The sequence below is a fragment of the Flavobacterium suzhouense genome, from assembly GCF_042684765.1.
GTDB lineage: Bacteria > Bacteroidota > Bacteroidia > Flavobacteriales > Flavobacteriaceae > Flavobacterium > Flavobacterium suzhouense.
In genome coordinates this window covers 57,672-115,342 of the sequence record NZ_JBHUMD010000027.1, presented here as the reverse complement: position 1 = coordinate 115,342, position 57,671 = coordinate 57,672, and the positions used below count along the sequence as shown (strand labels likewise).

Here is a 57,671-nt window from a genome sequence, read left to right as displayed (position 1 = left end):
TCCCTGAGCACCAGTTGCACCTACAGGCCCCTGAGGGCCTAAGAAACTAGACGTTGTAAATGAAGTACCATCCGTAAAATTAATTGTAAATGTACCATCACCATTATTAACCACATTTTGAATACCAACACCTGAGGCTCCTACTGCTCCTGCCGCACCCTGAAGTGCTGCTAAAAAGTCAGCTTCTGTCCCAGTATTACCTGCATTCAACCAAGTTTGGTAAGCACTTTGTCCAATTGCACCAACAGCACCCTGAGGCCCTGTTAAATTTGCAGTGGTAAATGACGTTCCGTCTGTATAATGAAGAGTAAATGTACCATTTCCGTTATCAACTGTACTAGCTATACCAACACCTTGTGTACCTCCTGCCAGGTTAATCGTAGTAGCGACACCAGCCTCATTAGTAAAAGTTACAGTTCCGTTGCCATTATCAACTAAAGTAGTTACTGTTTCGGAAGCTTTAACAACCGCATCAAGATCTATAACTGTATTAAATCCGTTCTCTGCTGTATAAGTCAAAGTTTTAGCCGTTGGGTTATAAACAAGAAAAGTCAGGGTTTGATTACCCGGAACATCAATTGTAGTAACTGACCCATCAGGATTAGTATAGGTATATGTACCGTTACCATTATCGATAATAGGCTGTGCAGAATCACCCTGACCTGCATCTCCGTCAGACAAAAGCCTGTACCACTTATTAACGTACCAATAATAATAGCCAGGTTTGATTTGGCTATTAGAGGTAATGTTGTACACCAATAAACTCTGAACGTTACCATTGGTAATAGTCGTAGTATCGGTAGTACTGGTTAACTGAACCTGAGGTATTAAAACACCTTTATCGCCAGAAACAATTTGTAACTGGGCAGAAGGATTAGGTGTTGTAGTACCTATACCTACCTGGGCGTTGGCTGTGTAAACACCCAAGAGTATCAATAATACAGGTAATAGTCTTTTCATTGTAAATAGAATTTAATATTTGGGGGTATGCTAAATTTATTTTTATCATTTAAAGCCCCGGTTTTGCATCAATTCGCATCCCTCAGAACCTAATAACAAAAAACTGCCCTTGTGTAAAAAATCCCTCAGTACTAGATATAGTGAACTATATCAGCATACCATTGATAAGACTCTAAAACCGATGAAGAACCACCGGCGACAATTGAAGTAGAAGCAGGAACAAAAAAAGCCTCACCCGTCGCAGCCGTGTCGGCAGGGTAAAGCTCAATGCTCTTCAACAGAGCCATTCCTCCTTTATTCGAGATTGAAATAAAGAGTAATAAAAATAGAATAGTATACTTTGGGGGCAGCTTACTGTTCATTTTAATTATTAATTATGGTGCAAAGATGCGAAAAAAACTTAATTAAACGTTAAACTCAATCGGGTTTTTGACTCAATATGAGCTGATTTAGCATAGATTAAATATAGACAAACCCTTATTCGCCTACCATACTAAACTGATACAAATGTATGATATACAACAGGAAACAGCAAAAAAACACGGTAAACGCATACTATATATCGGTAAACGGAGTATTGAAAAACCTAAACCTGCAAAAATTGCCCGAAATCGAATTATTCTCATAAATTTCGGATTAAAAAAGCTCTTATCCGGAATTAACGAACAACAAATTAAGGCCTAATTCACTTACAAATTACATGTCAGTTTAGCTTAAAACTATCAATTCAGTTTAAAAAAATCAAAAAAACTCTGATACAGTAATTTCAAACTTTAATCCCAATTAATACTTTTATGAACTTTTCATACAATTTCGAACAGTCTTTAGTATATTTGACGCACAAGCCTTGACCAATGAAGCTTTTTTGTAATTATATCTTAAAAATACTCCTTTTGCTGCTATTTAGCCAGCAAATGCTAGCGCAGCAAAACTACAATTACCAATGGTTTTCTGCAGACAGCAAACATTTACCTCAAAATAGTGTAAAATCAATTACTGCTGATAAATATGGATACATCTGGCTCTCTACTGAAAACGGAATTGTAAGGTATGATGGTCAAAACTTTAACATCTATAATTCTGAGAATACTAAGGGACTTTCTTCCAACAGAATGTTGCTATTTACCGGCAGTGTTGCAAAAGACAGCATTATCATACTCAACGAAAGATCGGAAACACTTTTGATTCATGAAAGAGCCGTGAAAAACATGGATACCATAAAGTATCGCAAAAAACTGTATACACTATTGAGCAGAGATGCTTACTTTCAGGATTATTATAAGCAAAGACAAAAACCTCTTGCTATTTCTGTGAAGGACAGAACCTATATTTTCACACAGGATAGCGTTAGCATTTACAACTCAAATTACAAGCTGACTCAGCAAAAAAAACATATCTTTAATCAATCCGATAAATTTTTTGTAAGCTCGGGTGACCTGTATATCCTTAATGAAAAAAATGAATATTCTTTATTTTCAGAAATACATAAGAGCTTTCAGAAATTCGGGTATGACTTCACTAAAAAAATTGAAATCTTCTCAAACAATATTGCCCAACAAGCCTTCCTGTTTTCTGATGACAAATTGTTTTACCTTCGAAAGACAAATGATCACCTTACGAAAGAATTAATATTTGAGGGTTTTAATTACAAAGCAAACAACATTGTATCTGCATATTACGACGAAAAGAACGAAGTATTATATCTTGGCAGTAGCAACAAAGGGCTTCTCGTTGTAAAACGTAACGATTTCCGGCATAATATTGCTCCAAATGAAGAAAGTAATGGCAATAGTAATATTTACTATGCCTTAACCCAACTTGGAGACAATAAAATACTAACATCTACAGGAGAAATTTTTAGCGATAAAGGCGAAAAGTCAGCAATAGATATTGAAAAATATAGCGATAAGTTTGCAGTTCTTACTGATAAAAACGGTAATATCTGGACAAAAAAACTAAATTCAGTATACCGATTTACTAAAAAAAGTAACTTTAAAAAATTTAACACCTGGGATCTAAACCGTTCTGCAAGATGCATTGCCAAAGGAGCAAATGGAAACATTTACATAGGAGCATATAGCCAGGCAGATAAAGGAGCATTATATACCATAAATCCTGATGAAGATTCACCTGTACCTCAACTTATTTCAAAAATTGATTTCCCACCAACTGAAATTGTAGAGGTAGACGGAAAAACACTATGGTGTGGTTCATGGAGAGGACTTTACAAATTTCACCTTAACACAAAAAAAACCGAAAGAGTAAAAGAAATAAGCAGCACCACCCATGTTAGAAGCATTTATGCCTCCAGTCCGGGTGAAATATGGTTAGGCACCTATAATAATGGTTTCTTCCTTTACCGAAAAGGCAAATTTACGCATATGCCAAAAGACAGGTATGGTTACCTCCTTACAACGCACTGCATTATTGAAGACAAGGAAGGGGTAATGTGGCTAACAACCAATAAAGGGCTTTTTGCAGCAAAAAAGCAAGATCTCTTTGATTATGCAGATAACAAAACAAAAACCGTTTACTATAATTTATACGATAAAAGCCTTGGGTTCCTTAATAACGAATTCAATGGTGGCTGTACACCTTGTGGCGTAAACGTGAACCAAAAAACTATATTTTTCCCTTCCATGGACGGGATTGTGTACTTTAATCCTTTGAGTGTTCACAAAAGATTGCCCGACAGTGGTATTTATCTTGATGAAATAGAGGTTGATTCAACTACTCACGCTTATAATAATTCCAAATTTGTATTTGACAGGCATTTTGGGAAAATCAAATTCTTCATCAGCAGTCCATTCTTCGGGAATGCTTATAATCAAAATATTGAAACCAGGCTTGAAGGTCCTGTTGTTCAGAACTGGACACCTATGACCGAAACCAATGTATCTTTCTCTACTTTACCTCCGGGGGAATATACCTTAAAAATTCGCAAATTATCCGGATTTGGATCAAAGTACATTTACAAAGACATACAATTCAGCATAACACCTGCTTTTTGGCAAACAGGTTGGTTTACCGTTGTACTTATTGCTTTGGGGCTACTTGTAATATACTTATCTGTGAAACTTAGGATTCGTTACATCAAACATAAAAACATACAGCTTGAAAAACAGGTGGTACTACGAACAGAACAGTTACAATCTACTGTTTTGACTTTGAGAAAAACAAAAGAAGACCTTAGTGTACAGGTAAAAAACCACAAAAACCTTATAAAGACTATAACACATGATATAAAGAGTCCCCTAAAGTTTATAGCTCTTACCGGGAAATATCTGTATAATAATCTGGAAAAGACAGGATCAGTGGAAAAAGAGGATGTAAAAGCTATACATACCTCATCGACACAATTATATCATTTTGTTGACAACTTCCTTGAGTATGCAAAGGAAACTGATTTGAATAATACCGAATCGGAACCCTACTCTATCCGAAATCTTGCAGAGGAAAAAATAACATTCTTTAAAAACATAGCCACAGCTGCAAAAACAAAACTATACAATTATACTGACAGCAGCCTGTTCATTACAATTAACAGACACTTACTGTCGATAGTTTTGCACAATCTGCTGGACAATGCTCTAAAGCATACCTTTGACGGAAGTATCACCATAACCTCATCACAAAAGGATAATGAATTATCTATTACCGTCACGGACACCGGTAAAGGGATGAGTGCTGAAATGGTGAATTTTTACAACAATCTTGCGTTGGGCAATAAGCCATCCGGAAAACCAACCGGAATGGGATTGCACATGATTATTGAGCTTTTAGTTATCATTGGAGGAAGCCTGTATATAACTTCCTCCGAAAAAGGGACAACTATAACAATAAACTTTATGCGACCAAACTAGTTTTTATAATGCCAGTATTTTTCTGCCATTGTTAAAACATTGGTCACTCCTAGTTTTTCAAATATCCTGCTTTTATAAGTACTCACTGTAGACATACCTATCCCTAACTTATTAGAGATTTCAAGGTTACCTTCACCTTTTACAAGCATACCGGCAATTTCAAGTTCTCTGGCCGAAAGCGTCTCTAAAGGATTTATAGATTTTACAGATGGAGCCCCTAATGAATTCCCAAAAAACAGGCCTCCATCCAGTACTGCATTCACAGCCTGAAGAATTGTTTCTTCGGAGCTTAGTTTATTAACATAACCCTGAGCACCTGCCTGATAATAACGAAGGCCGTACTGGTCTTCATCATAAGCCGAAAACATAAGTACTTTTAAATCACTCTGAAGCCCCCTTACATCAGCGATCATAGTATCTGTATCGCCTCCTGGTAAATTTATATCCAAAAGAAGTAAGTCGAACTCAATATCCTTAACAAGGTTCAGTGTTTCATAAAAACTGTCCGCTTGTTCAATTTCAAGACTATCAAAAGCGTCTCTTAACATTAAAGAGACACCTTGTCTTATTACACTGTGGTCATCAGCAAGTAAAATTTTCATTACGTTTCATTTAGTAGTTTAGCCGGCTGAAAGATAAAACACTTATTTTAAAACTTAAACAGTCTAAAAAAGAATATTTTCCTCGGTGCATATCTTTTTTTTTACAACACATTAACAGCCAGTACATTTAATATTTTAGAAATAATAGCTAAATTTATAAATAAATACTCATTTAGAGTCTAAAAGCAGTGATTATGAAACCATTTAAACTTATTTTAAGGATTGTAATGGCATTATTCATCACAAACTTACCGGCACAATCACTTGTAAAATGCAACAACAGTATGGCATACTGGATAATACCGGACAATGATTTATTGTATGCCATAGCACTAAAAGGTGATGTAGACTTAAGCGAAAACCCCGATATTATTAATATTAACGAAACGGCTCTTCAGTATATCTTACTTGACAAATTGAACTATTTAGACAAGAAAAATGATGACGAACCCCTATTATTAAGATATATAACAACTGAACAGGAACATCTCCGAAACATTTTTGCAACCCGTTCTCTTCTTATTACCAGTGAAATTATACTCCTGCCTTCATTAGGCAAAAAGGCAGTATTTTGGAGTTTTGATTTACCGGAAGGTAAAAACAGTGAAGTAGTTTCACAGCTCTTTTTAAACATTGTATCAGAAGGTAATATATTAGGCCTTGGCACTCCCCTTTTTACAGACTCTGATTTTAGTGAAGCAAAGAAACTATTAATTGATGCACTCGAGACTTTGCATACAATACCAAACACTGAATCAGTATGTCAGGAATAATACTTTACATCAAATATATTATGTATGCATACTTTTTTATATATTTAATTTCTCAAACAAACACTTACAATACAAACTATGGCTTATACAGATAAGATGCTTCGCGATAATGCATTGAAGGACAAAATAATTGTGGTTACCGGTGGAGGCAGCGGCCTTGGTAAATCGATGACCAAATACTTTATGGAACTCGGTGCTAAGGTTGCCATTACTTCCCGCGATCTTGAAAAACTTAAAACAACCGCACAGGAACTGGAAGCAGAAACAGGAGGTAAATGTCTGGCAGTGCAATGCGACGTACGTCATTATGAAGAGGTAGAAAATATGCTTCAGGCCGTATTAAAAGAATATGGCAGGGTTGACGTTTTGCTTAACAATGCAGCGGGTAACTTTATTTCACCTACAGAACGTTTATCTGCCAATGCTTTTGATACCGTTATAGACATCGTGCTTAAAGGCTCAAAAAACTGTACGCTTGCATTTGGGAAACACTGGATAGATACTAAACAGGAAAAATCGACTATCCTTAATATAGTAACTACTTATGCATGGACAGGGTCTGCCTACGTAGTGCCAAGTGCTACCGCCAAAGCCGGAGTACTGGCAATGACACGAAGCCTGGCTGTAGAATGGGCCAAATACGGCATCCGATCAAATGCGATTGCACCGGGCCCCTTTCCTACTAAAGGTGCCTGGGACAGGTTATTGCCCGGCGATTTGAAAGATAAATTTGACCTGGCTAAAAAAGTACCGTTAAAACGTGTAGGTGATCATCAGGAATTAGCCAATATTGCAGCTTACCTCGTTTCAGACTTCTCTGCCTATGTAAACGGTGAAGTGATAACTATTGATGGTGGAGAATGGCTTAAAGGCGCAGGGCAATTTAATTTACTTGAGGCCATACCCGAAGAAATGTGGGATATGCTTGAGGCCATGATTAAAGCGAAAAAAAATAAATAAACAGACATTTTCTGAATTTTAAAAAGCTCCTGATTTTAAGATCAGGAGCTTTTTTTATACAATTCTACAAACTTCGTATTTAAAACATCTCTTTTTTCATCCTCTATTCAAACAATATCACGGGTTTTTAACAATAACATACTTATAAAAAATCAAATCATTTATTTAGACTTAGTTTAAATAAATTTATATATTTGCGGCATAAATTATTTTTAATAAATCTAAATAAAATATCAAATGAAAAAAAATCTACTTCTGGTAGCTGCTCTTTTCGCCGGTATCGCTTCTTATGCACAATGTGAAGCAGTAGCAACACTAAATGAAGACTTTGTTGATTTTACAATTACTAGTAATTCAGCTCAGGCATTCCCACAACAATGTTGGAGTTCTATAGGTGCAGCAGCACAAGGCCCATGGATTTATACAGCTGAAGCAGGAACACCTTCAAACCAATATGCTGTTTATTACACGCACATGACAGGAGCTAACGTAGCGGGTTACATCATTGCCCCTGAGTTAATTACAGTTGATGGAACACACCAGCTTTCTTTCGACACTTTCAAACCTGCAGGACAAGGTGGACAAACACCAACAGGTGTTGTTACTGTTGAAGTAGGATTAGTATCAAGCCCAACTGACGCTACAGATTTTGAAGCGATTGGTTCTGCTTACACTATCGCAGCAGAACTTACAACACATGCTAACATTGTAATCCCGGCATCAGAAACAAAAAAATATATCGCATTTAAGTTCTTATCAGCAGATGCTTTCAATGCAGCGGCTTTGGATAACGTAGTTTACAACGAAATTCCAAACCCATGCCCTGCTGTTACAACTCTTGATGAGGATTTCAGTAACTTTACACCATCTTTTAATGCTATCAGCGAGTATTGCTGGTCAGCTACAGCATCACCTCTTGTTTACACTACTGCAAGTCAGGACCAAACAAATCAATATGCTGCCTATTATAACATGACAGCAGCAGGTTCAGCAGGCTTCCTTGTGACTCCAGAACTTTCTACAATTGACGGTAATCATGAACTTTCGTTCGATACTTTCAAACTGGCAGGTCAAAACGGTTTCCCAGCAGGAGACATGACTGTACAGGTAGGTACTCTAGCTACTGCGGGTGATTTTGAAAACTTTGTTGCTGTTGGCGAACCATTCGTTGTAACTGAAACTTCTGAAACACATGCTAATATTGTAATCCCTGCATCAGAAACTCAAAAATTCATTGCTTTCAAAATTATCGGTACAGGTACGCACAATGCAGTTGCTATCGATAACGTAAAATGGTCTGAGATACCGGCTACCCCATGTGCTGCTGTTGCAACGCTTAACGAAGACTTCAACTCATTTACAGATGTTAACGAAAATTGTTGGTCAACAATAACTAATGGAGCAATGCTCTACATAGACGGAGCAGAAAACGAAAACTTTGTGACTTTTTATGCTTCAGGAGCTCCAAATACAGATTCATTCCTAATAAGCCCGGAACTTACATCACTTGGCGGAAGCTACAACTTATCTTTTGATTCAGACAGAGTAGTTATGGGCGCAGGTCCAGCACCTGGTGAAGTTACTATCCAGTTAGGAACCTTTAGTGACAATACTGACACTACAACATTCGTTGCTTCCGGAGATCCAATCATCATAGCTGATGAATTAACTAACCATACTAATATAGCTATAACAGCTACTGAGGGCCAAAAATATATTGGATTCAAAATTATTGGAAGCATAGCTCACACAGCTGCACTAATTGACAATGTAAAATGGTCTGAAGCAGTAGCAGGTATTAACGACCTTAACAAAACTACATTCGGCATTTTCCCTAACCCATCTGTAGACGGAAACGTAACTATCAACAACAATCTTGAGGCAAACGGTACAGTTAATGTATTTACTCTTACAGGTGCTAACGTATTCTCTTCAACATTAAATCAGGGAACTCAAAACCTTAACCTTTCTGATCTTTCAGCTGGTATGTATATCGTAAAAGTTGAATCAGGAAACTATTCTGAGTCTAAAAAACTAATCATCAAATAAGTCATAGATTCGCCAGTCTTATACCAAAAGCCCCACGTAAAAACGCGGGGCTTTTATATTTGTCTAATGTTAACAAATTCCGTTTTCATAAACCATAAATAATTGTATTTTTACGGTTCAAAATTTACAATCACAAATGGGTAAGATTATTGCCATTGCCAACCAAAAAGGGGGCGTAGGAAAAACAACTACTTCTGTAAATCTGGCCGCTGCGCTGGGTGTACTTGAAAAAAAAGTATTACTTATAGATGCTGACCCTCAGGCTAATGCCAGTTCGGGACTGGGTATTAATGTAGAAACCGTAGAAAAAGGCACCTACCAGATACTGGAACATAGCAATACTCCGGAAGAAGCGACGCTGGAATGCAACTCGCCCAATGTATGGGTAATTCCTGCGCATATTGACCTTGTAGCTATTGAAATCGAACTTGTAGACAAAGAAAACAGGGAATATATGCTTAAACAGGCACTAGAAAGCGTTAAGGATAAATATGATTATATCCTTATCGACTGTGCTCCTTCATTAGGTTTGCTTACCCTTAATGCCCTGACAGCAGCAGATTCTGTTGTTATCCCTATCCAGTGCGAATATTTCGCCCTTGAAGGTCTTGGAAAGTTATTGAACACGATAAAAAGCGTACAAAAAATACACAACCCTCAACTTGACATCGAAGGATTGCTATTGACTATGTATGATTCCCGCCTTCGCCTGTCTAATCAGGTGGTGGAGGAAGTACAAAAGCACTTCCATGATATGGTTTTCGATACCGTGATACAACGTAACGTAAAACTTAGTGAGGCACCAAGTTTTGGTGAAAGCATTATCAATTATGACGCAACGAGCAAAGGTGCTGTAAATTACATTAACCTTGCAGAAGAAATTATAAAGAAAAACACAGTAGTACAAGAGTAGGTTTATGACAAAAGCAATTAAAAAACAAGCACTGGGCAGGGGTTTATCAGCATTATTAAAAGATCCGGACAACGATATCAAATCGGTTGAGGATGCAGGTGCTGATAAAGTTGTAGGTAATATCATTGAGCTTGAACTTGATGCTATTGAAATAAATCCTTTTCAGCCCAGAACTAACTTTAACGAAGAAACGCTTAAGGAACTTAGCACCTCGATAAAAGAACTTGGTGTAATACAACCTATTACCGTAAGAAAACTGGATTACAACAAATACCAGTTAATTTCGGGAGAGCGACGTCTTCGCGCTTCGAAACTTGCAGGACTCGCTACTGTACCTGCTTATGTTCGTCTTGCTGACGATAACGAATCGCTGGTAATGGCTCTTGTTGAGAACATTCAGCGTCATGACCTTGACCCTATAGAAATAGCCCTTTCATACCAGAGGCTAATAGACGAGATACAGCTTACTCAGGAACAAATGAGTGACCGTGTAGGTAAAAAACGTTCTACAATCGCTAACTACCTTCGATTATTAAAACTTGACCCAATAATCCAGACGGGAATCCGTGACGGATTTATCAGTATGGGACACGGCCGTGCCATCATCAATATCGAAGATCACGATGCTCAGGCTGATATTTACCAAAAGATTGTTAGCGGAAACCTATCAGTAAGAGAGACTGAAGCTTTGGTGAAAAATTACCATGAGAGCCTATTGCCATCTGCTGCAAAAGCAGTAAAAAGCAGTTCATTCACAGTACAGGATGACCAGAAAAAAGCTTTTACCGGATTTTTTGGCGCTAAAGTAGATGTAAAAGTAGATGCTAAAGGTAAAGGTAAGATTACTATACCTTTCCATTCAGAAGAAGACTTCAACAGAATCATTAAACTTATAAACGGTTAGTGAAGAAGCTGTCATTAATATTTATTTCTCTTTTATTGCTTTCCTCCTTTAATGCGCTGGCACAGGATGAAAAAGTACTTATAATAGAGAAAGATTCAACAAAACTTCCAAAAAGTTATCCGGCTCCTAACCCACTGGCTCCGGCTAAAGCCGCTTTCTATTCGGCTGTATTTCCCGGAGGCGGACAGATATACAACAAAAGGTACTGGAAATCACCTATTGTATGGGGCGCTATGGGTACCAGCATATACTTTTATGCATGGAATAATAAAAAATATCACGAATACCGTGACGCATACAAAGATTTGCTACAAGGCAAAACACCCAAGGGAGAACTATCTGTAATTACTGATCCGGACAGGCTTGTCCGCGGTCAGAAATTCCACCAGAAGAACAGGGATCTTTCGGCGCTACTTACTGCCGGGTTTTATGTACTGCAAATAGTTGAGGCTAACGTAAACGCACACCTAATGCAGTTTAACGTAAATGAAAACCTCTCGCTGCGTCCCGAAATGCAGCAAAACGACATAGATTACAAATATAATATGGGCTTTAAGCTCAGTTACCAATTTTAAAACATGAAAATCGCATTATTAGGCTACGGAAGAATGGGGAAAGTGATTGAAAGAATCGCTTTAGAAAGAGGACACGAAATTGTATTGAGAAAAAATGCTGAAGATACTTTTGACGGTCTTGAAAATGCCGATGTAGCTATCGATTTTAGTATTCCTGATGCTGCTGTAGAAAATATTTCTGCATGTCTTAATAACAATGTACCTGTAGTTTCAGGAACAACAGGCTGGCTGGAACACTATCACAACATGGTTGAACTTTGTGAACAGAAACAAGGTGCTTTTATTTACGGTTCTAACTTTAGCCTTGGTGTAAATATCTTTTTTGAACTGAATACCCATCTTGCCAAGATGATGAGTAACCTTAAACAATATAAGGTTTCGATGAATGAAATACACCACCTTCAAAAGCTCGATGCTCCAAGCGGCACTGCTATTTCGCTTGCTAATGACATTATTGCCAACTCAGACTACTCGAGCTGGGCACTTGAAAACGCTAAAGAAGATGAAATTCATATCGATGCTATTCGTGAAGAAGGAATTCCGGGCACACATAGTGTTTTTTATGACTCCGAAGTAGATTCAATAGAAATTAAACATACTGCACACAGCCGCGAAGGATTTGCTTTTGGTGCCGTTGTAGCCGCTGAATGGCTTTATGGTAAAAAAGGCATCTATACGATGAAAGATGTTTTAGGTTTGTAGTAACATTTTGCCAAGAAAGTATACATATATATAAAAACTTACAGACGATGACACTATTACAATGGTTTATTTTTTCCCTTGCTGTACAGGTAATACATTTTGCAGGCACATGGAAATTATATGAAAAAGCAGGCAGAAAACCGTGGGAAGCCGCAGTACCTGTATATAATGCGATGGTTTTAATGCAAATCATCGGAAGGCCACGCTGGTGGACCATCCTGTTGTTCATACCTATTGTAAACCTGATCATGTTTCCTGTTGTATGGGTACTTACCCTAAAAGCATTTGGTAAAAAAACATCAACAGATGCTATAATTGGTATTGTTACGCTTGGGCTATATATTTATGCTTTAAACTATAGCGGCACAGCACAATATACTCCTGAAGAAGAGAAAAAAGACAGTACGTTAAGTTCGTTACTGTTTGCTGTAGTTGTTGCAACTATTGTACATACTTATGTTATGCAGCCATTTACCATTCCTACTTCTTCATTGGAAAAAACGCTATTAGTAGGCGACTTCCTTTTTGTAAGCAAATTCAATTATGGTGCCCGCACACCTATGACTACTATTGCGGCACCAATGGTACATGACTCTATACCATTGATCCATACAAAATCTTACTTCAATAAACCTCAGTTACCGTATTTCAGGTTTCCCGGCTTTGAAAAAGTTGAAAAGAATGATATTGTGGTATTCAACTGGCCTATAGATACTGTGAGATTCTTTAGGGATAAAAACAGCATTGGTATACGTAAACCAATTGACAAAAAATCTAACTACGTAAAACGTTGTGTGGCAACACCCGGAGATAAATTTGAGCTAAAAGACGGCATCGTATTTATTGATGGTAAAGAACTTATACTTTCAGACAGAGCAAAACCACAATACTCTTATTTTGTATATGTAGACAGAGGTACTCAGATCAACGAAATGTACCTTCAGAAAGAATTGGATATTACTGACGGTCATGGCTTAGTTAATGACAGTACTTATGTATTCATTTCACTTACCAAAGACAGTGCAGAAAGACTTAAAAGCTATCCGGGCGTAAAGGCAGTAACAAGACGTGTGGCAAAAGCAGGTGACGAAGGAACAGCTTTATTCCCTCATAATCAGCCAACATGGACTGTAGACAATATAGGACCGATTACTATCCCTGAAAAAGGTAAAACTGTTGCATTGAACAAGGAAACACTTCCTCTGTACAAGATGATTATAAAAGAATATGAGAATAATGAGCTTACAGTAAATGGTGATGATATCCGTATCAATGGCCAGGTAGCAACTTCTTATACTTTTAAGCAGAATTACTACTGGATGATGGGAGATAACCGTCATAATTCAGAAGACAGCCGCTACTGGGGATTTGTACCTGAAGACCACATCGTTGGAAAACCGGTGTTTATCTGGATGAGCTTAGATGGTAAAATGAAACCGCGTTGGGAAAGATTCTTTACTACTGTAGGTGGTGATGGCGAACCCGTATCCTACCTTAAATATTTCCTGATTGCTCTGGCAGTATGGTTTGTTGGAAGCTACTTTTGGAAAAAAAGGAAAGAGAAGGAAGCGTAATTAAATTTGAAAATTATTCAATTTGAAGATTTGAAAATGATCACACAGGTCACTTTCAAATCTTCTTAGTTTAATCAAATAACCGAATAACCAAATGAACATATTAATACACCCTACATATTTCCCTTCAATTAGTCACTTTGTAGCAATGGCGAAAGTTGATGCTATAACTTTTGAAGTTGAGGATAACTTTCAGAAGCAAACCAACCGTAACAGGATGTACATATACAGTCCTAATGGTATGCAGCTATTAAACATTCCTGTTAAACATTCTAAAACGGCACACCAAAAATTTAAGGACACCCGTCTTGAACATGCATTCGATTGGCAAAAACAGCATTTTAAATCGCTTGAAGCCGCTTACAGGACTTCTCCCTTCTTCGAGTATTTTGAAGACGATATAAGGCCTATATTCGAGAAAAAACACGAGTTCATGATGGATTTGAATTTTGAGGCTATGGAAATTGTTACCTCATGTTTGGGTATGGATTTTTCATACGAAAAGACAACAGAATATTTCCATGAGGTGAAGGGTATAAATGACTTGCGCCATTTGGCTAATGGCAAAAAAGACACCGCAAATTTTGAACCTTACACGCAAGTATTTGAAGAAAAACATGGTTTTATCAACAACCTGAGCATACTTGATCTGTTATTTAACGAGGGTCGTTATGCCATGGAGTATTTAAAGAATCAGGAACTGTAGCTACTCTTCCTCTTCCTTAAAAGCAAGACGAGTCATTACCGGAAAATGATCTGAATAGGCAAAAGTATCAAAAGTGGTATACTGCTTAACATCAATGCGCCTGTCGGTAAATATATAGTCAATCCTTGCCGGATAATATTTGTAATTATAAGACTTTCCAAAGCCTTTCCCAGCTTCTTCAAAAGCATCTTTCATTTTACCTTTTACACTTCGGTAAACATAAGAAAAAGCACTGTTATTAAGATCGCCGCAAATAATCATCGGATAAGAGCAATCTTTTTTGTGCTGATCAAAAATTTCAGCTTGTTGTTGCTGTTTTTTAAACGCATCACTTAAACGTCCAAAAATAATCTTAGACTTTTCTTCATCAATAGTCTCATGTATATCGGGACTTATCTTAACCGACTGTAGGTGCATGCTATATACCCTTAGTGTGTCTTTACCTTTTTTAATATCGGCAAAAACAACATTATTGCCTGAATCAGGAAACTCAATATGTCCACTGTCTATAATGGGATATTTAGACAATATTGCCTGACCGCTAAGACGATCCCGTCCAAAAATAAATTTATGTTTGTAGCCAGAAAACCTTACGTTACCACGCTTAGTATACTCCTGAAGGCAAACAATATCAGCATCCTGTTCCTTTACAAAATCTTTTATTTTTTGAGGAATGTCGGTATCGGGAAGCCATTCATACAGATTGAACATCCTTACGTTATAACTTAGTAATTTAAAATCTGCCTTGTCCTCCGGCAAGTTCTTAGAAGAAAAACGGTAACATTTGCTAACGAATGTAATCCCTAAAAGAAGAACCAGTCCGGAAAGAAGCATTTGGCGCTTGGTCTGTAGCAACCAGTACATAAAAAACAAAAAATTCAGTACAAGCATTAGTGGCATGACCAATGTAAATACCGAAAGAATTGGAAAAAGCTTTGGTGCCAGAAAAGGAAGTATATAGGCAATGAAGGTCAATACGGTCAAAACCATATTAAACACAAACATCATCTTATTGAATCCCGATAGCTTTTTCATAGTATACGCTTAACTCAAATCTACTTATTATTTACCAACTTTAAATAAAAATTCTTTTTCTTCTTTGGTTAAACTATCGTATCCCGACTTACTTATCTTATCAAGTATATCGTCAATTTGCTTTTGTGTAATATCTTTTTGAGGTTTTGCTGTTGCACGCTGATTAGGCGTAGGATTGCGATGCACTTCTCTAAATGGCGTTTTTTTACCCGGTTTAAATAAGTTGGTGAAAAAATCAAGCGCAGCCGATACACCTTTAGTAAGATCGGTACCGTTTTGCAGCATTTTTACATACAAAAAACCAAAAAGCGAACCGGCAAGATGTGCCAGGTGACCGCCTGAATTCTCAACCGAAGCATAAATAAGATCCAGCAATACAAAAACAATCGCTATATGCCATAACTTAACAGTTCCTATTAGCAATAACCGCACTTCATATTGTGGGGAATAAACCGCTGTAGCTATAAGAATAGCCATAATAGCTGCCGAAGCACCAACCATTTTAGAAACTCCGCTACCGGCAAGCATAGGTAGTGTATTATAACTTAGTATGTACACAAGCCCTGCAAAGATTGCTGAAAGCAAGTAAACACCAAACAATTGTTTTTGAGTAAAGAAAGTAAGGAATAACCTTCCTGCAAAAACCAGCATTAGCATATTGAAAAGAATATGCATAAATCCTGCATGTAAAAAAGCATAGGTTATAAGCGACCACGGCTTCCATAACAGATTTACAGGATCTGACGAAAGACTAAGCCAATCGACAGTAAATGGCATATCCCAACGCAGGAAAGGTACCTGCACTCCAAAAAGTGCAAGAATACTGAAAACTACCATTGGAATGGCAAAAAGCCCAACATTCCAATAAATAAGCTTCTGAACAATACCGCCAATGCGGTATTCCATCTTTAGGTCATCTATGATACCCATATATTAATTCCAGCGATTATTATTAAATTGATTTTTGTTCCAGTACCACATCATGATAAAACCAATCAAAGCCCCGCCCAGATGGGCAAAATGAGCAATACCATCACCTCCGCCAAATATCGCCTGTCCTTTAAGTCCTAAAAATAAGTCGATGGCAAGTAATCCCGGAACAAAATATTTAGCTTTGATAGGGATTGGTAAAAACAAAAGCATCAGTTCTGCATTAGGCACTATAAAGGCAAACGCTACAAGTATACCATAAATTGCACCTGATGCACCAACAGTAGGTGTCAGATAAGCTCCCATAAAATCACTGAATTGGGCAGGACTTAAAAGATTCTCCCATTCTCTGTTGTATTTACCCTCAGCAAGCAATCTAAGGACTTCCGCTTTCTCAAAACCATTATCCTGCAATATAGATAATCCCTGATAAAAAGAAATGTAATTAATACCTATATGCAAGAGGGCCGCCCCAATACCACAGGAAAGATAAAAGAAAATAAATTTCTTAGCCCCCCATACATTTTCAAGCAGGGAACCAAACATCCATAACCCCATCATATTGAACAGTATGTGCATGATACCACCATGCATAAACATATATGTCAATGGCTGCCAAATCTTAAATTCAGAGTTTAAAGGAAAATGTAATGCCAGAATTTTTTGTGCAGGTTCACCAACAATAAGGGTACCTACAAAAAACAAGATATTAATAATAATCAACTGTTTAACAGTTTCGGTAATGCGCATCATATTGCAAATCGTTTATCAAGGTCTTCCACACTAATGGTGATGAAAGTTGGTTTATTAAAAGGTGACACATTAGGCTCTTTGCAGGCAAAAAGCGAATTGACCATATTTTCCTGTTCTTTTTCAGGCATAATTACACCCGTTTTAATCGCAAGACTGCGCGCCATCGACTTGGCAATGCTATCAGTCTGGCTAAAACTGCTGTCAGGCACTTCCTGCTGAAGATCATTTAAAAGCTCCTCTAAAAGTATAGAAACCTCACTTTCAGCAACATTCACCGGAAGCCCCGATACAACTATATGGTCGTTATTAAACTCTGCAAAAACAAAGCCAGTATTCTCTAAAGCACCACGCATTTCCTGAATTAAAGCAAGTTCCGACATATTATAATATAACATTAACGGAAAAAGCAATTGCTGACTTGCCGCATGGTGTACGGTAATGTTAGTCAGGAATTGTTCGTAAAGCACGCGTTGGTGCGCCCTCTTCTGGTCAATTATCAAAAGACCCGACTTAATAGGGCTTACTATATATTTTTTATGGATCTGATAGGTCTTCTGAACTGCCTGTTCTACTTCGGTATCATTGAAAAGCGAACCTGTCACTTCCTCCGATTCGAAACTTATCTCATTAACGGGAGTTATTTCTTCAGCCGCTTCCGAAAGTCCGGTATAAAGGCTTTCCCATACAGGTGCTTTTTCTTTTTTGAATGAAGGTGTCCACCCTCCTCGTCCAGAAGATGAGAAAGATGATGACGAAGACGAACCTGAACTGCTTTTAGCAGGTTTCTCATCGGCAAAAGGGTTATAGCTCCTATCTACCTGAACCATTGGCATTATAGCCTCTTTACTTTCGTAGTTGTAGGGCGTGTCAAGATTGGCATCACGTTCAAAATCAAGCACCGGAGCCACATTAAACTGACCCAGACTGTGTTTTATAGAAGAACGCAATATCGCATATAGCGCGTGCTCATCATCAAACTTAATTTCAGTCTTTGTTGGATGTATGTTGATATCTATAGTATTAGGTGGCACATCAAGATAAAGGAAATATCCCGGTTGTGAGCCATCTTTCAGTAAGCCTTCATAGGCAGCCATCACCGCATGGTGAAGGTAACCGCTTTTGATAAATCGGTCGTTTACAAAAAAGAATTGCTCTCCCCTGTTCTTCTTAGCGAATTCAGGTTTACAGACAAATCCCTGTATGTTTACGATCTCGGTACTTTCAGAAACCGGAACCAGCTTTTCATTAGTACGGCCTCCAAATATATTTACGATACGCTGGCGCTGATTAGACCCCGGCAGGTTGAACATCTCGCTGCCATTGTGGTACAGCATAAAGCCTATATTAGCATGCGCCAAAGCTACACGCTCAAACTCGTCAACGATATGGCGAAACTCTACCGTATCGCTCTTAAGGAAGTTTCGGCGGGCCGGAATATTGAAAAAAAGATTTTTGATTGAAAACGACGTTCCTTTTGGCAGCACGGCAACATCCTGGGAAACAAATTTACTTCCTTCGATAACGATGTGCGTACCCAGTTCGTCCTGTTCCTGGCGGGTTTTCATCTCCACATGGGCAACCGCAGCAATGGAAGCCAAAGCTTCTCCCCTAAAGCCCTTTGTATGCAATGAGAACAAATCCTCGGCATGGCGAATTTTAGAAGTTGCATGGCGCTCAAAGCAAAGGCGAGAGTCGGTAACGCTCATACCCTTTCCGTTATCTATTACCTGAACTAAAGTTTTTCCGGCATCCTTAACCACCAGTTTTACCTCAGTAGCGCCGGCATCGACAGCATTTTCAAGCAATTCCTTAACGATGGAAGCCGGCCTTTGCACCACCTCTCCGGCAGCTATCTGGTTGGCAACGTGGTCAGGAAGTAATTGAATGATACTGGACATGGGAAACGGAAAATAGTTTTAGTGATAGCTTCAAAGTTAAGGAAATATTGTTGATGGGGAAAGGAAGCGGATTTGGAATTATTGACAAAATCCGATTATAATAATTATTTTCGCACTACATTTTTATCATGAAAATTATAATCATTCTTACGATAAGTTCCTTCTCGATAATTATCATAGCCTTGATACTTCTTGTCTATTATAGGTACAAAGATTTTTTATTTTTAAAATACATAGAAGATCCTGACTATAAAGAAGATTTGGGTGGCCTATTTGTTGGCGACGAAGGAAAAATCATGAATGGATCGTTTCAATTTTGTATTCCATTACCAATCGAGGACAATAGAACTGATAAGCAAATTATAAATGCTATTGTTCGCCATAATAAAATAATAAGACTATTTTGGACAGTAATCTTTATATTTATCCCAGTACTTTTTTTTAAGAGCGACCTAATCTTATAAACTAAAGTATCAAAACACATTTTTTTCTTATAGCTTATGAACAAAATTGAATGGATAGAAAACCTCCGTGTACTTGCTACATTGAGTGTCATAACCCTGCATGTAGCAGCTCCCGGAACTTATAATATTCAGACCGTACCCTTTACGGATTGGTGGATCTCAGCTATTTTTGAATCATTGCGCTTTTGTGTTCCTGTCTTTGTAATGATAACCGGTGCCCTGTTGCTAAATAAAGATTATGAAACATCGGTATTCCTGAAAAAAAAGCTGGTACACATTCTATATCCCTTCCTTCTATATAGTCTTATTTATATATGCTTCTCCTATAATTTAAAAAGACTTATAACTGAACAAAACTTTATAGACTTTCTTAAACATTGCTTTTACAGCCTTAAAAATGGGAGTTATTATCATCTTTGGTACATTTACATGTTGATAGGACTATATATAATGACACCTATAATACGTTCCTATGTAAAATCAGCGAATAAAAAGAATATAAAGTATTTCCTCTTTTTATGGTTGATTTACAACTTTATAAAAGGGTATGCACTTAATGATCTATTCCCAAATTTGTATTTTCCGGTTGCTATTGATTATCTTGGGTATTTTATTCTGGGGCATTACTTATATAAATATCCTATCGATAAACGCAAGCTGGGTTTTGCGATGTTTGTAATTGGTACACTCTCGTCATTCCTCATTATCTTCTATTTTGGCTACACTAAAAATGAGATGAGGGACCTTTACTTCGGTTATAACACATTAAATGTAGTAATTCAAAGTATTGGTGCTTATTTGTGGATATACAATTCAAAAATCAGAAATCCGTTAGCCACAAAATTCAGGGATATTTTATCTCAACATAGCTATTCAATATATCTTGCACATGCTTTGGTATTGACAATAATGATAAATAATAGATTTACATGGAATATTGTTAACCCTGTTGTGGGGATTATTTCTTCTGTGCTGTTTTGTACAACAGCAACATTAGTAGCATGCATAATACTCAAGAAAATACCAGTAATAGGTAAATTCTTCTAATTCTGATTTTAGAAGCTTTCTTCTTAACTGATCAGCAGTATCAAGAATTTTATAGAATCACCGAACCCAATAAAAAAACCCTTTCATTACTGAAAGGGTTTTCTATTTTTATTAAGCCTGTCCTGCAGGACCAAAGGTCAAAGGTATAGCGGGTTGTTCCGTATCGCTTATCTGGCCGTGAGTGGCTTCAAAGCGGTGGATATTCTCCCCTAGTGCCTTTAGCAGCCTTTTAGCGTGCTGTGGCGTTAATACAATGCGGGATTTCACTTTAGCCTTAGGCACGCCCGGCATAATCGTTACGAAATCCACAACAAATTCAGAAGCAGAGTGATTGATGATCGCAAGGTTACTGTATGTTCCCTCAGCTGTTTTCTCATCCAGCTCTATCTGAAGCTGTGCCTGATTATTTTGGTCACTCATTGTATTAGTAGTTATATTCCTCCTTAGGAGTTAATAGCTCATTGTATTCATCTTTAGAACCTACGATAGTGTTGTCGTAGTCTCTCATACCTGTACCAGCAGGGATTCTGTGACCAACGATTACATTCTCTTTAAGTCCTTCAAGTCCGTCAACTTTACCGGCAACCGCAGCTTCGTTCAGTACTTTTGTAGTTTCCTGGAATGATGCAGCAGAGATGAACGATTTAGTTTGAAGCGACGCCCTTGTGATACCCTGAAGTACCGGAGTAGCTGTTGCAGGAACTACGTCCCTTGCTACTACAAGGTTTTGGTCGTTACGCTTAAGTAATGAATTCTCATCTCTAAGCTCACGCGGAGTAACGATCTGACCCGGTTTAAGGTTTTCAGAGTCACCTGCGTCTTCAACAACTTTCATTCCGTATAGTTTGTCGTTCTCAACGATAAAGTCAGATGTGTGGATTAGCTGATCCTCTAGGAATAGCGTATCACCCGGATCCTGAACCTGTACTTTACGCATCATCTGGCGGATAACCACCTCAAAGTGCTTATCGTTGATTTTTACACCCTGAAGACGGTAAACTTCCTGAATCTCGTTCACTAAGTACTGCTGTACAGCAGATGGCCCCTGAATCCTAAGGATATCCTCAGGAGTAATAGCACCGTCTGATAGCGGCATACCTGCTTTAACGTAGTCATTCTCCTGAACAAGGATCTGATTAGAAAGTTTCACAAGATACTTCTTAATCTCACCAAATTTAGACTCGATCACAATCTCGCGGTTACCCCTCTTGATCTTACCGAATGAAACAACACCGTCGATTTCAGAAACCACAGCCGGGTTCGAAGGGTTACGTGCTTCAAGAAGCTCAGTAATCCTAGGAAGACCTCCTGTGATATCGCCCGCTTTAGATGAACGTCTTGGAATCTTAACAAGGATTTTACCAGCCTTAATCTTCTCGCCGTTGTCAACCATAAGGTGAGCACCTACCGGAAGGTTGTACGAACGGATAAGTTCGCCATCATTTCCGTATACAAGAAGCGTAGGGATAAGTTTTTTATTCCTTGCCTCAGAGATTACTTTCTCCTGGAATCCGGTTTGCTCATCGATCTCAACCATGAACGATTGTCCTTGTTCGATATCTTCATAAGCGATTTTACCCGTAAATTCAGAGATAATAACTCCATTATAAGGATCCCATTTACAGATTACAGCACCTTTTTCAACAACGTCACCGTCTTTTACATAGATACTAGAACCGTAAGGGATGTTATGCGTATTTAATACAATACCTGTGTTTTCGTCAACAAGCTTAAGCTCTGTAGAACGTGAAACAACGATATCAGTTGGGTTACCATCGATATCTTCACCTTTTACAGTTTTAAGGTCTTCGATCTCTAATCTACCTGCAAAACGAGTGATGATGCTAGACTCCTCAGAAATACCACCCGCAACACCACCAACGTGGAATGTACGAAGTGTAAGCTGAGTACCCGGCTCACCAATAGACTGTGCAGCAATTACACCTACAGCCTCACCTCTTTGTGTCATCTTACCGGTAGCAAGGTTACGACCGTAACACTTAGCACAGATACCTTTAGTAGCCTCACATGTTAGTGGAGAACGTACTTCAACTTTCTCGATTGGCGCAGCGTTGATAGCTTTAACCTCTGCTTCAGTAATCTGAACACCGGCAGCTACAAGCACTTCGCTTGTAAGCGGGTTGATAACATCCTGAAGTGCCACACGTCCAAGGATTCTTTCACCAAGAGATTCAACGATTTCCTCGTTTTTCTTAAGTGCAGAAACCTCGATACCTCTAAGCGTACCACAGTCAACAGAGTTAACGATAACGTCCTGAGAAACGTCGTGCAGCCTCCTTGTAAGGTAACCAGCATCCGCCGTTTTAAGAGCCGTATCCGCAAGACCTTTACGTGCACCGTGCGTAGAGATAAAGTACTCAAGAATCGAAAGACCTTCTTTAAAGTTAGAAAGGATCGGGTTCTCAATAATCTCACCACCACCAGCGGTAGATTTTTTAGGCTTAGCCATCAAACCACGCATACCTGTAAGCTGACGGATCTGCTCCTTAGAACCCCTCGCTCCAGAGTCAAGCATCATGTACACCGAGTTGAATCCTTGCTGATCCTCACGAATGTTTTTCATAGCAAGCTCTGTAAGCAATGCGTTTGTAGAAGTCCATACGTCAATTACCTGGTTGTAACGCTCGTTGTTGGTAATAAGACCCATGTTATAGTTCATAGAGATAGCATCAACCTGCTCGTTAGCATCAGCAATAAGCTCCTGCTTTCTTTCAGGGATGATGATATCACCTAAGCTGAATGAAAGACCACCTCGGAATGCGAAACGGTATCCCATATCTTTCATATTGTCAAGGAAAGCAGCCGTTGTAGGTACATCGGTAACACTTAAAATAGCACCGATAATATCTCTTAATGACTTCTTAGTAAGGATCTCATTGATGTATCCTGCCGCTTCCGGCACCACCTCGTTGAATAATACCCTACCTGCAGTTGTCTGGATGATTTTCCAAACAAGCTCTCCATTTTCGTTGAAATCTTTAGCGCGTATTTTCACACGTGCATTAAGCTCAAGTCTTCCTTCGTTTAGTGCGATGTGTACCTCTTCTGCCGAATAGAAAGTCAGGCCTTCACCTAATATTTGCTTTTCAGGAGTTGAAAGACGTTCTTTAGTCATATAGTAAAGACCAAGTACCATGTCCTGAGAAGGTACAGTAATCGGAGCACCGTTAGCAGGGTTAAGGATATTGTGAGAAGCAAGCATCAATAGTTGCGCTTCAAGGATAGCCTCAGGCCCAAGCGGAAGGTGAACTGCCATCTGGTCACCATCGAAATCCGCGTTGAATGCCGTACATACCAATGGGTGAAGCTGAATCGCTTTTCCTTCGATAAGTTTCGGCTGGAACGCCTGGATACCTAAACGGTGAAGAGTAGGAGCACGGTTTAGTAGTACAGGGTGACCTTTGATTACGTTTTCAAGGATATCCCAAACTACAGGCTCTTTTTTATCGATTATCTTTTTAGCAGACTTAACTGTTTTTACAATACCTCTTTCGATAAGCTTACGGATAACGAATGGTTTGTAAAGCTCAGCCGCCATATCTTTTGGAAGACCACACTCATAAAGTTTCATCTCAGGTCCAACGACAATTACCGAACGTGCAGAATAGTCAACACGTTTACCAAGTAGGTTTTGACGGAAACGTCCCTGTTTACCTTTTAATGAATCAGAAAGTGATTTAAGCGGTCTGTTCGATTCTGTTTTAACAGCAGATGCTTTTCTTGTATTATCGAATAGTGAATCTACAGATTCCTGTAGCATACGCTTTTCGTTACGAAGGATAACCTCCGGAGCTTTGATCTCCATCAACCTCTTAAGACGGTTGTTACGGATGATCACCCTACGGTAAAGGTCATTCAAATCTGATGTTGCGAAACGACCACCATCAAGCGGCACCAATGGGCGAAGCTCAGGCGGGATAACAGGTATAACTTTTAGGATCATCCACTCAGGGCGGTTTTCCCTGTTAAGGTTAGACTCACGGAATGATTCTACAACCTGAAGCCTTTTAAGAGCTTCAGTTTTACGCTGTTTAGACGTTTCAGTGTTAGCGCTGTGGCGTAACTGGTATGAAAGCTCGTTCAGGTCAATCCTTGCAAGCAGGTCCATGATACACTCAGCACCCATCTTAGCAACAAACTTGTTAGGGTCTGTATCATCTAAGTATTGGTTTTCCATCGGAAGGGTATCAAGAATGTTCAGGTACTCTTCTTCAGTTAGGAAATCAAGTCTGTTAAGGGTTTCCCCATCCGGTCCTTTAGCGATACCCGGCTGAATAACCACATACCTTTCATAGTATATGATCATGTCTAATTTTTTAGACGGAAGACCAAGGATATAACCAATTTTATTAGGAAGCGAACGGAAATACCATATGTGGGCAATAGGCACAACAAGGTTGATGTGTCCTACCCTGTCACGGCGTACTTTCTTTTCGGTAACTTCAACACCACATCGGTCACAAACAATCCCTTTATAACGGATCCTTTTATATTTACCACAAGCACATTCAAAATCCTTTACAGGACCAAATATACGCTCGCAGAAAAGGCCGTCTCTTTCCGGTTTGTGGGTACGGTAGTTAATCGTTTCCGGTTTAAGAACTTCACCTCTTGATTCAGCAAGTATTGATTCCGGCGAAGCAAGTCCGATAGAAATCTTGTCGAATCTTTTAATGGTATTTTTATCTTTTAATTTCGTCATGATATGTAATCTATCAATTTATTAAAAAAGTATAGAAGGGAATGGCACAATGTACCATTCCCGTGGAAATTTATTCTTCTAATCTGATGTCAAGTCCAAGACCCTTAAGCTCATGCATCAATACATTGAACGATTCAGGTAATCCCGGTTCCGGCATAGTTTCACCCTTAACGATAGCTTCGTAAGTTTTAGCCCTACCGATAACGTCATCCGATTTAACAGTCAGTATCTCCCTTAAAGTACTTGACGCACCATAAGCCTCAAGAGCCCAAACCTCCATCTCTCCAAAACGCTGACCACCAAATTGCGCTTTACCTCCAAGAGGCTGCTGCGTGATAAGCGAGTAAGGACCGATAGAACGCGCGTGCATCTTATCATCTACCATGTGACCTAGTTTCAGCATGTAGATTACACCTACTGTAGCCGCCTGGTGGAAACGCTCTCCGGTTCCTCCATCGTATAGGTAAGTGTGGCCAAATCTTGGTATACCTGCCTCATCAGTTAAAGCATTGATCTGGTCAAGAGAAGCACCGTCGAAAATAGGAGTAGCAAATTTCCTTCCTAAGTCCATACCAGCCCATCCAAGAACCGTCTCATAAATCTGACCGATGTTCATACGTGAAGGTACACCAAGCGGGTTAAGCACGATATCCACAGGAGTACCATCCTCAAGGAACGGCATATCTTCCTGACGTACGATTTTAGCAACAATACCTTTGTTACCGTGGCGTCCCGCCATCTTATCACCCACTTTAAGCTTACGTTTCTTAGCGATGTAAACTTTAGCAAGTTTCAAGATACCTGACGGAAGCTCATCACCCACAGTAATGGTGAATTTTTCCCTTCTTAGGGCTCCCTGAAGGTCGTTCAGCTTAATTTTATAGTTGTGGATAAGGTCGTTAACCATTGCATTGGTTTCGTCATCCGTAGTCCACTGACCTTTAGTTAAGTGAGCGAAATCTTCAACAGCATACAGCATTTTCTGAGTATATTTCTTACCTTTTGGTAATACTTCCTCACCCAGATCATTCATCACTCCCTGTGAAGTTTTTCCGTTAACGATATTAAATAACTTGTCAATCAGTCTGTCCTTAAGCTCGTTGAACTTAACTTCAAAATCCATTTCAAGTTTTCCTAAATCGTCTTTATCTTTTGTACGTTTACGTTTATCCTTAACGGCACGCGCAAACAGTTTTTTATCAAGTACAACACCATGTAATGACGGAGATGCTTTTAATGAAGCATCCTTAACATCACCTGCTTTGTCTCCAAAGATGGCACGAAGAAGTTTCTCTTCCGGTGTTGGATCAGACTCTCCTTTTGGAGTAATCTTACCGATAAGGATGTCGCCAGGTTTAACCTCGGCACCAATCCTGATCATACCGTTTTCGTCAAGATCCTTAGTAGCTTCCTCACTTACGTTAGGGATATCGTTAGTTAACTCTTCGTTACCTAATTTAGTATCCCTTACCTCAAGAGAGTAGTCATCTACGTGGATAGACGTAAAGATATCATCACGAACCACTTTTTCAGAAATCACAATCGCATCCTCGAAGTTGTAACCTTTCCAAGGCATGAACGCCACTTTAAGGTTACGTCCAAGAGCAAGTTCACCGTTTTGTGTAGCATAACCTTCACAAAGAACCTGACCAGGTTTAACTCTGTCACCTTTTCTTACGATAGGCTTAAGGTTAATACTTGTACTCTGGTTCGTTTTTCTGAACTTGATAAGCTGGTATGTTTTCTCATCCGGATCAAAGCTTACGCTTCTCTCACGGTCAGTTCTGTCATATTTAATTGTAATCTCGTTAGCATCAACATACTCAACAGTACCATGCCCTTCAGCATTGATAAGTACCCTTGAGTCAGAAGCTACCTGGCGCTCCAATCCTGTACCCACAATTGGGGCTTCCGGACGTAAAAGAGGAACCGCCTGGCGCATCATGTTCGATCCCATCAACGCACGGTTCGCATCATCGTGCTCAAGGAAAGGAATCAATGAAGCCGAGATAGAAGCGATCTGGTTAGGAGCAACGTCAGTATAGTGAGCTGCAGTAGGTTCAACAACCGGGAAATCACCTTCTTCACGAACGATGATCTTATCGGCAGTAATAACACCACTTCCATCCATTTCAATGTTTGCCTGAGCAATCATCTTACCCTCTTCTTCTTCAGCACTTAGGTAAATAGGAGCCGATTCAAGGTCTACTTTACCTTCAGTTACTTTGCGGTAAGGCGTTTCAATAAAGCCCATTCCGTTTACCTTAGCATAAACACCAAGAGATGAGATCAAACCAATGTTTGGTCCCTCAGGCGTTTCGATAGGACATAAACGGCCATAGTGCGTATAGTGAACGTCTCGAACCTCGAAACCTGCTCTTTCTCTTGAAAGACCACCTGGTCCAAGTGCTGATAACCTTCTCTTGTGAGTGATCTCTGCAAGTGGATTCGTCTGGTCCATGAACTGAGAAAGCTGGTTGGTACCAAAGAACGAGTTGATAACCGACGACAATGTTTTAGCATTGATAAGGTCGATTGGTGTAAACACCTCGTTATCCCTAACGTTCATACGCTCTCTGATTGTTCTTGCCATACGGGCAAGACCAACGCCAAACTGAGCTGAAAGCTGCTCACCTACTGTACGTACACGACGGTTTGATAAGTGATCAATATCATCAATCTCCGCTTTAGAGTTGATAAGCTCAATAAGGTATTTAACTATCGTGATGATATCCTCTTTGGTAAGCACCTGCTTATCCATAGGAATATCAAGATTAAGTTTTTTGTTCATTCTGTAACGACCTACTTCACCAAGGTTGTAACGTTGGTCAGAGAAGAACAATTTATCTATAATGCCACGAGCTGTTTCCTCATCAGGTGGTTCTGCATTACGCAGCTGACGGTAAATATGCTCTACAGCTTCTTTTTCTGAGTTAGTAGGGTCTTTCTGTAAAGTATTGTGGATAATAGCATAATCTGCCTGATTGTTATCCTCTTTGTGTAACAGAATTGTTTTTACGTTAGAGTCAATGATCTCTTCAACATTATCTTTGTCGATGATAGTATCACGATCTAATATAATTTCGTTACGCTCGATAGAAACCACCTCACCTGTATCCTCATCCACGAAATCTTCGTGCCAAGTGTTCAATACACGTGCAGCAAGTCTTCTGCCGATATACTTTTTAAGACCTGTTTTTGAAACCTTGATTTCTTCAGCAAGGTCAAATATTTCAAGGATGTCTTTATCCCTTTCAAAACCAATAGCTCTGAATAATGTAGTAACAGGAAGTTTTTTCTTTCTGTCGATATAAGCATACATTACACTGTTAATGTCTGTAGCGAATTCTATCCAAGAACCTTTAAAAGGAATTACCCTTGCAGAGTATAATTTTGTTCCGTTTGCGTGGAATGACTGGCCAAAGAAAACACCAGGAGACCTGTGAAGCTGTGATACAACCACACGCTCAGCACCGTTGATAACAAAAGTACCGCTTGGTGTCATATAAGGGATAGTTCCCAAATATACATCCTGTACAATAGTTTCAAAATCTTCATGCTCAGGGTCTGTACAATAAAGTTTAAGCCTTGCTTTAAGCGGCACACTGTATGTAAGTCCCCTGTCTATACACTCTTCAATTGTATAACGTGGCGGATCAACAAAGTAATCAAGGAACTCCAATACAAACTGATTTCTTGTATCAGTAATCGGAAAGTTTTCCATGAAGGTGTTATAAAGACCTTCGTTGCCTCTTTCATCTGATTTCGTTTCAAGCTGGAAAAAATCTTTAAAAGATTTTACCTGTATGTCAAGGAAGTCCGGGTAATCAGGAATGTTTTTTGTTGAGGCAAAATTTAATCTTTCAGTCTGATTTGTTATCATCAATGGACAAAATTTTGATTAAAAAAATTTAGTAAAAAGCGTATAAAATGTTATTATACGAAAAATGGTTTAGGCCTTTGAGAGTACTTCTCAAGGCCTAAACCTGGGTTTTGTAACCGATGTAAGCTTATTTAAGCTCAACAACAGCTCCAGCTTCTTCTAAAGCTTTCTTAAGACCTTCAGCCTCTTCTTTAGAAACAGCTTCTTTTACGTTTGTTGGAGCAGCATCTACAAGATCTTTAGCTTCTTTAAGTCCTAAACCTGTAAGTTCTTTTACAGCTTTAACAACACCAAGTTTAGAAGCACCAGCATCTTTAAGAACTACAGTGAACTCAGTTTGCTCAGCAGCAGCAGGAGCATCACCTCCAGCAGCAGGACCAGCAGCAACTACTGCAGCAGCAGCAGGCTCGATTCCATACTCATCTTTTAATATTGTAGCTAGTTCGTTAACTTCTTTAACTGTTAAGTTAACTAGTTGTTCTGCGAATTGTTTCAAATCTGCCATTTTTTCTATCGTTTTAAATAGTTTGTAATATATAATTTATAAAGTGCGTTCTCGCGGGGTTATTATCTTTCAGATAATGTTTTAACAAGTCCTGCAATTGTACTACCACCTGATTTAAGGGCAGAAACAACGTTTTTAGCAGGAGATTGAAGAAGACCGATGATTTCTCCGATAACTTCGTCTTTAGATTTAAGTGCTACAAGGGCGTCAAGCTGGTTGTCACCGATGAATACAGCCTCGTGGATATAAGCACCTTTAAGAACAGGTTTATCAGATTTTTTACGGAATTCTTTGATGATCTTAGCAGGAGCGTTACCGTTCTCTGCAATCATGATAGAAGTACTTCCTTTTAGGATAGAAGGTAGTTCACCGTAGTTGTTATCTAAGCTACCCATAGCTTTTTCAAGAAGGGTATTTTTAACAACCTCAAGTTTGATACCAGCTTTAAAACAAGCTCTTCTTAAGTTTGAAGTATTCTCTGCATTAAGTCCTGAAATATCTGTTACATAAACAACGTTTGTACCAGCCAACTGTGCAGTTAAATCTTCAATAACTCTTGATTTTTCTTCTTTGGTCATAATAAAACTTTTTAACTACCAATTATACTGCTTTAGGATCTAAAGCGATAGCAGGGCTCATAGTAGAAGAGATGTGGATACTCTTAATGTATGTACCTTTAGCTGCAGTTGGTTTCAATTTGATTAATGTTTGAATAATTTCGTGCGCGTTCTCAGTGATCTTGTCAGCCTCAAAAGAGATTCTTCCGATTCCTGCGTGAACGATACCGGTTTTATCAACTTTAAAGTCGATTTTACCAGCTTTAACATCAGCAACAGCTTTACCTACTTCCATAGTAACAGTTCCTGTTTTAGGGTTTGGCATTAGACCACGAGGACCTAATATTCTACCTAGAGGACCTAATTTACCCATAACTGCAGGTACAGTGATGATAACATCAACATCTGTCCATCCGTCTTTAATTTTTTGAAGGTAATCATCTAAACCTACGTAGTCAGCACCAGCAGCTTTAGCCTCAGCTTCTTTATCAGGTGTAACAAGAGCAAGAACTCTTACATCTTTACCTGTACCATGAGGAAGTGTCACAACACCTCTCACCATTTGATTCGCTTTTCTTGGATCTACACCCAGACGTACTGCGATATCAACAGACTCATCAAATTTTGCAGAAGCAACTGTTTTGATTAATGCAGAAGCATCTTTCAATGAATACAGCTTGTTCTTCTCAATTTTTGAAGCAGCCTCTTTCTGTTTTTTTGTCAATTTTGCCATGTCTTCTTTTTCTTTTTAGATTAAAAAGGAGCTGCTCCTGATACTGTTATACCCATAGACCTTGCTGTACCAGCTACCATACTCATAGCTTTCTCGATTGTGAAAGCATTTAGGTCAGCCATTTTGTCTTCAGCAATAGTCCTGATCTGATCCCAGGTAACGCTTGCTACTTTCTTACGGTTTGGCTCACCAGAACCTCCTTTAAGTTTAGCAGCTTCCAGTAGTTGGATTGCAGCCGGTGGCGTTTTAACAACAAACTCGAAAGATTTGTCTTTGTACACAGTAATTTGTACTGGTAGAACTTTACCGGGTTTATCTTGTGTTCTGGCATTAAATTGCTTACAGAACTCCATGATATTAACCCCAGCAGCTCCCAATGCAGGTCCAACCGGTGGCGACGGATTCGCAGCACCTCCCTTAACTTGTAGTTTAACTACTTTACTAATTTCTTTAGCCATTTCTTTAAAAAAATTTAGCACATCTTCATTTGGAAGCGAATGATGTGATTTATAATAAGTGTAACAAAATTATACTTTCTCAACCTGCATAAAGCTTAGCTCAAGCGGAGTCTTTCTTCCAAAGATCTTCACCATCACCTCAAGCTTACGCTTTTCTTCATTAACTTTTTCAACGTTTCCGTTAAAACCGTTAAATGGCCCGTCAATAACTTTTACCGTCTCACCTACCGCAAATGGTATAGAAACGTTATCAGTTTTAACAGACAATTCGTCTACCTTACCAAGCATTCTGTTTACTTCAGCTAAACGTAAAGGAACAGCATCGCCACCTTTAGTCTCTCCAAGAAAACCGATAACACCGGTAATAGACTTTATAATATGCGGTATTTCACCGGTTAAATTAGCCTCAATCATTACATAGCCAGGAAAGTAAACACGGTCTTTGCTGATTTTTTTTCCATCACGAACCTGAACCACCTTTTCAGTTGGAACAAGTACCTGAGAAATATAATCAGACATACCAAGTCTGCTAATTTCTGTTTCTATGTAGTTTTTAACTTTATTTTCCTGACCGCTTACAGCTCTAACCACATACCACTTTTTGACATTGTTATCAGTCATTGTAATAAAATTAGTTTTTTAATAAAGCATAAAACTTAGCGACAAGAACTTCAAAGCCTTTATCCACTCCAAAAGTAACCAACGCAAATATTACTGAAAATACAGCAACAATAATAGTCAAACGTTGAACTTCAGCCCATTCAGGCCATGTTACATTTGATTTAAGCTCAGTAAATGCTTCTGATATGTAATTAGTAACTTTTGCCATTGTTATATTGTTTTTGCACGGGCGGAGGGATTCGAACCCCCATCAACGGTTTTGGAGACCGCTATTCTACCCTTGAACTACGCCCGTTTGTTAAAAGCCAGCTGATGCATCAGCACCAGGCTGGCTTTTTATTTTAACTATAAATTAGTCTAGTATTTCAGTAACCTGACCTGCACCTACTGTACGACCACCCTCACGGATAGCGAAACGTAGACCTACGCTAAGAGCGATTGGGCTAAGTAGTTGTACATCGATAGTAAGGTTATCACCTGGCATTACCATCTCAACACCTGCAGGAAGAGAAATTGTTCCTGTTACGTCAGTTGTACGAACGTAGAACTGAGGACGGTAGTTGTTGTGGAATGGAGTGTGACGTCCGCCTTCTTCTTTTTTAAGGATATAAACCTCTGCTTTAAAGTGAGCGTGTGGCTTAACAGATCCTGGCTTGATGATAACCATACCTCTTTTGATATCAGCTTTATCGATACCACGTAGAAGTAGACCTACGTTATCTCCAGCTTCACCTCTGTCAAGGATTTTACGGAACATCTCAACACCAGTAATAGTTGAAGTAAGTTTCTCAGCACCCATACCGATGATTTCAACTGCGTCACCTGTGTTAGCAACACCTGTTTCGATACGACCTGTAGCAACAGTACCACGACCAGTAATTGTGAATACGTCTTCAACCGGCATTAGGAATGGCTTATCAACGTCACGAGCAGGAAGCTCAATCCAGTTATCAACAGCCTCCATCAATTGCATTACAGTATCAACCCATTTTGGCTCACCGTTAAGTGCACCTAGAGCAGAACCTTGGATAACTGGTCCGTTATCACCATCATATTGATAGAAAGAAAGTAGATCTCTGATCTCCATTTCAACTAGCTCAAGAAGCTCAGCATCGTCAACCATATCCACTTTGTTCATAAATACAACCATTCTTGGAACACCTACCTGGCGACCTAGAAGGATGTGCTCACGAGTTTGTGGCATCGGCCCGTCAGTTGCAGCAACTACAAGGATAGCACCGTCCATCTGAGCAGCACCAGTAACCATGTTCTTAACGTAATCCGCGTGACCTGGACAGTCAACGTGAGCGTAGTGACGGTTAGCTGTAGCATACTCTACGTGAGAAGTATTAATAGTAATACCCCTTTCTTTTTCTTCAGGAGCGTTATCAATTTGGTCAAATGATTTAGCCTCAGAAAGACCTGCATCAGCTAATACTTTTGTAATAGCAGCAGTCAAAGTAGTTTTACCGTGGTCAACGTGCCCGATTGTACCTATATTAAGGTGCGGCTTCGACCTATCAAAAGTTTCCTTTGCCATGATTTAATAATTTAATCTTAGTTATATAATTAGTGTTCAAATTCTTTTAAACTTGAGCCAATGACGGGATTTGAACCCGTGACCTCTTCCTTACCAAGGAAGCACTCTACCCCTGAGCTACACCGGCCTGTCTCGTCATCTCAACATGAATTTTAAATCCCAAGCCAAAATAGCTTATTATTCACAACTCAATACTCAAATAACTTTTTTTGTGGGGAGAGCAGGATTCGAACCTGCGAAGGTTTCCCAACGGATTTACAGTCCGTCCTCGTTGGCCGCTTGAGTATCTCCCCTAACCTTTACTTTTCAGTTGCTTTTTCTTCAAAAACCTTAAGAACAAATATGTGATTTTCTTTCAAATAATTGACAATCAAAAACTTAATCAAATCTCACAAAGCTCTTTATTTTAGAGCCGATGGAGGGACTCGAACCCACGACCTGCTGATTACAAATCAGCTGCTCTAGCCAGCTGAGCTACACCGGCAACTTACAATAAAAAAGTCCGCTATTTCTAACGGACTGCAAATGTATAGAATTTATTTTTTAATCAAAACATTTTTCAGGTTTTTTTTCTTTTTATGAATGCGTCCTGATTTTTTGCTTTCTTTTCATCAATAAACGTTCCATGGAATCTGCCGCAAGCTCAACCGCTTCCTCGAATGATTTACACTGCTTTTTAACTATAAACTCATCCCCCGGGACTGCTATTTTAATCTCTGCGATCTTATTTTGCTTTTCACTCGTATTATCCAGTTTAAAATACACATCAGAATTCACAACCCTGTCATAATACTTTTCAAGTCTATTCAACCTGTCCTGAACATAACCAACCAGCTTCCTGTCAACATTAAAGTTGACTGCATGAACATTTACTTTCATAATCTAAAACTTTTAATCGTTAAACGTTGAGGAATCACCCCGATTACGCGGATGAGCATCACCATACACTTTTTTCAACTCAGCAAGACTGCTGTGGGTATATATTTGTGTAGAAGATAAGCTCGCATGACCCAACAATTCCTTTACTGAATTCAAGTCGGCTCCGTTATTGAGAAGATGCGTTGCAAAGGTATGCCGAAGCACGTGCGGACTTTTCTTTACCTTACCGGAGACAACACTAAAGTAACCATTTATTAACCTATAAACAAATGATTCACTCACTTTATTGCCCCGATTATTCAAAATTAACACATCAGCATCGTTAATCTCCGGCAAAGAACGCCTTTTCACCATATACCTACCCAGCAATTGAGCTGTACAAGGCAAAACAGGCAGCATCCGTTCCTTATTCCGCTTACCCAACACCTTCAGCGTTCCGTTCCCGGAATCATAACTACCCAACTTTAAACCTATTAGTTCAGCACGACGAATACCCGTAGTATAAAAAAGCTCAATTATCAACCTATTTCTAATCCCTTCAAAATCGTCAGCATATTCAAGATCAGCCACCACATCATTCAACTCTTTTTCAGAAAAGGGTATCTGAACTTTCTTTTCAGCCTTCAGCGACTTATGTTGCTGCAAAGGATTAACAGAAATCTGTTTTGAACGAAGAAGAAATTTATAAAACGATTTTAACGAAGAAATCTTTCTGTTAACCGATTTATTAGCCACACCACCCTCAACAAGATGAACCACCCAGCTTCGTACGTGACTATAAACCACATTTTCAAGCTCAGCCTCTTCATCCTGCTCTTTAATAAATCGCTCAAACGTAGACACATCATCCGTATAAGCACGAAGTGTCAGGAGAGAATAATTCTTCTCCTTTAAAAGATAATCTGCGTATGCCTGTTTAGAATTAACCATAAAAAAACCGTTAACAGCAAAGTTATAAAACTTTCCTGCTAACGGTAATATCATTAATCCTTAAAATTAATTAATTCTCTAGAGAATCTCTTAATCCCTGGATATAACTTGCTTTTTGTATTTGAGCTCTTCTTACAACTGAAGGTTTGATGAAAGCCTGACGACTTCTTAGCTGACGCACTACACCAGTTTTATCAAATTTCCTTTTGTAACGCTTAAGCGCTCTATCAATATTTTCTCCGTCTTTAATTGGTATAATCAACATAATATAACACCTCCTCTCGTTAAGGCTGCAAAACTACATCTTTTTTTATACCTGACAAATAAAATATACTTTTTATTTTACCGACCATACAGTATAGCCGTGCGGAGGCGCCTGAACCTTAACCCAGGTATCAGCCTGCGTTACAGGTTCCCACGTTGATGCTCCTGTATAATCTTTAATAGTTGTGCTTGCCCAATTGGTATCTACCCATCTTTCCTGCCATGAATTACTATTATTAATATACACTATAAGTCCCGGCGTTCCATTCCTGCGTGCTACATATTCATCATTATCCGCATAAAGATACGTTGTAGACCCCGAAGCTTTGTTATTATGAATCCATATAAGGTTGTTCAGCTTATTTTTGTCAAGCCACTCTTCATAATCACGATAGAACACACATGGATAACCTTCGTGTGTCAGTATATAAGCATAGGCTAATATCTTATTATTGTAAATTTCATCTGTATCATGGTTTGCTACAAAAGTTACCGCCCTGTAGGCATTACGCTTTAAAAGCATATCACCATTAAGCTGTGTCAGATCATTATTCTGCAATGCGTCACGCATTTTATAATAACACGCAAAGTCAAAAGCACTGGCTTCCGCCGAATTTGCCCACCATTCAAGGGTTGCGGCATTAGCATCCCAATACTCCCCAACCGCAAATCCGGTAGCAGCATTTTTAAAATTCTTCACCACCCAGGGCTCAAATCCTTTTACATAATCAAACCTCCAGCCATCAAACTTCATAGTGTTCTTATAATACTTGGCAACAGAATTGGAATTATTATACAGCCAATCCTGTACATAGGTCTTATCATGACACAGATCAGGGAAACCTCCAAAAGAACCTGCATCAGAAGCGTGGAGATTGTTAGGATGAAAATCATTGTACGAACGGATGAATAAACCCGAAGCAGGCTGAAAATCGGTCCAGGTATTAGAGCCTGTATAAGGGTTAGCCTGTGAAGCACCTCCGCTATTATGATTCAGAACAATATCAGCAATAACACTCAGATTATTATTATGCGCCGTAGTAATAAGAGAATTAATCTCAGCAAGAGAACCAAAGCGAGTTTCCACACTACCCATTTGGTTATAGCTTCCAAAATCAAAATAATCAAAAGGATCATACCCCATTGAATATCCCCCATTTTGTGCTTTACTGGCCGGAGGAAGCCAAATAGCATCAAATCCGGCACTATTCCACGAAGGAACTTTTCCTTTAATGGTATTCCACCAGGTTCCTCCCGCAGGAACATCCCAGTAGAAAGCCTGCATCATAACCTTAGAACCGATAGCTTTTGTTTGCACAGCACTATTATTAACCGCTGACAGATTTTTTTCCTGTGCTACTTCAGGATCATTTGAACAGCTCCACAGTAGTAGTGCAGAAGCCGCAATTGTAAATATGTATTTCATAATTAATAGGTTTGGATTTTACCTAATTTATAAAAACAAACTTCAAAAATTACATATTTGACAACTAATACTCTACTACAACGTTGTAATGTTAATAAATAAAACCAAAAAGGGGTTCGTGTAGCACACAAACCCCTTTTTCAAATATCTATATTTTAACTATTACTCTTTCAGTAAGTTACGAGAAATAACAAGTTTCTGTATTTCAGTCGTACCTTCACCTATAGTACATAGCTTAGAATCCCTGTAAAATTTCTCAACCGGATAATCTTTGGTATAACCATAACCTCCATGAATCTGAACTGCTTCGTTAGAAACTTTCACGCAAATCTCCGAAGAATACATTTTACCCATAGCTCCAGCTACAGTCATTGGTTTGTGGTTATTTTTAAGATACGCAGCTTTGTGAAGCAATAATTCAGAAGCTTCAATTTCTGTAGCCATATCTGCAAGCTTAAAGGCAATTCCCTGGAAGTTACTTATCGGCTGACCAAACTGGTAACGCTCTTTAGAATATTTAAGTGCAGCTTCATAAGCACCTTTAGCAATACCTAATGATAATGCACCGATAGAGATACGACCTCCGTCAAGTACTTTCATTGCCTGAATAAACCCTTGCCCTACTTCTCCAAGCCTGTTCGCATCCGGTATACGGCAGTTGTCAAATATAAGCTCTGCGGTCTCACTTGCACGCATACCTAATTTATTTTCTTTTTTCCCGCTTGTAAAACCTGGCATTCCTTTTTCGAATACAAAAGCAGTCATTCCTTTAGAATCACCTTTTTCTCCTGTACGAACAATTACTACAGCTATATCTCCCGATTTAGCATGTGTAATGAAGTTCTTAGCACCATTAACGATCCAATGGTCACCATCCTTAACAGCAGTAGTATTCATACCACCTGCATCAGAACCCGTATTATGTTCTGTAAGACCCCAAGCACCGATATGCTCGGCAGTAGCTAATTTAGGAAGCCATTTCTTTTTTTGTTCTTCGTTTCCGAAAGTAAGGATATGATTTGTACATAGCGAATTGTGTGCCGCTACCGACAAACCTATAGATGGATCTACTTTAGAGATTTCTTCAACAACAGTAATGTATTCGTGGTAACCTAAGCCTGAACCTCCATACTCTTCAGGAACTAAAACACCCATATATCCCATTTCACCTAATTTCTTAAACAGGTCTACCGGAAAATGTTGAGCCTCATCCCATTCCATAATGTTCGGACGTATGTGCTGTTCTGCAAAATCCCTGATCGATTGAGCGATCATATTTTGCGTTTCATTATATTCAAAGTTCATTTTTGTTTGATTTTTTTAGAATTCCAAATATAAGGCAATTATTTTTACTTTATCAACAGGAAAATTCTGAATTTCTAACAAATCATCAATTTTTCTGATTTTACCATCCATGCTACGTTGTGTAATTACACTTCTGGCAATATCTTTATTGAAATAAGGAAACCGCGAAAGTTGTAATAGTGATGCCGTGTTTACATTTATTTTTTCTATTTCAGGAATTTTAGAAACATTAAAGTACTTTTTAAGTCCTGATTTAGCCTCAGCCGACAAGGTTGAAAAATCATCCATTTGATCCATACTAACAAAGCCTCCCAAGATACTTCGCCGTTTAAGTATCTCCTTGGCATAATAAGGCCCAATACCGTAAACTTTTATTAAATCCTCCTCAATGGCTTTGTTAATATCAATAACCTTTACAGCCTTAGACTCGGGAGCAGACTCAGTACGAGAGTATTTTTGTATATCCGAAACATTATCATACTTTACAGGCTTGTTGCCAAATTTAAAATATGGCTGCAATTTTTGCAGCAAAGTATCACCCACACCGGTAACCTGCTTAAACTCTGATACTGAATTGATAAACCTGCCAGACGCTCTATAATCATGCAGTTTATCCAGTTGCAAAGTAGAAAGCCCAAGGATATAGCCTTTATAATCGGTAATAAAATTTGGATTGAAAGGATATATCGTATCATTATGAGTAGTCTTTCTTTTTAATGCATTTATTTCATCCTGATGTGCCAACCACTCTTTTTCTTCCTTAGATTTTTCTTCTTCAGAGGTAAAATCAAAAGATGTGAGAATAAAATAAATTATCTGAAAAACAATTATCAGCCCAAACAGCACCATTATGCCCTTTTGCTGATCCTTGGTAAATCTGAAAAAGAATCTGAAAGCCTTCATCGACTATAGGTTTTACAGATCGAAAACTGAGCTTCTTTTGGTATATACCATATCTTTTAGCCTAAGCAGAAAAGCAAGCGTTAAATAAACACCAAACCAAAGCCCTACCGTCACAAATGATATATATATAAAGAACAGCCTTACGTTTGTAGGTCGCATACCCAATCTGTCGGACAGTCGTTGCAGGACTTCAAAACCGTGTTTTTCAAAAAAATGACGTATGTTGGTTATAAAGGACATTCTTCTATGTTTAGTTTACCAAATGTAATGGTTTCGGAAACAGTTTGTATAAGTTTTTCTACTTTTTTAATAGTTCCAAACCTACCGCACACTGCAGGCAGCGTTTATTAGCGCAATATTCATTTTTAAGCTGCAATAAAGACTGCGTATCAAAAGCAGAATTCACTTCAACATTAAATTGACTGAATTTATCAATTATAGCATTTTTTTCAGGTTTTATCGCCTGTAACATAGCTATGAGCTTTTCCGGATCTTCTTTACCGATACTTCTCTCATAAGCAAACCTAAAAGGTACAATAGTATTAACAATCAGCAGGTCAACAAATGATGTTGTGAGCGATTTTCGCTTTTTAGTACTCACCTTATCAAAGGTATAGTGTGTTTGCCAATACGGAGAAGCCTGTATGTTGAAAATGTTATAAATTTCCTCAACAGAAACTCCCTCTGTAAGTTTAGAAAACAGATTCTGATGCTTATGGTATAACTGAGCCAGTTGTGAAAGGCGTATGGTAGGAAAATTATCAGGACGGTGCTTAAAGAACTGAACGGGATCAACATACACCTTGTCTAACCTGTACTTATGGCATATATAATCATATCGCGATTTCAAATCTTTAAAATATAAATCTTCATGATTCTCTTCCAGCAAACCTACCCTTCCAAAAAACAAAGCTTCAAGATTTTCAAACTCAAATCCCTCTCTTCGAATTATCGAAAATGGCAATGATTGCGCCACGCGGTAAAATATTTCCCCATTGGTATTAAGCCCAAAACTTTTGGCAAGGAAAGAAAACAAAACAGCCTCCCAATCATTCCCCGTTGTTTTTGCCAGTTCAAGAATTGGTAAAGCTTTGCGTTCGAGTCGTTCAAAAAATAAACACTCTTTCCAATTAGAAAACATAAAGGCGTCCACATGTGCCAATTCCTTCTCGCAATATATCCAGGATTTGGCAACAGCCAGGTTATTATAATTATTGAGTGTTTCAGCAGAGACATAATGCTTAAGTTCCAAAACAGGAATTTCGGTGTTATCCTTTCTAAAAACTTCCGTATCGTGTTCCCATACTACATGAAGAATAACATTGTCATACGAATTATCCGTCTCATGGGTGTGGAGGTACCAATCTGAAGATTTAATATGAATCTCTACATTACCGGCCCACTTTTGGCTACCGATAGTAAGTTGTGCATTAAAGAAGTCAGGTCCGGCCAACTGTAGGTATTGCCCGGTATTTACCACAACAATATCTTCCCCCTGAACCGTCTTCAGGTTGAGGGTGTCAAACTTTTTAAATTGCCATACGTAATGCAGAAAATCTTCTTTCATTAGTACGAAAATACACAAAAAACTTAATCTACAAATGTAGTTTTACCTGTCCGTCATGCAGAAGATATAATTTAGCACAGGCACGCGCATCTGACAAGGCTTCATGGTGATTTAATTCAATCCCGTTTCGTTCACTGCACGCCTTTAGATTTGCAGGTTTGTAACCTTTAGTCTTGTATATCTTACAGGTACACTCCCAACGATCGGCTAATTCCAGCTCATCATAGTATAAACCATAATAATGCATGGTTTTCATGAGTACATTACGATCAAAAGACTCATTGTGTGCCACAAGTTTTTTACCCTGTAACCTTTTACGAATCTCGGGAAACACACCGTCAAAAGTTGGCAAATTAAGGGTCTCAACAGGTTTTATACCATGCACCATTATATTGCGATACCAGTATTCGTTATCAGGAGGTTGTATGAGCGTATGATATTCCTCTGTGATAACTCCATCCTCAACCGTAACAATACCAACAGCACACGCACTGTATGCATAGCCGGTAGCAGTTTCAAAATCAATGGCAGTAAAGGTCATAGGATAAAATAGAAAAAGAGCCCTAAGGCTCTTTCAAATATATAAAAATACTTTTATTTGATTGAACTGATAATATCGTGTTTTGTTATGATATGGTGTTTACCATTACCTAAGTCAACAAGAACAGCCTGATTATCTTTATTGATAAGCTTAGATATCTCTTCAATAGAAGTATTAGCTTTAACAACAGGGTAAGGCTTGCCCATTATCTCACGAATAGGCTTATCAGCAATATCCTTATCTTCCACATAACTACGGAAAAGATCCGTTTCATCTATAGACCCAACAAAACCGTTAGTATCTATAACAGGAATCTGTGATATCTTATATTTACGAAGACGATCAATCGCATGAGAAACAAGTTCTTCTGTACGAACAATCACCAGCGGTTTATCTGAGTGGTCTTTAATAAGATCTTCGGCTTTGGTAATTTCCTCATCAAGGAAACCACGCTCACGCATCCAGTCATCATTAAACATTTTACCCACATAACGGCTTCCGCTATCGTGAAAAAGCACAACAACAACATCATCAGGCTTAAACTCATCTTTAAGCTGTAACAAACCTTTGATTGCCGCTCCTGCAGAGTTTCCTACGAAAATACCTTCTTCAAGAGCCAGTCTTCTGGTATAAACGGCAGCATCCTTGTCGGTTACTTTAGTAAAACCATCTATAAGTGAAAAGTCAACGTTCTTAGGAAGGATGTCTTCACCTATACCTTCAGTTATATATGAATAGATCTCATTCTCATCAAAAACACCTGTTTCATGGTATTTTTTGAATACTGAGCCGTAAGTATCAATACCCCAAATCTTGATATTAGGATTTTTCTCTTTTAGGAATTTAGCAACCCCTGAAATTGTTCCACCTGTACCAACACCAACAACAAAATGTGTGATTTTACCTTCAGTCTGCTCCCATATCTCCGGACCCGTCTGTTCATAATGCGCCGCTGTATTAGACATGTTGTCATACTGGTTAACATACCATGAATTAGGAGTTTCTTCAGCCAGGCGCTTAGAAACCGAATAGTAAGAACGCGGATCTGTTGGTTCAACATCAGTCGGGCAAACAACTACCCTCGCACCTACTGCACGAAGAATATCCATTTTTTCTTTAGACTGTTTATCTGATATTACGCATATCAACTTATATCCTTTTACGATTGCACCTAAAGCAAGTCCCATACCGGTATTACCTGAAGTACCTTCAATAATAGTACCTCCTGGTTTTAACCTTCCGTCTGCCTCCGCATCTTCAATCATTTTTACAGCCATCCTGTCTTTTACAGAATTTCCGGGATTGAACGTTTCAACTTTTGCTAACACAAGTGCATCTATGTCCTCAGTAAGCTTGTTTAGTTTAACCATTGGTGTATTACCAATAGTTTCTAATATGTTTTTAGCGTATTTCATTTTAATTTATTTAGAAGCCATTAAGATGACTTTCAGGAGCAAAGATAAAAAATACAATTATAAGATTAAGAGAAGAAGTCCCAAACAACTCCAAAACGGATTGTAAAGTCCATATAAGGATAATTAGGAGCCGAGAAATAATTATAACCCGAAAAACTCGAATTTAAGTGTTCGGCCTTAATAAATAACCTAAACTCCTGAATTTTGGCATTGATAAAGAAATCAATTAAAGGGAAATTACCGGTTTTCGTAGCATCCTGACTATAAAACTCGCTAATTACAGGGTTATAACCATTTGCATAATACTTGGTAAAATACTGGAAAGTCACCCCTGTTTGAAAGAATAAAGCTTTTTTAAAGGCACGATCTGTATAATACAATGTATTCCTTGTAAGCAATGAAGGCACATTCAGTACGTTCGCACTTTGCTGCACATTCTGGAATAAAACTGTATTATCAAGGGCAAATTTACCCAGCCTGAATTCACGGTTAGCCTTTACCGAAAGATAATTTATAGTCCCATCAAACTGTTGTGGCTTTACTAATAATGGCTCAACTTCATCTTCCGCCGGAGCCGGATCAGGATAAACTCTGTTAAAAAATAAATGATCATTCAGTATAGAATACTGAACTGAAGCATTTAGCCATTTGGTTTTAGCTTCGAACTCGAAATTATTAATCTTTTCGTTCTTAAAGTCGGTTTTCACATCATTATCATCATCTTCAACATCATAAGGCCAATTGTAACTTTTATAAGTACTCTGATACAACTGATAATTATTGTCCGGCAACTTATTCATGTTTTGATATTTCCCGCAGAATTCAAAATCATCATTCAGTTTATAACGTACAGAAGCTTCCATGTTAGCCAAAGACTGATCTGTAATCGAATTAGACACGAGAACACTACCTTTCCATTTATCCTTCTGATAAATATATTTGGCACCATAAGTAACTATATCATCGCTGATTGAATTTGGTGTTGCCAGCTGACCATCTGCAATGATAACACTCTTATAAAAATAATTATAGTTAAAATCGTCAAGGTAAAACTCAAGCTTGCCAATTTTTTCATTGGTATATGCAGCACCTATCAGGTTATACATCCTATTATAGCGTGTTTTATTATTAACAATTGACGCATAGGAATCTCCAAATCTTTCACTCAAACCAACTGACGCATTGGTTCCGGCGCTAAATTCATAGGATTTATTCTCATAATTGAATTGATGGTGAAAAACAAGGCTATTTGGATTTGTCTTGCTCAACCTAAAAGTATGATCAACAAAATAGCGATTCCCTTTTAGCAATGATTTACCATCACGCATGTAAACCTCAAGTCGTTCTCTTTGGTTAAACGGGGGATCACTCTGTTCAAACAGTTCGGGTTCAACAATTCCTCCATTTTCCTGATTAGAAAAATCCTGCCCGGTAAAGTGTGCTCTAAGCATATATCTTTTATCCGTAGTATTGTAGCTACCGCTTAGCTTAAAAATACCATTACTCGATAGCTCATTGATATAACGCCCTAAGGAACGCAGTCCTTTATATCCTGCTGCAAAATTGAGATTTTCAGATGTGTTTAAAGTAATAAAAGCATCGAGTATTTGTCCCTGTCCCAAAACAGAACGATACATAAGATCAGTGTAAGGAGTAGCAACATTATAATACTTTATATCTTCTACTTCCTGATAAGCAACATGCTTTGCCTTAAAGCCCATCTGCGGAAAAGGATCAAATTTATTCAACCCAAAATCAAGTAAATTGTAGGCCCCACCATCGTTAGAAAGCGAAAGAAGCCCAAAATTGTCTTTTCTTAGATAATTAACTTCATATTCCTTTTTTAAAGTTAATGCAGTATCGACATAGGTCGTATCTCTGTCAAAGGAAATGATTTTATACATGTCAATAGTGGCAACGCTGTCTTTAGGCGAGCTTGCTGCCTTATCCTTATCTGATATAGTTTTTTGATTAGACGGATTAGACCTTGCATTAAGTTTACCCTTCTTCTGGGAAAACGCAAACAGAGGAAGCAAACATAAAAAAACGAAAAGGCTCTTTTTTAACATGCACATTTAGAGTTTGGGCAAAGGTACTTATTTTTATATATCACGAAAGCTAAAAATAAAGCAAAAAAAAAGGCTTTCCGAAGAAAGCCTCTTAAATTATATAAGCTGTAATTAGTTACAGACTATTGTTTAGGAATTGTAAACACAGTAGTCTCAGTAAGAGAACCAAGTCCATCAATAGTAGTAGTACCACTAACAATCATTCTCCAATTGTCTTTGTTAGTACCTAGTGTTGAATAACTACCTGTAGCAGAGAAAAGGATGTTATATGTTTTACCTTCCGAAGTATAACATTTTTCACACCATAATTGCTCGTAAGCAGAAATAGTACCCGATGAAGCAGGAACTGTAGAACCATTAGGAGCAAAAGCAAATCTAATTGGAGCTGCCTGAGTACGTCCTAATCCAGAGAAATCTCCTGAAATAAGAAGCTGGTTACAAGATGCATCTTCAGTAATTTCAGCCTCAGCCTCCCCTTCATAATCACCACCACCAGATGTTGTGAAGTTAAGTTTTCCTAGGAAAGCGAAAGATGTTGTTGTACAGTCATCGTTTACGATAAGAAATCTTTTATCAAGAGAATAATCATCTTTTAAACCTAAAGTAATATTACTATCGTCTATTGCAGTAAGCTTAATATCTAAAGATTTAGAATCGTTAAGAATTGTATTATCTATAACCTGGATACTAATATAACCAGTAGTTTCACCTGCAGGAATAACTACCTGAGTATTCAAAAGATTATAGTGTGTTCCGGCAAGCGCACCATTTTCAGCAACCTGAAAGTCTACAGTTACATCGTGAGACACAGGAAAAGCCATGTTAACTGGAACTTCAGAAGTACCCCCGTTTTCAAAGAAAGGGAAATTTCTTTTAGCTACTTCATCAAAAGTAACAAAATTTTTACCTCCATAAGTAACAGTATCTTCTTCACAACTTACAAGTGTAGTAACACCTAAAGCTACAAAAGCTAATTTTAAAAAATATTTTTTCATATAGTTTTTTTTTATTATTATGGGGTAGCAACACCGTACCCAGGATTTTGTTGGATATTAGGATTTGCAGCCTGCTCATCCCTTGGAATTGGTAATCTCCATCTGTAATCATCAACAGGAAGATCAATCAGACCGCCAACTGTCACATAATCCGAAGCAACTCTATCAACATTCACACCTGCTTTAGCACCAATACGTTTAATATCTAAATAACGGTGACCTTCAAATGCAAATTCAATTCTTCTTTCATTAAGGATAGCTCTCCAAGCTTCCTGAGATGTTGTTGGTACAGCAATATTACCTGAAGTATTACCAAAACGAACAGATCTGATTCTGTTTACCATCGCAGCTACATTAGTAAAATCATTATTGTTTGCATAAGCTTCAGCAGCAATCAAAACCATTTCCGAATTTCTGAAAATCTTGATATCACCCAAAAGATTCTGGCTTTCAGATTTACTGTATTTTCCAACAGGTCTTATAGTGTAGCTAGGAGCAGCACTAGGATCAATAACAACCTGACGACGAATATCACTAGCAGCTAGCTGATTGAACAAAGCAGTACTAACTTCGAAGAATGGAGAACCTGTAGTTGTACTGTTAACCGATGCCCAAACCTGGTAGAAGTTACCGGTAGCATCGCTATCTACAGTTCTTTCAAGTTTCCAGATAATCTCATTAAAGTTTGTATCAAGGAACATTGCCACATATTGACTGTTAGTCAAAGTAGTTCCTTTAGTCGCTAACATTAAACTTCCTGGAACACCAATCTGATTAACATAGCTCAAGGCAAGATCATACTGGCCTCTATAAAGTGCCATACGAGCTCTTAAAGCTTTAATTGCAGTCTTGCTAGCCCCTCCTTTGTTAGCATACATACCTCCGGCAATAGCATCATTAAGATTTGCTTCAGCAAAAGTAAGATCGCTATCAATCAGCGCAAATATTTCAGCATTTGTATTTCTAGGTAACTGAACTTTTGTTGTAGGAACATAATCCATAAGAATAACACCCAGAGCACTATCGTTAGTCATATCTTCAGAGAAGAAAGACATTAACTGGAAGTGTCCAAATGCTCTTAAGAAATAAGCCTGCGCAAGAATAGTGTTATATCTATCAGTATCTTCACCATCTATCTCATCATTAGGAACTACATTCTTAGCTCCGGCAATGATACGGTTAGATAAGTTTATAAGATAATAATTAGACAACCAGATAGATGCAGCATCACCCGATGTATTATTTAATACAAAAGCAAGCTCGCCATCCGTTCCCTGACCACCATTACTAACTCCCAATTTTACCTCATCAGTAAAAAGCGATGTAAACTTAATAATGTTCTCTCCAGGTATTGCAGCGTAAGCACCATTAAGGCCAAGTTTCAAATCTTCAACAGTTTCGTAAGTATCTATAGGAAGTAACTCACTCGGCTGTGTAATATCTATAGCATCGTTACAGCCAGCAAACAAAGAAGCTACTGCAACAAATAGTAATACTTTAAAGTTTTTCATGATAATTTTTTTTTAAAATTGTAGTTCAAGACCAACTGAAACAATACGTGGAGTTGGGTACTGAGACTGATCACCAGCTCTGTTACTTTCAGCATCCCATCCTCTCCATTTTGACCATGTTACAAGATTCTCTCCCTGAACAAAAGCTTTAATACCTTTGAAAGGAGTCTTAGCCAACAATTCATTTGAGAAAGTATAACCTAAAGTAGCATAACGCAATCTTACGTATGAAGCATCTTTAAGGTATCTGTCTGAAGCACCATCATATCCTTTGTTTGTAACGAAGATAGATGGCATATCAGTAATTCTGTTGTCTGGAGTCCACGCATTTAACAAATCTGTAGACTTATTAAATTGTCCCATATCTGAAGTATCCTGAAGTCCCTCTAGGTCAAAGTCAAATCTCCAGATATCAGCAACATAGTTAAACTGTGTTGTTAAGTAGAAACCTTTATATTCAGCATCGAAACCAAAACCTCCCTGATAAATTGGAGCAAGAGATTTATTCGTAAATCTTCTGTCAACTTCCGGATCCGGGTTCTCAGTTAAGCTACCATCAGCTTTGTAGAACAATAAGTTACCATTAGTTGGGTTAACACCTGCATACTTGATTAGGTAGTACTCGTTGATTGGACCACCTTCGTGAAGCACAGTGTTCCCATTATTTTGAAGACCACCTTCATCCGGAATATCAAGAACAATGTTTCTATTGTAAGATCCGTTGAAGTTAAGTGTTAATTTGAAGTCTTTACCGTTGATAAGACCATAAGAAACTAAGGCTTCAACACCACTGTTTCTCATGTCACCATTGTTAGAAAGTAATCCATAAGTACCATTAACACCAGAAATTGGAGTTGTAAGGAATAGATCTTTAGTTGTTCTTTGGTAAACATCAAGATTACCTCTTAAACGGCTTTTCCAAAGTTCAAAATCTAAACCGATGTTGAATTGCTCATTTGTTTCCCATTTAAGATCCGGGTTACCAAGCTGATCAACAAAATACGCAGGAAGGTTAGCATAACCTGTACCAGAAGCCATTAACTCTCTTGAGTTATTTGGAGCAGAGAAAGAACTCTGACCTAAAATGTTTTGGTTACCTGTAGTACCATAAGAAGCTCTTAACTTAAGCATGTTAAATGCTGTATTTTGCATGAAAGCTTCTTTGTCGATATTCCAACGTCCAGAAACCGACCAGAAAGTACCCCATCTGTTTGTTTCAGAGAAACGGTAAGAAGCATCTCTACGAACTGTAGCAGACACACCATATTTTTGATCATAAGAATAATCCGCAGAACCAAAATAAGAGAATAGACCCGCAGTAGCTTTAGCAGCTCCAACTTCCGGAACATAGAAAGCAGGACTACCTGCACCGTCAGCAGGGAATGGATTATGAGGTATAAAACCTGCACCATTACCTGGTACAAAAACTTTAGAATTTAAACCATTCTGAGTATACTGGAATGATTTAAGGTGAGATTTATAATACTCAGTAAATACTGAAACATCAAGTGCATGTTTTTGAGCAAAAACTTTGTTATAATTCAAGCTCGTATTAGCATTGAAGTTAAACTCTCTTGTAACAGCCTCTGTTTGGAAACCTAGATAATCTTCCTCATCACGTTGAAACACGTAAGCATTGAATGAATGAGGATCCTCAACAAAAAGCGTCATATTCTCAGTAAAATCTCCACCAATTGAAGTACCTAAAGTAAGGTCATCAGTAAGTTTATAAGAAGCCTGAATATTAGAGATCATTTTAATCTCATTTGTCTCATTAGTAAAGGTTTTTAGTTTATCCATCAACATTAACGGAGTTAACAATAGGTTACCTTTAGTAATATTTGGCGCTCCAAGAGCAGCAGCAGATTCTGAAGGAATACCAGAAGCATACCAGTTATTAAGTTCCTGACCATTAGTATACCAAGATGGACTTAAATAAGGAGCTCCCTGATTTGCAGCAATAATAGGGTTTTGGTTAACCGCACCTGTACCAAGGTTAGTAGCCTCATTTCTTACAGAGTAGTTAATTGTAGTAGCTGTAGAGTAGTTAAACCTACCATCGTTGCTTTTTCCGTTAAGGTTATTTCTGAAGTTAAATCTTTTCAGACCTGTACCTCTAACAATACCTTCCATATCATAGTAACCAAACGACGTGAAAGACGAAAGGTTTTCGCTACCACTTGTTAAACTCAGCACGTGATTTTGAGAAACACCTGTTCTGAATATCTGATCATACCAATCAGTATTTACACCGTAGTTATTGATTTCATCATCAGTCATTGCACCACCTGCAGCACCACCTGAAGCACCTAAACCTCTACCATAAGCTCTCTCAAGAGTAAGTAATTGTTTAGCGTTCATTTTGTTATAATCATTACCTTGTAATGAAGTAAAGCTAGTAGTTCCGGTATATTTAATATCTAACTGAGATTTAAAACCTCCTTTTTTAGTTTTAACAATGATAACACCATTAGCACCCCTGTTACCATAGATCGAAGTTGCACCAGCATCTTTAAGTACTGAAATCGATGCGATATCGTTCGGGTTGATACTTCTAAAGTTATCAACACTCATTGGAACGTTATCAATAACATATAAAGGCTCTATATTACCATTAACAGAACCATAACCCCTAAGGATAACAGTACTGTTAGCACCAGGCTGACCAGAACCAGTTGAAATATTCAAACCAGGAACCTGACCTTGTAGCGTCTGGATAAAGTTAGCATTTGGCCTTCCCTCAATAGTCTCAGATGTAATTGTTGTTACCGCTACGTTTGATTGAGCTTTTGTAGTTGTTCTGTAAGCCTCGACAACTACATCTTTAAGAACCTGAGCATCATCTTCCAGTTTTACAGAAATAGTATTTGACGCACCAACTTTAACAGTTTGTGAAGCCATACCTACAAAAGAGAAAACCAGCTTCTGACCCACAGATGCTGAGATGGAATATTTACCATCAAAATCAGTCTGAACACCTTGCGAAGTACCTTCAATTACTACGTTAGCTCCCGGAACCGGCATACCAGTACCGTCAGTTACGACCCCAGTAATGGTCTTCTCCTGCGCAAAGGAAAACTGAATAAAAAACGCCAGTAACAGCGTAAAAATCCAAGTAAACTTTGATTTCATATTGAATTAATTTGAGTTAGTTAAGTTGCAAATCTATTAATTTATTTTAATATAACAAACTTTTAACATTGCCCGGCAACGCTAAATTTTCATTTTTTTTAACGTAAATGAAAAATCCACAACAGATTAATAATTATTGACCACATTTTGCATCTTTTTTTAAATTAAAAAGAAACGCCAACAATTAAGCCGACGTTTCTTTTTAGATGCAAACTTTCTTAAAAGGTTGCGTGATTTTATATGTTTTTTAGAAAATTATTTCACAATAAATTTCTTAGTGGTATTTGTTTTACCATTTTCAACATTTACCATATAAATACCTGAACTTAAATTCTCTATATTTAATTCAGTATTAGCAGAAGAAATAGCACTCTTAAGCACAACCCTTCCTTGTATATCATAAATAGTTGCTTTTGCTCCTACTTCAACATCAGATGCCATAGAAATATTTAAATGACCTTGCGCAGGGTTCGGCCACACACTAAAAGTTTCCTGAACAAATTCCTCGTTAGCAAGTGTAGCATCAAATCCAGTTATAACCAACGAATAGATCTGAAGAGGCTCTGTAACAGGATTCGGATCATCAAATGACGGTGGCGGCGCAGGATTAACCAACGTATTTCCTTTATGAGAAATTCTGATTGTATAAGTACCTGAAGCATTTTCAACCTCAACCTTCTCAATATTATCTTTACTATTATCTCCTTTTATTGCCGGTGAACTCGGCGTAGCACCTAACTTCCAAGGAAAAAACTCAGAAGTACCTTTTTCAATCTTAATATCAAGATCATTAACCTGAGGCGTTGAATCTATCCCACTTGAAGGCATAACCGGAGCAGGATCAGTCCAAGCTAATGTAGCAATAAGCGGCTCACCACCTAAAGCCTGCACCTCATAAGTATGCTCTTCGCCCGGTCTCAGTGTAAGCTGGATAATTGCAGACGACACACCTTCATTAGTTATAACATCAGCCATTTTTCTAGCATCAAGCACACCCCATCCGAATTTAGCATCAGGACCAGGATTATCTCCGGCTTCTAAAGCCGTATGCGCCATAAGGGCCCTAAGTGACGATGACAGCATAAACGCTTTATTCTCAATTCCAGGACCCATACCTTCAGGCGTATGCTTTTCTGCATAATACTGCTGTATCAAAGCAAAAGCCCCGGTAACCCCTGGACAGGCCATAGATGTTCCTTGCAAATTACCATAAGCCGAAGAGCTACTATTTAACGAAGAGAAAACAGCAACACCCTTAGCTGATATATCCGGTTTAATCCTGTTATCGCTAGTAGGTCCAAAGCTACTGAAATCAGAAATAGCAGGCACAGTAGTAGTAACATGATCTAACTCATAAATAGCCGCAACAGTAACAGCATTTTTAGCAATACCTCTATCACCCATCCTGTTATAAGAAACACCATTACCTTCATTACCCGCCGCAATTACCGGCTGATAACGACGTGAAAAAAACATTATCTCATCTACCTCTTTTGCATAATCTGTATAAACACCTCTTTGCAACTCTGGAATACCATAAGAATGGTTAGAAAGTATAAGGGTAGCTGCATTTGCCGCCATTTCAGCAAAATCAAGATTAAAGTTAAAAACTTTACCTGTTGCCTCATAAGCCATTCCCTGCGCCTGAGGATTTACCCCTGTAGCAATCATCGTTCCTAAAACGTGCGTGGGATGAGCTGCACTTGCACTTGGAGGTCCATCTCCACTTTCGAAACGTTGACCATCGGGAGAAAGAAATTCCTGATGATTTAACAATGGATATTCACCATCCCAAATACCTAATTGCATATAAGTACCATCTTCAAACTTACCCGTAAGACCTAAATTAGAAGAACCACCCGGATGAAGTTCATTAACCCTGGATGTAATAGCAGAACCAGCATTATATGTTTCCGTATAGACAGGATTACCTGAAGCGTCTACTGCAGTAAGTTTTCTGTATCCACCTTCTTTAGTATGTTCTTCAACAGGCCAGTTGTTCACCTCAGCAAGCCTTAAAGCCTCCGCAAGCTCTTTTTCATATCTAGCGCGGTACTTCTCACTAAGCCCTTTCAAGGCAGCCTGATTAGGCTTAAAGTCTTCCGACTCCAGCTTCCTGTTCTGAGCCGTAGCAATAAGGCCACCTCCCAGCGCAAGTGCAAGAACGAAAAGCTTCACAGTATTTTTTTTCATAACTGTTCTTTTAGTTTTTATTTAATCAATTTAATAGCACTATTTAAAAACAAGATGCAAAATGTTTTTTTATAGAAAAGCAAAAATATAAATTATTATCAATCAATAACTAAATTGCAACATTAAAAATTACAATTTAATTAATAAACATTTTACATTTGACCCACAAAAGTTACTTTTACAAACATTCCCTACAAATAAATCAAAATGCTTTCATCTAACTTCTCCGGATTACAAAATGAAACCGGAACCGACGAAGCCGGACGTGGTTGCCTGGCAGGACCAGTTACTGCAGCAGCTATAATTCTTCCGGAAGATTTTAAACTCGAATTACTCAATGACTCAAAACAACTTTCAGAAAAGGTACGTGAAAATCTTCGGCCGTTAATACAGGAAAAAGCCATTTGTTATCACATCATCCATATAGAACCGGAAATTATCGACGAGATCAATATCTTAAACGCCTCCATTAAGGCTATGCAGGAATGCATAAAAAACCTAAATCCCACACCTGATTATATTATAGTAGACGGCAACCGTTTTAAACCTGTAGACAACATCCCGCACAGTTGTATTATAAAAGGCGACAGCAAATACCTGAGTATTGCAGCAGCCTCGGTACTTGCCAAAACCTACCGCGATGATTACATGAACATGATCCACGAAGAATACCCTATGTATAACTGGAAAAAAAACAAAGGCTACCCCACGACCGAACACAGAGAAGCCATTAGAAAATACGGAATCACAAAATACCACCGTAAATCATTCCGGCTTTTACCCAATCAGCTCGAAATTGATTTTGGATTATAGTTACACCTATATATTATAGGTGTAAAGTTTCTATTTTTTTAGACACAATTTCTGCTTCAAAAAGCTCTGCAAAATATTTAAGCACTTTTTGCTTTACTTCTTCTTCATCTACTTTATCCACTTTAAGTTCAGCATTAAGGCTCGCTACCATTTTTCCACGTATTCCACACGGAACAATATTGTCAAAATAGCCTAAATCAGAATTTACATTCAATGCAAAACCATGCATTGTCACCCATCGCGATGCACGCACCCCCATTGCACAAATTTTCCTTGCAAACGGCGTACCTACATCAAGCCACACTCCTGTCTCACCATCACTACGCGTACCTTTTAACCCATAATCAGCCATTACTTTGATTATAACTTCTTCAAGAAAGCGAAGGTATTTATGAATATCAGTAAAAAAGTTCTCCAAATCTAATATAGGATACCCTACTAACTGTCCCGGACCATGATATGTTATATCTCCTCCCCTGTTAATCTTGTAAAAAGTTGCCCCTTTTACCTCAAGTTGCTTTTCGTTAATAAGCAGATTATCAATATCACCGCTTTTTCCAAGTGTGTAAACATGCGGATGCTCTACAAACAACAGATGATTAGGCGTTTCAAGCGAAAGCTCTTCCCTCCTGTTTCTTATTTTTATATCTAAAATTTCCTGAAATAGTTTTTCCTGAAACTCCCAAGTATCTTTATAATCTCTAACCCCAAGATCAGAAAACTGCACTTTTTTATTCATCTTCATTTAAGCTTAAATCGCATTACAAATTTACAAAACTTATTGCCTCCTGTAACATTAATCCTGTCCACAAAAAAAACAGGCCTTAACCTGTTTTGATGATGATAAAATTTCTATTTCACAAATTCGACCTCTAACCCCATTTTCTTAGGGTCGGACAAATAATCTGAAAACGAATAAACCAAAGTAAGCGATTTACCGTCCTGGCCAATAACTGCCTTCTTGTCTGAAACAGATTTTATTTTCTTCGGAAATTTATACTTCAAGACATACTCCGATGCACCCATCATTTCCATATAAGCATTAAGACTATCCGGAAGCTTTTGAAACGTTTCAGGAAGCTCAACCTTTCTAATGAATTTTTTCCCGTCATACGAATATTTAACTACAGAATTATTATTCATCATTCCCGCAGCCTCACCTAATCCGTTCTTATCCATATTACGTGCTTCATTAATAAGCTTCATCATATCCTGAAGTTCATCAATTTTTTTAAAATCTGAAATCATATCAAACTTAAACTCCGATGTTTCAGGATCCATCAGCATTTTTATTTTCATATTGCTTAGCGCCTGCAGCATTCTCCTTTCCTGTTCCGGCATTTTAGCAATGCTGTCTTTTTTATCTTTTAAAAGCGCGCTAAAATCCATAATGGTATCTGTTCTTTTTCCACCTGTTTCACTTGCAATCTCTTCTCCTGCCAGGGCCATAAGTGTAGAACCATCCATAGCCATGGTCATATTGCCCGAACCATCAGGATTTATGGTAATATTTTCGGTAAAATTACACGAGGTCGTAAATACAAGCAGCAGTAATGCTAAAACAGTATATAATTTTGTTTTCATTGGTGTTGGTAAAATTGTTTTGAATGTCAAATATACAATAAAGCGCAACCCAAAAAGCTTTTAGAAAGCATAATCTGCAAATTGATTATTTGTTAATAATCATTATCTTTGCAGGCTTAAAAAACATTATAAATCATGCAGCTTTCAGAACAAGAAATCATTCGTAGAGAAAAACTGGATGCGCTGAGAAAACTCGGCATCAATCCGTATCCCGCAAACCTTTATCCTGTAGATCATACATCTAAACAGGTAAAGAACGATTTTTCTGAAAGTAAGAAGGTTGTAGTTGCAGGACGTTTAATGTCTATCCGCGACCAGGGTAAAGCTGCTTTTGCACAGCTTCAGGACAGCGAAGGACGCGTACAGGTTTATATTAACCGTGACGAAATCTGTCCCGGAGAAGATAAAACACTTTACACGGAAGTATTCAAAAAACTAATTGACCTTGGCGATTTTGTAGGTGTAAAAGGTGAGCTTTTCACAACTCAGGTTGGTGAGAAATCAATCCGAGTAAAAGAACTTACGCTGTTAAGCAAAACACTTCGTCCGCTCCCTATGCCTAAAACAGATGCTGATGGAAATGTGTTTGACAGCTTCAGCGATCCTGAACTTCGTTACCGCCAGCGTTATGTAGACCTTGTGGTAAACCCGCAGGTAAAAGAGGTATTCGTTAAAAGAACAAAATTGTTCAACGCAATGCGTAACTTCTTTAACGACAAAGGTTATTTTGAAGTAGAAACACCTATCCTGCAATCAATTCCGGGTGGAGCATCGGCAAGGCCTTTCATCACTCACCACAACAGCCTTGATATTCCTTTGTATATGAGGATTGCTAATGAGCTTTACTTAAAAAGACTTATTGTGGGTGGTTTTGACGGTGTTTATGAATTCTCTAAAAACTTCCGTAATGAAGGTATGGACAGGACACACAATCCTGAATTTACCGCGATGGAAATATATGTAGCCTACAAAGACTACAACTGGATGATGGAATTTACAGAAAACCTGCTTGAGCACTGTGCAATGGAGGTAAATGGTACTCCTGAAGCCACTTTTGGAGAACACAAAGTAAGCTTTAAAGCTCCTTATGCACGTGTTACCATGACAGATGCCATCAAACAGTTTACAGGTTTTGATATTACAGGCAAAACTGAAGAAGAACTATATGAAGCCGCTAAAGGCATGGGTATCGCTGTTGACGACACTATGGGTAAAGGCAAGCTTATCGACGAGATATTTGGTGAAAAATGTGAAGGTAACTTCATTCAGCCAACGTTTATTACTGACTATCCAAAAGAGATGAGTCCGCTTTGTAAAGAGCACCGTGACAATCCGGAACTTACCGAGCGTTTCGAGCTTATGGTATGCGGTAAAGAGATTGCTAATGCATATTCAGAGCTTAACGACCCTATCGACCAAAGAGAGCGTTTTGAAGCGCAGCTTAAACTTTCTGAGCGTGGGGATGTTGAAGCAGCTCAGTTTATTGACAATGACTTCCTTAGAGCACTTGAATATGGTATGCCACCTACATCAGGCTTAGGTATAGGTATGGACAGACTTATCATGTTCCTTACTAACAACCCATCTATTCAGGAAGTTCTGTTCTTCCCTCAGATGCGTCCGGAGAAAAAAGGCCCTGAACTTACCGAAGATGAAAAAGCGGTAGCTGAACTACTTAAAGCAGCCGGACAACTTGCTCTTGACGCCCTTAAAACCCAGGCAGGATTAAGCGGAAAGAAATGGGATGCTGCCATGAAAGGATTAGCTAAACACGGACTTGTCAAAGTTACTGTAGAAGGCGAATCTAAAACAGTAGAATACAAAGGATAATTACCTTGCATATATAAGAAAAGGCTCCCAGCGGGAGCCTTTTTTTTGTTACTTCCCTCACAATTACAAACTATAATTCAGATTGATTGCCAACCTGTAGTTTGCTTCTACCTTACCTCCTGTAAGATTTTGACTTATTGGAAGCATAGCATTTACGCCCATAGAAAATTTACCGCTCCCCACTTCAAGTCCTGCCTTTCCGAAAAGAATATCTCCTTTAGTATTAGGTACATCCTCATCATATTGTCGGTTAGAAGCATATACCTCCCCGGCCAAACCAACCTGAGGCACCAGGGTGAGCTTTTCTTTCTCCACTACATAAAACAATGTACCGGCATAATTAAACTGATCACCAAACTGATAATGCTCATCATTTTTTGTCTTTAAGATATAGTTGAGCATAGTATTGAAACCCCATTGTTTATGTTTTATAACATACTCTGTAGCCAACATATAATCCCAGCTTCCGGTGCCCAACTGAAAGCTCGGATTTACACTGCCATTATTAGCACCGTTATATTTACCCGTTGGCGCTTTTACTCCGGCACCAGCCTGTAAGGTATGCACAAAAAGAGTACTATCTTTA

48 protein-coding genes and 4 tRNA genes (2 of these 52 cut by a window edge) are annotated in these 57,671 nt (G+C 38.4%); 13 read left to right on the top strand and 39 right to left on the bottom strand.

The features are described from left to right. On the bottom strand, positions 1-960 hold part of the coding region annotated (locus ACFSR3_RS13800) for a beta strand repeat-containing protein (RefSeq protein WP_379821753.1) (this coding region is incomplete at its 3' end). The annotated region extends 813 nt beyond the left edge of the window; 960 of 1,773 annotated nt are visible. Positions 961-1,091: 131 nt separating this feature from the next. Next, the gene (locus ACFSR3_RS13795) at positions 1,092-1,247 is read right to left on the bottom strand and encodes a hypothetical protein (RefSeq protein WP_379821751.1); all 156 of its coding nucleotides are present in this window, start codon (positions 1,245-1,247) and stop codon (positions 1,092-1,094) included. A gap of 567 nt (positions 1,248-1,814) precedes the next feature. Here ACFSR3_RS13795 and ACFSR3_RS13790 point away from each other — a divergent pair. Beyond that, on the top strand, positions 1,815-4,823 hold the full coding sequence (locus ACFSR3_RS13790) for a sensor histidine kinase (RefSeq protein ID WP_379821749.1): 3,009 nt from the start codon (positions 1,815-1,817) through the stop codon (positions 4,821-4,823). Here the strand turns inward: ACFSR3_RS13790 and ACFSR3_RS13785 are convergent. After that, on the bottom strand, positions 4,820-5,425 hold the full coding sequence (locus tag ACFSR3_RS13785; RefSeq protein WP_114756592.1) for a response regulator transcription factor: 606 nt from the start codon (positions 5,423-5,425) through the stop codon (positions 4,820-4,822). The two genes, ACFSR3_RS13790 and ACFSR3_RS13785, sit on opposite strands and share 4 nt — an antisense overlap. 194 nt (positions 5,426-5,619) lie before the next feature. On the opposite strand from ACFSR3_RS13785, the gene ACFSR3_RS13780 reads away from it, so the two are divergent. From ACFSR3_RS13780 to ACFSR3_RS13740, 9 genes are all read left to right on the top strand, one after another. Continuing rightward, positions 5,620-6,198, top strand: a complete 579-nt coding sequence (locus ACFSR3_RS13780) for a hypothetical protein (RefSeq protein ID WP_379821748.1) — start codon at positions 5,620-5,622, stop codon at positions 6,196-6,198. 78 nt (positions 6,199-6,276) lie between these two features. Continuing rightward, on the top strand, positions 6,277-7,158 hold the full coding sequence (locus tag ACFSR3_RS13775) for an SDR family oxidoreductase (protein WP_379821746.1): 882 nt from the start codon (positions 6,277-6,279) through the stop codon (positions 7,156-7,158). Positions 7,159-7,395: 237 nt separating this feature from the next. Next, positions 7,396-9,207, top strand: a complete 1,812-nt coding sequence (locus ACFSR3_RS13770) for a T9SS type A sorting domain-containing protein (RefSeq protein ID WP_379821745.1) — start codon at positions 7,396-7,398, stop codon at positions 9,205-9,207. Positions 9,208-9,343: 136 nt separating this feature from the next. Further along, positions 9,344-10,120, top strand: a complete 777-nt coding sequence (locus ACFSR3_RS13765; protein ID WP_379821742.1) for a ParA family protein — start codon at positions 9,344-9,346, stop codon at positions 10,118-10,120. A 4-nt stretch (positions 10,121-10,124) separates the two neighbouring features. Further along, on the top strand, positions 10,125-11,024 hold the full coding sequence (locus tag ACFSR3_RS13760) for a ParB/RepB/Spo0J family partition protein (protein ID WP_379821740.1): 900 nt from the start codon (positions 10,125-10,127) through the stop codon (positions 11,022-11,024). Continuing rightward, positions 11,024-11,599 carry a DUF5683 domain-containing protein gene (locus ACFSR3_RS13755; protein ID WP_379821738.1) on the top strand — a complete coding sequence of 192 codons (576 nt, stop codon included), beginning with the start codon at positions 11,024-11,026 and terminating at the stop codon, positions 11,597-11,599. The genes ACFSR3_RS13760 and ACFSR3_RS13755 overlap by 1 nt, the downstream gene beginning before the upstream one ends. A 3-nt stretch (positions 11,600-11,602) precedes the next feature. Beyond that, entirely contained in the window at positions 11,603-12,301 is a 699-nt protein-coding gene (gene dapB / locus ACFSR3_RS13750) for a 4-hydroxy-tetrahydrodipicolinate reductase (RefSeq protein WP_114756587.1), read from the top strand. A gap of 47 nt (positions 12,302-12,348) precedes the next feature. Further along, positions 12,349-13,875: a signal peptidase I gene (lepB, locus tag ACFSR3_RS13745; RefSeq protein ID WP_379821736.1), complete on the top strand. Its 1,527-nt coding sequence runs from the start codon at positions 12,349-12,351 to the stop codon at positions 13,873-13,875. Positions 13,876-13,969: 94 nt separating this feature from the next. Continuing rightward, positions 13,970-14,581: a WbqC family protein gene (locus ACFSR3_RS13740; RefSeq protein ID WP_379821735.1), complete on the top strand. Its 612-nt coding sequence runs from the start codon at positions 13,970-13,972 to the stop codon at positions 14,579-14,581. Here ACFSR3_RS13740 and ACFSR3_RS13735 read toward each other — a convergent pair whose 3' ends face one another. From ACFSR3_RS13735 to mutL, 4 genes are read right to left on the bottom strand one after another with little or no spacing between them, the layout of a single operon-like run. Then, on the bottom strand, positions 14,582-15,616 hold the full coding sequence (locus ACFSR3_RS13735; protein ID WP_379821733.1) for an endonuclease/exonuclease/phosphatase family protein: 1,035 nt from the start codon (positions 15,614-15,616) through the stop codon (positions 14,582-14,584). It lies immediately after the preceding gene. 27 nt (positions 15,617-15,643) lie between these two features. Further along, positions 15,644-16,546 (bottom strand): rhomboid family intramembrane serine protease, encoded by a 903-nt coding sequence (locus ACFSR3_RS13730; RefSeq protein ID WP_379821731.1) that lies wholly within the window; start codon positions 16,544-16,546, stop codon positions 15,644-15,646. A gap of 3 nt (positions 16,547-16,549) precedes the next feature. After that, positions 16,550-17,299: a rhomboid family intramembrane serine protease gene (locus tag ACFSR3_RS13725; RefSeq protein WP_379821730.1), complete on the bottom strand. Its 750-nt coding sequence runs from the start codon at positions 17,297-17,299 to the stop codon at positions 16,550-16,552. After that, complete coding sequence (gene mutL / locus ACFSR3_RS13720; RefSeq protein WP_379821727.1) at positions 17,296-19,197, bottom strand: DNA mismatch repair endonuclease MutL; 1,902 nt, start codon at positions 19,195-19,197, stop codon at positions 17,296-17,298. The genes ACFSR3_RS13725 and mutL overlap by 4 nt, the downstream gene beginning before the upstream one ends. A 500-nt stretch (positions 19,198-19,697) precedes the next feature. On the opposite strand from mutL, the gene ACFSR3_RS13715 reads away from it, so the two are divergent. Continuing rightward, positions 19,698-20,708 carry an acyltransferase gene (locus tag ACFSR3_RS13715; RefSeq protein ID WP_379821726.1) on the top strand — a complete coding sequence of 337 codons (1,011 nt, stop codon included), beginning with the start codon at positions 19,698-19,700 and terminating at the stop codon, positions 20,706-20,708. 111 nt (positions 20,709-20,819) lie between these two features. Here the strand turns inward: ACFSR3_RS13715 and ACFSR3_RS13710 are convergent, their stop codons facing one another. The 29 genes from ACFSR3_RS13710 to ACFSR3_RS13570 all read right to left on the bottom strand — a co-directional run bounded on the left by ACFSR3_RS13710 (position 20,820) and on the right by ACFSR3_RS13570 (position 52,858). Next, positions 20,820-21,128, bottom strand: a complete 309-nt coding sequence (locus ACFSR3_RS13710) for a DUF3467 domain-containing protein (protein WP_114756578.1) — start codon at positions 21,126-21,128, stop codon at positions 20,820-20,822. 4 nt (positions 21,129-21,132) lie between these two features. Continuing rightward, positions 21,133-25,431, bottom strand: a complete 4,299-nt coding sequence (gene rpoC / locus ACFSR3_RS13705; RefSeq protein WP_379821723.1) for a DNA-directed RNA polymerase subunit beta' — start codon at positions 25,429-25,431, stop codon at positions 21,133-21,135. 70 nt (positions 25,432-25,501) lie between these two features. Continuing rightward, positions 25,502-29,314 carry a DNA-directed RNA polymerase subunit beta gene (rpoB, locus tag ACFSR3_RS13700; RefSeq protein WP_114756576.1) on the bottom strand — a complete coding sequence of 1,271 codons (3,813 nt, stop codon included), beginning with the start codon at positions 29,312-29,314 and terminating at the stop codon, positions 25,502-25,504. Positions 29,315-29,441: 127 nt separating this feature from the next. Beyond that, positions 29,442-29,819, bottom strand: coding sequence for a 50S ribosomal protein L7/L12 (rplL, locus tag ACFSR3_RS13695; protein ID WP_114756575.1), 378 nt, complete (start codon positions 29,817-29,819; stop codon positions 29,442-29,444). A gap of 62 nt (positions 29,820-29,881) precedes the next feature. Beyond that, the gene (rplJ, locus tag ACFSR3_RS13690) at positions 29,882-30,397 is read right to left on the bottom strand and encodes a 50S ribosomal protein L10 (protein WP_114756574.1); all 516 of its coding nucleotides are present in this window, start codon (positions 30,395-30,397) and stop codon (positions 29,882-29,884) included. Positions 30,398-30,419: 22 nt separating this feature from the next. Beyond that, complete coding sequence (gene rplA / locus ACFSR3_RS13685) at positions 30,420-31,109, bottom strand: 50S ribosomal protein L1 (protein ID WP_114756573.1); 690 nt, start codon at positions 31,107-31,109, stop codon at positions 30,420-30,422. Between the two features lie 20 nt (positions 31,110-31,129). Further along, positions 31,130-31,567, bottom strand: coding sequence for a 50S ribosomal protein L11 (gene rplK, locus ACFSR3_RS13680; RefSeq protein WP_114756572.1), 438 nt, complete (start codon positions 31,565-31,567; stop codon positions 31,130-31,132). 69 nt (positions 31,568-31,636) lie between these two features. Continuing rightward, positions 31,637-32,188 carry a transcription termination/antitermination protein NusG gene (nusG, locus tag ACFSR3_RS13675; RefSeq protein WP_114756571.1) on the bottom strand — a complete coding sequence of 184 codons (552 nt, stop codon included), beginning with the start codon at positions 32,186-32,188 and terminating at the stop codon, positions 31,637-31,639. 10 nt (positions 32,189-32,198) lie between these two features. Then, complete coding sequence (secE, locus tag ACFSR3_RS13670) at positions 32,199-32,396, bottom strand: preprotein translocase subunit SecE (RefSeq protein WP_114756570.1); 198 nt, start codon at positions 32,394-32,396, stop codon at positions 32,199-32,201. A gap of 16 nt (positions 32,397-32,412) precedes the next feature. Beyond that, positions 32,413-32,483: transfer RNA gene (locus tag ACFSR3_RS13665), tRNA-Trp, on the bottom strand. A 57-nt stretch (positions 32,484-32,540) separates the two neighbouring features. Continuing rightward, positions 32,541-33,728 carry an elongation factor Tu gene (gene tuf / locus ACFSR3_RS13660; RefSeq protein ID WP_379821719.1) on the bottom strand — a complete coding sequence of 396 codons (1,188 nt, stop codon included), beginning with the start codon at positions 33,726-33,728 and terminating at the stop codon, positions 32,541-32,543. A gap of 55 nt (positions 33,729-33,783) precedes the next feature. Next, a tRNA-Thr gene (locus tag ACFSR3_RS13655) sits at positions 33,784-33,855 on the bottom strand. Positions 33,856-33,940: 85 nt separating this feature from the next. Beyond that, a tRNA-Tyr gene (locus ACFSR3_RS13650) sits at positions 33,941-34,021 on the bottom strand. Between the two features lie 117 nt (positions 34,022-34,138). Beyond that, positions 34,139-34,212, bottom strand: a tRNA-Thr gene (locus ACFSR3_RS13645). A 92-nt stretch (positions 34,213-34,304) separates the two neighbouring features. Then, positions 34,305-34,607, bottom strand: coding sequence for a ribosome hibernation-promoting factor, HPF/YfiA family (gene hpf / locus ACFSR3_RS13640; RefSeq protein WP_114756568.1), 303 nt, complete (start codon positions 34,605-34,607; stop codon positions 34,305-34,307). A 12-nt stretch (positions 34,608-34,619) separates the two neighbouring features. Then, the gene (locus ACFSR3_RS13635; protein ID WP_379822003.1) at positions 34,620-35,537 is read right to left on the bottom strand and encodes a tyrosine-type recombinase/integrase; all 918 of its coding nucleotides are present in this window, start codon (positions 35,535-35,537) and stop codon (positions 34,620-34,622) included. Positions 35,538-35,607: 70 nt separating this feature from the next. Next, positions 35,608-35,802 (bottom strand): 30S ribosomal protein S21, encoded by a 195-nt coding sequence (rpsU, locus tag ACFSR3_RS13630; protein WP_114756566.1) that lies wholly within the window; start codon positions 35,800-35,802, stop codon positions 35,608-35,610. A gap of 72 nt (positions 35,803-35,874) precedes the next feature. After that, positions 35,875-37,227, bottom strand: a complete 1,353-nt coding sequence (locus ACFSR3_RS13625) for an alpha-amylase (RefSeq protein ID WP_379821716.1) — start codon at positions 37,225-37,227, stop codon at positions 35,875-35,877. 162 nt (positions 37,228-37,389) lie between these two features. Beyond that, positions 37,390-38,532: an acyl-CoA dehydrogenase family protein gene (locus ACFSR3_RS13620; RefSeq protein WP_114756564.1), complete on the bottom strand. Its 1,143-nt coding sequence runs from the start codon at positions 38,530-38,532 to the stop codon at positions 37,390-37,392. 15 nt (positions 38,533-38,547) lie between these two features. Beyond that, positions 38,548-39,435 carry a helix-hairpin-helix domain-containing protein gene (locus ACFSR3_RS13615; RefSeq protein ID WP_379821714.1) on the bottom strand — a complete coding sequence of 296 codons (888 nt, stop codon included), beginning with the start codon at positions 39,433-39,435 and terminating at the stop codon, positions 38,548-38,550. Positions 39,436-39,447: 12 nt separating this feature from the next. Beyond that, on the bottom strand, positions 39,448-39,675 hold the full coding sequence (locus ACFSR3_RS13610; protein WP_114756562.1) for a PspC domain-containing protein: 228 nt from the start codon (positions 39,673-39,675) through the stop codon (positions 39,448-39,450). Between the two features lie 58 nt (positions 39,676-39,733). Then, entirely contained in the window at positions 39,734-41,002 is a 1,269-nt protein-coding gene (locus ACFSR3_RS13605; RefSeq protein WP_379821712.1) for a DUF2851 family protein, read from the bottom strand. A 28-nt stretch (positions 41,003-41,030) separates the two neighbouring features. Further along, entirely contained in the window at positions 41,031-41,543 is a 513-nt protein-coding gene (locus ACFSR3_RS13600) for a 3'-5' exonuclease (protein WP_379821711.1), read from the bottom strand. 53 nt (positions 41,544-41,596) lie between these two features. Beyond that, positions 41,597-42,958 (bottom strand): pyridoxal-phosphate dependent enzyme, encoded by a 1,362-nt coding sequence (locus ACFSR3_RS13595; RefSeq protein WP_114756559.1) that lies wholly within the window; start codon positions 42,956-42,958, stop codon positions 41,597-41,599. A 65-nt stretch (positions 42,959-43,023) separates the two neighbouring features. After that, positions 43,024-45,027: a putative porin gene (locus ACFSR3_RS13590; protein ID WP_379821710.1), complete on the bottom strand. Its 2,004-nt coding sequence runs from the start codon at positions 45,025-45,027 to the stop codon at positions 43,024-43,026. 122 nt (positions 45,028-45,149) lie between these two features. Then, positions 45,150-46,022: a DUF1735 domain-containing protein gene (locus ACFSR3_RS13585; RefSeq protein ID WP_379821708.1), complete on the bottom strand. Its 873-nt coding sequence runs from the start codon at positions 46,020-46,022 to the stop codon at positions 45,150-45,152. A gap of 17 nt (positions 46,023-46,039) precedes the next feature. Continuing rightward, the gene (locus tag ACFSR3_RS13580; RefSeq protein ID WP_379821706.1) at positions 46,040-47,533 is read right to left on the bottom strand and encodes a RagB/SusD family nutrient uptake outer membrane protein; all 1,494 of its coding nucleotides are present in this window, start codon (positions 47,531-47,533) and stop codon (positions 46,040-46,042) included. 12 nt (positions 47,534-47,545) lie between these two features. Next, on the bottom strand, positions 47,546-50,665 hold the full coding sequence (locus ACFSR3_RS13575; RefSeq protein ID WP_379821704.1) for a SusC/RagA family TonB-linked outer membrane protein: 3,120 nt from the start codon (positions 50,663-50,665) through the stop codon (positions 47,546-47,548). Positions 50,666-50,920: 255 nt separating this feature from the next. Further along, positions 50,921-52,858, bottom strand: a complete 1,938-nt coding sequence (locus tag ACFSR3_RS13570) for a S8 family serine peptidase (protein ID WP_379821703.1) — start codon at positions 52,856-52,858, stop codon at positions 50,921-50,923. Between the two features lie 207 nt (positions 52,859-53,065). Here ACFSR3_RS13570 and ACFSR3_RS13565 point away from each other — a divergent pair, with 207 nt between their 5' ends. Continuing rightward, a complete protein-coding gene (locus ACFSR3_RS13565) occupies positions 53,066-53,671 on the top strand; it encodes a ribonuclease HII (RefSeq protein WP_379821701.1) in 606 nt (201 codons plus the stop codon). A gap of 13 nt (positions 53,672-53,684) precedes the next feature. Here ACFSR3_RS13565 and lipB read toward each other — a convergent pair whose 3' ends face one another. Together lipB and ACFSR3_RS13555 are read right to left on the bottom strand one after the other, a co-directional pair. Then, positions 53,685-54,410: a lipoyl(octanoyl) transferase LipB gene (lipB, locus tag ACFSR3_RS13560; protein WP_379821698.1), complete on the bottom strand. Its 726-nt coding sequence runs from the start codon at positions 54,408-54,410 to the stop codon at positions 53,685-53,687. A gap of 113 nt (positions 54,411-54,523) precedes the next feature. After that, positions 54,524-55,255, bottom strand: a complete 732-nt coding sequence (locus ACFSR3_RS13555; RefSeq protein WP_379821697.1) for a hypothetical protein — start codon at positions 55,253-55,255, stop codon at positions 54,524-54,526. 135 nt (positions 55,256-55,390) lie between these two features. On the opposite strand from ACFSR3_RS13555, the gene lysS reads away from it, so the two are divergent. Beyond that, positions 55,391-57,085 carry a lysine--tRNA ligase gene (gene lysS, locus ACFSR3_RS13550; RefSeq protein WP_379821694.1) on the top strand — a complete coding sequence of 565 codons (1,695 nt, stop codon included), beginning with the start codon at positions 55,391-55,393 and terminating at the stop codon, positions 57,083-57,085. A gap of 63 nt (positions 57,086-57,148) precedes the next feature. Here the strand turns inward: lysS and ACFSR3_RS13545 are convergent, their stop codons facing one another. Continuing rightward, positions 57,149-57,671, bottom strand: the 3' portion of a protein-coding gene (locus tag ACFSR3_RS13545) for a transporter (protein ID WP_379821693.1). Its footprint extends 434 nt past the window's final position; only the last 523 of its 957 coding nucleotides appear in the window; the start codon falls outside the window, past its right edge; the stop codon is at positions 57,149-57,151.

Excerpts from the sequence above, each read along its gene's own strand:
- ACFSR3_RS13795 (WP_379821751.1), bottom strand. The coding sequence starts at position 1,247 with ATGGCTCTGTTGAAGAGCATTGAGCTTTACCCTGCCGACACGGCTGCG.
- ACFSR3_RS13790 (WP_379821749.1), top strand. The coding sequence starts at position 1,815 with ATGAAGCTTTTTTGTAATTATATCTTAAAAATACTCCTTTTGCTGCTA.
- ACFSR3_RS13785 (WP_114756592.1), bottom strand. The coding sequence starts at position 5,425 with ATGAAAATTTTACTTGCTGATGACCACAGTGTAATAAGACAAGGTGTC.
- ACFSR3_RS13780 (WP_379821748.1), top strand. The coding sequence starts at position 5,620 with ATGAAACCATTTAAACTTATTTTAAGGATTGTAATGGCATTATTCATC.
- ACFSR3_RS13775 (WP_379821746.1), top strand. The coding sequence starts at position 6,277 with ATGGCTTATACAGATAAGATGCTTCGCGATAATGCATTGAAGGACAAA.
- ACFSR3_RS13770 (WP_379821745.1), top strand. The coding sequence starts at position 7,396 with ATGAAAAAAAATCTACTTCTGGTAGCTGCTCTTTTCGCCGGTATCGCT.
- ACFSR3_RS13765 (WP_379821742.1), top strand. The coding sequence starts at position 9,344 with ATGGGTAAGATTATTGCCATTGCCAACCAAAAAGGGGGCGTAGGAAAA.
- ACFSR3_RS13760 (WP_379821740.1), top strand. The coding sequence starts at position 10,125 with ATGACAAAAGCAATTAAAAAACAAGCACTGGGCAGGGGTTTATCAGCA.
- dapB (WP_114756587.1), top strand. The coding sequence starts at position 11,603 with ATGAAAATCGCATTATTAGGCTACGGAAGAATGGGGAAAGTGATTGAA.
- lepB (WP_379821736.1), top strand. The coding sequence starts at position 12,349 with ATGACACTATTACAATGGTTTATTTTTTCCCTTGCTGTACAGGTAATA.
- ACFSR3_RS13740 (WP_379821735.1), top strand. The coding sequence starts at position 13,970 with ATGAACATATTAATACACCCTACATATTTCCCTTCAATTAGTCACTTT.
- ACFSR3_RS13735 (WP_379821733.1), bottom strand. The coding sequence starts at position 15,616 with ATGAAAAAGCTATCGGGATTCAATAAGATGATGTTTGTGTTTAATATG.
- ACFSR3_RS13730 (WP_379821731.1), bottom strand. The coding sequence starts at position 16,546 with ATGGGTATCATAGATGACCTAAAGATGGAATACCGCATTGGCGGTATT.
- ACFSR3_RS13725 (WP_379821730.1), bottom strand. The coding sequence starts at position 17,299 with ATGATGCGCATTACCGAAACTGTTAAACAGTTGATTATTATTAATATC.
- mutL (WP_379821727.1), bottom strand. The coding sequence starts at position 19,197 with ATGTCCAGTATCATTCAATTACTTCCTGACCACGTTGCCAACCAGATA.
- ACFSR3_RS13715 (WP_379821726.1), top strand. The coding sequence starts at position 19,698 with ATGAACAAAATTGAATGGATAGAAAACCTCCGTGTACTTGCTACATTG.
- ACFSR3_RS13710 (WP_114756578.1), bottom strand. The coding sequence starts at position 21,128 with ATGAGTGACCAAAATAATCAGGCACAGCTTCAGATAGAGCTGGATGAG.
- rpoC (WP_379821723.1), bottom strand. The coding sequence starts at position 25,431 with ATGACGAAATTAAAAGATAAAAATACCATTAAAAGATTCGACAAGATT.
- rpoB (WP_114756576.1), bottom strand. The coding sequence starts at position 29,314 with ATGATAACAAATCAGACTGAAAGATTAAATTTTGCCTCAACAAAAAAC.
- rplL (WP_114756575.1), bottom strand. The coding sequence starts at position 29,819 with ATGGCAGATTTGAAACAATTCGCAGAACAACTAGTTAACTTAACAGTT.
- rplJ (WP_114756574.1), bottom strand. The coding sequence starts at position 30,397 with ATGACCAAAGAAGAAAAATCAAGAGTTATTGAAGATTTAACTGCACAG.
- rplA (WP_114756573.1), bottom strand. The coding sequence starts at position 31,109 with ATGGCAAAATTGACAAAAAAACAGAAAGAGGCTGCTTCAAAAATTGAG.
- rplK (WP_114756572.1), bottom strand. The coding sequence starts at position 31,567 with ATGGCTAAAGAAATTAGTAAAGTAGTTAAACTACAAGTTAAGGGAGGT.
- nusG (WP_114756571.1), bottom strand. The coding sequence starts at position 32,188 with ATGACTGATAACAATGTCAAAAAGTGGTATGTGGTTAGAGCTGTAAGC.
- secE (WP_114756570.1), bottom strand. The coding sequence starts at position 32,396 with ATGGCAAAAGTTACTAATTACATATCAGAAGCATTTACTGAGCTTAAA.
- tuf (WP_379821719.1), bottom strand. The coding sequence starts at position 33,728 with ATGGCAAAGGAAACTTTTGATAGGTCGAAGCCGCACCTTAATATAGGT.
- hpf (WP_114756568.1), bottom strand. The coding sequence starts at position 34,607 with ATGAAAGTAAATGTTCATGCAGTCAACTTTAATGTTGACAGGAAGCTG.
- ACFSR3_RS13635 (WP_379822003.1), bottom strand. The coding sequence starts at position 35,537 with ATGGTTAATTCTAAACAGGCATACGCAGATTATCTTTTAAAGGAGAAG.
- rpsU (WP_114756566.1), bottom strand. The coding sequence starts at position 35,802 with ATGTTGATTATACCAATTAAAGACGGAGAAAATATTGATAGAGCGCTT.
- ACFSR3_RS13625 (WP_379821716.1), bottom strand. The coding sequence starts at position 37,227 with ATGAAATACATATTTACAATTGCGGCTTCTGCACTACTACTGTGGAGC.
- ACFSR3_RS13620 (WP_114756564.1), bottom strand. The coding sequence starts at position 38,532 with ATGAACTTTGAATATAATGAAACGCAAAATATGATCGCTCAATCGATC.
- ACFSR3_RS13615 (WP_379821714.1), bottom strand. The coding sequence starts at position 39,435 with ATGAAGGCTTTCAGATTCTTTTTCAGATTTACCAAGGATCAGCAAAAG.
- ACFSR3_RS13610 (WP_114756562.1), bottom strand. The coding sequence starts at position 39,675 with ATGTCCTTTATAACCAACATACGTCATTTTTTTGAAAAACACGGTTTT.
- ACFSR3_RS13605 (WP_379821712.1), bottom strand. The coding sequence starts at position 41,002 with ATGAAAGAAGATTTTCTGCATTACGTATGGCAATTTAAAAAGTTTGAC.
- ACFSR3_RS13600 (WP_379821711.1), bottom strand. The coding sequence starts at position 41,543 with ATGACCTTTACTGCCATTGATTTTGAAACTGCTACCGGCTATGCATAC.
- ACFSR3_RS13595 (WP_114756559.1), bottom strand. The coding sequence starts at position 42,958 with ATGAAATACGCTAAAAACATATTAGAAACTATTGGTAATACACCAATG.
- ACFSR3_RS13590 (WP_379821710.1), bottom strand. The coding sequence starts at position 45,027 with ATGTTAAAAAAGAGCCTTTTCGTTTTTTTATGTTTGCTTCCTCTGTTT.
- ACFSR3_RS13585 (WP_379821708.1), bottom strand. The coding sequence starts at position 46,022 with ATGAAAAAATATTTTTTAAAATTAGCTTTTGTAGCTTTAGGTGTTACT.
- ACFSR3_RS13580 (WP_379821706.1), bottom strand. The coding sequence starts at position 47,533 with ATGAAAAACTTTAAAGTATTACTATTTGTTGCAGTAGCTTCTTTGTTT.
- ACFSR3_RS13575 (WP_379821704.1), bottom strand. The coding sequence starts at position 50,665 with ATGAAATCAAAGTTTACTTGGATTTTTACGCTGTTACTGGCGTTTTTT.
- ACFSR3_RS13570 (WP_379821703.1), bottom strand. The coding sequence starts at position 52,858 with ATGAAAAAAAATACTGTGAAGCTTTTCGTTCTTGCACTTGCGCTGGGA.
- ACFSR3_RS13565 (WP_379821701.1), top strand. The coding sequence starts at position 53,066 with ATGCTTTCATCTAACTTCTCCGGATTACAAAATGAAACCGGAACCGAC.
- lipB (WP_379821698.1), bottom strand. The coding sequence starts at position 54,410 with ATGAATAAAAAAGTGCAGTTTTCTGATCTTGGGGTTAGAGATTATAAA.
- ACFSR3_RS13555 (WP_379821697.1), bottom strand. The coding sequence starts at position 55,255 with ATGAAAACAAAATTATATACTGTTTTAGCATTACTGCTGCTTGTATTT.
- lysS (WP_379821694.1), top strand. The coding sequence starts at position 55,391 with ATGCAGCTTTCAGAACAAGAAATCATTCGTAGAGAAAAACTGGATGCG.